The organism is Paenibacillus sp. Pae15 (genome assembly GCF_024519685.1).
Lineage (GTDB): Bacteria > Bacillota > Bacilli > Paenibacillales > NBRC-103111 > Paenibacillus_G > Paenibacillus_G naphthalenovorans.
In genome coordinates this window covers 57,672-114,146 of the sequence record NZ_JALJRM010000006.1, presented here as the reverse complement: position 1 = coordinate 114,146, position 56,475 = coordinate 57,672, and the positions used below count along the sequence as shown (strand labels likewise).

Annotated in this window: 65 protein-coding genes and 1 riboswitch (2 of these 66 running past the window's edge); of the genes, 6 read left to right on the top strand and 59 right to left on the bottom strand. The window is 52.5% G+C overall.

The annotated features are described in order from the left end of the window. The 7 genes from ribE to NR121_RS07010 all read right to left on the bottom strand — a co-directional run. Window positions 1–47, bottom strand: partial view of a riboflavin synthase gene (gene ribE, locus NR121_RS07040; protein WP_054819897.1) — the start only. 619 nt of this gene lie to the left of the window's left edge; only the first 47 of its 666 coding nucleotides appear in the window; its start codon is at window positions 45–47; its stop codon lies off the left edge, out of view. Between the two features lie 3 nt (window positions 48–50). Then, window positions 51–1,193, bottom strand: a complete 1,143-nt coding sequence (gene ribD, locus NR121_RS07035; protein ID WP_256831046.1) for a bifunctional diaminohydroxyphosphoribosylaminopyrimidine deaminase/5-amino-6-(5-phosphoribosylamino)uracil reductase RibD — start codon at window positions 1,191–1,193, stop codon at window positions 51–53. 277 nt (window positions 1,194–1,470) lie between these two features. Further along, window positions 1,471–1,650, bottom strand: a riboswitch (FMN riboswitch). A gap of 66 nt (window positions 1,651–1,716) precedes the next feature. Next, on the bottom strand, window positions 1,717–2,148 hold the full coding sequence (locus tag NR121_RS07030; RefSeq protein ID WP_074726793.1) for a peptidylprolyl isomerase: 432 nt from the start codon (window positions 2,146–2,148) through the stop codon (window positions 1,717–1,719). 177 nt (window positions 2,149–2,325) lie between these two features. Then, the gene (gene lysA / locus NR121_RS07025) at window positions 2,326–3,657 is read right to left on the bottom strand and encodes a diaminopimelate decarboxylase (RefSeq protein WP_062408907.1); all 1,332 of its coding nucleotides are present in this window, start codon (window positions 3,655–3,657) and stop codon (window positions 2,326–2,328) included. A 124-nt stretch (window positions 3,658–3,781) separates the two neighbouring features. Then, window positions 3,782–5,542 (bottom strand): spore germination protein, encoded by a 1,761-nt coding sequence (locus tag NR121_RS07020; RefSeq protein ID WP_256831006.1) that lies wholly within the window; start codon window positions 5,540–5,542, stop codon window positions 3,782–3,784. 29 nt (window positions 5,543–5,571) lie between these two features. Then, window positions 5,572–5,967 (bottom strand): stage V sporulation protein AB, encoded by a 396-nt coding sequence (locus NR121_RS07015; protein ID WP_062408908.1) that lies wholly within the window; start codon window positions 5,965–5,967, stop codon window positions 5,572–5,574. A gap of 13 nt (window positions 5,968–5,980) precedes the next feature. Continuing rightward, window positions 5,981–6,637, bottom strand: coding sequence for a stage V sporulation protein AA (locus tag NR121_RS07010; RefSeq protein ID WP_256831005.1), 657 nt, complete (start codon window positions 6,635–6,637; stop codon window positions 5,981–5,983). Window positions 6,638–6,826: 189 nt separating this feature from the next. On the opposite strand from NR121_RS07010, the gene NR121_RS07005 reads away from it, so the two are divergent. Then, complete coding sequence (locus NR121_RS07005) at window positions 6,827–7,036, top strand: DUF378 domain-containing protein (RefSeq protein ID WP_054817778.1); 210 nt, start codon at window positions 6,827–6,829, stop codon at window positions 7,034–7,036. 53 nt (window positions 7,037–7,089) lie between these two features. Here the strand turns inward: NR121_RS07005 and sigF are convergent, their stop codons facing one another. From sigF to NR121_RS06920, 17 genes are all read right to left on the bottom strand, one after another. After that, complete coding sequence (sigF, locus tag NR121_RS07000; protein WP_054817777.1) at window positions 7,090–7,845, bottom strand: RNA polymerase sporulation sigma factor SigF; 756 nt, start codon at window positions 7,843–7,845, stop codon at window positions 7,090–7,092. Window positions 7,846–7,857: 12 nt separating this feature from the next. Continuing rightward, window positions 7,858–8,304, bottom strand: coding sequence for an anti-sigma F factor (gene spoIIAB / locus NR121_RS06995; protein ID WP_054817776.1), 447 nt, complete (start codon window positions 8,302–8,304; stop codon window positions 7,858–7,860). Next, window positions 8,301–8,654: an anti-sigma F factor antagonist gene (gene spoIIAA, locus NR121_RS06990; protein WP_054817775.1), complete on the bottom strand. Its 354-nt coding sequence runs from the start codon at window positions 8,652–8,654 to the stop codon at window positions 8,301–8,303. Before spoIIAA ends, spoIIAB begins: the two co-directional genes overlap by 4 nt. A 207-nt stretch (window positions 8,655–8,861) precedes the next feature. Then, window positions 8,862–10,040, bottom strand: a complete 1,179-nt coding sequence (locus tag NR121_RS06985; RefSeq protein ID WP_062408910.1) for a D-alanyl-D-alanine carboxypeptidase family protein — start codon at window positions 10,038–10,040, stop codon at window positions 8,862–8,864. A 223-nt stretch (window positions 10,041–10,263) separates the two neighbouring features. Then, the gene (locus NR121_RS06980; protein WP_054817774.1) at window positions 10,264–10,764 is read right to left on the bottom strand and encodes a YhcN/YlaJ family sporulation lipoprotein; all 501 of its coding nucleotides are present in this window, start codon (window positions 10,762–10,764) and stop codon (window positions 10,264–10,266) included. A gap of 140 nt (window positions 10,765–10,904) precedes the next feature. Beyond that, a complete protein-coding gene (locus tag NR121_RS06975; protein ID WP_054817773.1) occupies window positions 10,905–12,236 on the bottom strand; it encodes a pyrimidine-nucleoside phosphorylase in 1,332 nt (443 codons plus the stop codon). A gap of 112 nt (window positions 12,237–12,348) precedes the next feature. Further along, on the bottom strand, window positions 12,349–12,726 hold the full coding sequence (locus NR121_RS06970) for a cupredoxin domain-containing protein (RefSeq protein ID WP_054817772.1): 378 nt from the start codon (window positions 12,724–12,726) through the stop codon (window positions 12,349–12,351). 608 nt (window positions 12,727–13,334) lie between these two features. Continuing rightward, complete coding sequence (locus NR121_RS06965) at window positions 13,335–14,186, bottom strand: purine-nucleoside phosphorylase (RefSeq protein WP_054817771.1); 852 nt, start codon at window positions 14,184–14,186, stop codon at window positions 13,335–13,337. A 42-nt stretch (window positions 14,187–14,228) separates the two neighbouring features. Beyond that, window positions 14,229–15,056, bottom strand: a complete 828-nt coding sequence (locus NR121_RS06960; protein ID WP_054817789.1) for a purine-nucleoside phosphorylase — start codon at window positions 15,054–15,056, stop codon at window positions 14,229–14,231. A gap of 30 nt (window positions 15,057–15,086) precedes the next feature. Continuing rightward, window positions 15,087–16,247 (bottom strand): phosphopentomutase, encoded by a 1,161-nt coding sequence (gene deoB / locus NR121_RS06955; RefSeq protein ID WP_054817788.1) that lies wholly within the window; start codon window positions 16,245–16,247, stop codon window positions 15,087–15,089. 145 nt (window positions 16,248–16,392) lie between these two features. After that, a complete protein-coding gene (xerD, locus tag NR121_RS06950) occupies window positions 16,393–17,289 on the bottom strand; it encodes a site-specific tyrosine recombinase XerD (RefSeq protein ID WP_062410960.1) in 897 nt (298 codons plus the stop codon). A gap of 90 nt (window positions 17,290–17,379) precedes the next feature. Beyond that, a complete protein-coding gene (locus NR121_RS06945; RefSeq protein ID WP_174350345.1) occupies window positions 17,380–17,622 on the bottom strand; it encodes a DUF4227 family protein in 243 nt (80 codons plus the stop codon). A gap of 73 nt (window positions 17,623–17,695) precedes the next feature. Beyond that, window positions 17,696–18,820, bottom strand: a complete 1,125-nt coding sequence (gene ald / locus NR121_RS06940) for an alanine dehydrogenase (RefSeq protein WP_256831003.1) — start codon at window positions 18,818–18,820, stop codon at window positions 17,696–17,698. Between the two features lie 121 nt (window positions 18,821–18,941). Continuing rightward, window positions 18,942–19,391 (bottom strand): ferric iron uptake transcriptional regulator, encoded by a 450-nt coding sequence (gene fur, locus NR121_RS06935; protein ID WP_054817769.1) that lies wholly within the window; start codon window positions 19,389–19,391, stop codon window positions 18,942–18,944. 243 nt (window positions 19,392–19,634) lie between these two features. Continuing rightward, on the bottom strand, window positions 19,635–20,282 hold the full coding sequence (spoIIM, locus tag NR121_RS06930; protein WP_174350343.1) for a stage II sporulation protein M: 648 nt from the start codon (window positions 20,280–20,282) through the stop codon (window positions 19,635–19,637). A 61-nt stretch (window positions 20,283–20,343) separates the two neighbouring features. After that, window positions 20,344–21,525, bottom strand: coding sequence for an endonuclease Q family protein (locus NR121_RS06925; RefSeq protein ID WP_062408917.1), 1,182 nt, complete (start codon window positions 21,523–21,525; stop codon window positions 20,344–20,346). Between the two features lies 1 nt (window position 21,526). Further along, complete coding sequence (locus NR121_RS06920; RefSeq protein ID WP_256831002.1) at window positions 21,527–22,090, bottom strand: NUDIX hydrolase; 564 nt, start codon at window positions 22,088–22,090, stop codon at window positions 21,527–21,529. 138 nt (window positions 22,091–22,228) lie between these two features. On the opposite strand from NR121_RS06920, the gene mciZ reads away from it, so the two are divergent. Next, complete coding sequence (mciZ, locus tag NR121_RS25295; protein WP_174350341.1) at window positions 22,229–22,498, top strand: Z-ring formation inhibitor MciZ; 270 nt, start codon at window positions 22,229–22,231, stop codon at window positions 22,496–22,498. Here the strand turns inward: mciZ and NR121_RS06915 are convergent. Next, a complete protein-coding gene (locus tag NR121_RS06915; protein WP_256831001.1) occupies window positions 22,383–23,534 on the bottom strand; it encodes a DUF3866 family protein in 1,152 nt (383 codons plus the stop codon). The two genes, mciZ and NR121_RS06915, sit on opposite strands and share 116 nt — an antisense overlap. 95 nt (window positions 23,535–23,629) lie before the next feature. Beyond that, the gene (locus NR121_RS06910; protein ID WP_054817766.1) at window positions 23,630–24,769 is read right to left on the bottom strand and encodes a M20/M25/M40 family metallo-hydrolase; all 1,140 of its coding nucleotides are present in this window, start codon (window positions 24,767–24,769) and stop codon (window positions 23,630–23,632) included. Window positions 24,770–24,839: 70 nt separating this feature from the next. Between NR121_RS06910 and prli42 the strand changes: the two genes are divergently transcribed. Then, window positions 24,840–24,935 (top strand): stressosome-associated protein Prli42, encoded by a 96-nt coding sequence (prli42, locus tag NR121_RS06905; protein WP_149917076.1) that lies wholly within the window; start codon window positions 24,840–24,842, stop codon window positions 24,933–24,935. A gap of 21 nt (window positions 24,936–24,956) precedes the next feature. Here prli42 and NR121_RS06900 read toward each other — a convergent pair whose 3' ends face one another. The 4 genes from NR121_RS06900 to lpdA all read right to left on the bottom strand — a co-directional run bounded on the left by NR121_RS06900 (window position 24,957) and on the right by lpdA (window position 29,936). Further along, window positions 24,957–26,321 carry a dihydrolipoamide acetyltransferase family protein gene (locus NR121_RS06900; RefSeq protein ID WP_306274371.1) on the bottom strand — a complete coding sequence of 455 codons (1,365 nt, stop codon included), beginning with the start codon at window positions 26,319–26,321 and terminating at the stop codon, window positions 24,957–24,959. Between the two features lie 76 nt (window positions 26,322–26,397). Continuing rightward, complete coding sequence (locus tag NR121_RS06895) at window positions 26,398–27,378, bottom strand: alpha-ketoacid dehydrogenase subunit beta (protein WP_174350339.1); 981 nt, start codon at window positions 27,376–27,378, stop codon at window positions 26,398–26,400. 5 nt (window positions 27,379–27,383) lie between these two features. Then, a complete protein-coding gene (locus NR121_RS06890) occupies window positions 27,384–28,394 on the bottom strand; it encodes a thiamine pyrophosphate-dependent dehydrogenase E1 component subunit alpha (RefSeq protein WP_054817765.1) in 1,011 nt (336 codons plus the stop codon). Between the two features lie 117 nt (window positions 28,395–28,511). Then, complete coding sequence (lpdA, locus tag NR121_RS06885; RefSeq protein ID WP_062408923.1) at window positions 28,512–29,936, bottom strand: dihydrolipoyl dehydrogenase; 1,425 nt, start codon at window positions 29,934–29,936, stop codon at window positions 28,512–28,514. A 149-nt stretch (window positions 29,937–30,085) separates the two neighbouring features. Here lpdA and NR121_RS06880 point away from each other — a divergent pair, with 149 nt between their 5' ends. Further along, complete coding sequence (locus tag NR121_RS06880; RefSeq protein ID WP_062408924.1) at window positions 30,086–30,355, top strand: DUF2627 domain-containing protein; 270 nt, start codon at window positions 30,086–30,088, stop codon at window positions 30,353–30,355. A 25-nt stretch (window positions 30,356–30,380) separates the two neighbouring features. Here NR121_RS06880 and NR121_RS06875 read toward each other — a convergent pair whose 3' ends face one another. The 29 genes from NR121_RS06875 to NR121_RS06735 all read right to left on the bottom strand — a co-directional run bounded on the left by NR121_RS06875 (window position 30,381) and on the right by NR121_RS06735 (window position 55,175). Continuing rightward, on the bottom strand, window positions 30,381–31,241 hold the full coding sequence (locus tag NR121_RS06875; RefSeq protein WP_256830998.1) for a hypothetical protein: 861 nt from the start codon (window positions 31,239–31,241) through the stop codon (window positions 30,381–30,383). Further along, the gene (locus NR121_RS06870; RefSeq protein WP_054817762.1) at window positions 31,235–31,945 is read right to left on the bottom strand and encodes a glycosyltransferase family 2 protein; all 711 of its coding nucleotides are present in this window, start codon (window positions 31,943–31,945) and stop codon (window positions 31,235–31,237) included. Before NR121_RS06870 ends, NR121_RS06875 begins: the two co-directional genes overlap by 7 nt. A 19-nt stretch (window positions 31,946–31,964) precedes the next feature. Beyond that, on the bottom strand, window positions 31,965–33,131 hold the full coding sequence (gene steA / locus NR121_RS06865) for a putative cytokinetic ring protein SteA (RefSeq protein WP_256830997.1): 1,167 nt from the start codon (window positions 33,129–33,131) through the stop codon (window positions 31,965–31,967). 243 nt (window positions 33,132–33,374) lie between these two features. Continuing rightward, complete coding sequence (gene spo0A / locus NR121_RS06860) at window positions 33,375–34,178, bottom strand: sporulation transcription factor Spo0A (RefSeq protein ID WP_054817761.1); 804 nt, start codon at window positions 34,176–34,178, stop codon at window positions 33,375–33,377. Window positions 34,179–34,418: 240 nt separating this feature from the next. Continuing rightward, window positions 34,419–35,762 carry a SpoIVB peptidase gene (gene spoIVB, locus NR121_RS06855; protein ID WP_171005830.1) on the bottom strand — a complete coding sequence of 448 codons (1,344 nt, stop codon included), beginning with the start codon at window positions 35,760–35,762 and terminating at the stop codon, window positions 34,419–34,421. A gap of 137 nt (window positions 35,763–35,899) precedes the next feature. Further along, window positions 35,900–37,600: a DNA repair protein RecN gene (recN, locus tag NR121_RS06850; RefSeq protein WP_256830996.1), complete on the bottom strand. Its 1,701-nt coding sequence runs from the start codon at window positions 37,598–37,600 to the stop codon at window positions 35,900–35,902. 20 nt (window positions 37,601–37,620) lie between these two features. Continuing rightward, on the bottom strand, window positions 37,621–38,070 hold the full coding sequence (gene ahrC / locus NR121_RS06845; RefSeq protein WP_054817786.1) for a transcriptional regulator AhrC/ArgR: 450 nt from the start codon (window positions 38,068–38,070) through the stop codon (window positions 37,621–37,623). 22 nt (window positions 38,071–38,092) lie between these two features. Further along, window positions 38,093–38,560 carry a hypothetical protein gene (locus tag NR121_RS06840; protein WP_054817760.1) on the bottom strand — a complete coding sequence of 156 codons (468 nt, stop codon included), beginning with the start codon at window positions 38,558–38,560 and terminating at the stop codon, window positions 38,093–38,095. A gap of 70 nt (window positions 38,561–38,630) precedes the next feature. Beyond that, the gene (locus NR121_RS06835) at window positions 38,631–39,473 is read right to left on the bottom strand and encodes a TlyA family RNA methyltransferase (protein ID WP_062408930.1); all 843 of its coding nucleotides are present in this window, start codon (window positions 39,471–39,473) and stop codon (window positions 38,631–38,633) included. Window positions 39,474–39,490: 17 nt separating this feature from the next. Next, window positions 39,491–41,377 (bottom strand): 1-deoxy-D-xylulose-5-phosphate synthase, encoded by a 1,887-nt coding sequence (dxs, locus tag NR121_RS06830; RefSeq protein WP_256830994.1) that lies wholly within the window; start codon window positions 41,375–41,377, stop codon window positions 39,491–39,493. Between the two features lie 111 nt (window positions 41,378–41,488). Further along, window positions 41,489–42,394 (bottom strand): polyprenyl synthetase family protein, encoded by a 906-nt coding sequence (locus NR121_RS06825; protein WP_375162514.1) that lies wholly within the window; start codon window positions 42,392–42,394, stop codon window positions 41,489–41,491. Continuing rightward, window positions 42,394–42,651, bottom strand: a complete 258-nt coding sequence (gene xseB, locus NR121_RS06820) for an exodeoxyribonuclease VII small subunit (protein ID WP_054817759.1) — start codon at window positions 42,649–42,651, stop codon at window positions 42,394–42,396. The genes NR121_RS06825 and xseB overlap by 1 nt, the downstream gene beginning before the upstream one ends. Next, a complete protein-coding gene (gene xseA, locus NR121_RS06815; RefSeq protein WP_256830991.1) occupies window positions 42,626–44,002 on the bottom strand; it encodes an exodeoxyribonuclease VII large subunit in 1,377 nt (458 codons plus the stop codon). The genes xseB and xseA overlap by 26 nt, the downstream gene beginning before the upstream one ends. Window positions 44,003–44,008: 6 nt before the next feature. Beyond that, entirely contained in the window at window positions 44,009–44,875 is an 867-nt protein-coding gene (gene folD / locus NR121_RS06810; protein WP_174350334.1) for a bifunctional methylenetetrahydrofolate dehydrogenase/methenyltetrahydrofolate cyclohydrolase FolD, read from the bottom strand. A gap of 24 nt (window positions 44,876–44,899) precedes the next feature. After that, window positions 44,900–45,358, bottom strand: coding sequence for a transcription antitermination factor NusB (nusB, locus tag NR121_RS06805; protein ID WP_054817758.1), 459 nt, complete (start codon window positions 45,356–45,358; stop codon window positions 44,900–44,902). 69 nt (window positions 45,359–45,427) lie between these two features. After that, window positions 45,428–45,667, bottom strand: a complete 240-nt coding sequence (locus NR121_RS06800; protein WP_054817757.1) for a DUF2273 domain-containing protein — start codon at window positions 45,665–45,667, stop codon at window positions 45,428–45,430. A 15-nt stretch (window positions 45,668–45,682) separates the two neighbouring features. Further along, complete coding sequence (gene amaP, locus NR121_RS06795; RefSeq protein WP_054817756.1) at window positions 45,683–46,243, bottom strand: alkaline shock response membrane anchor protein AmaP; 561 nt, start codon at window positions 46,241–46,243, stop codon at window positions 45,683–45,685. Between the two features lie 74 nt (window positions 46,244–46,317). Next, window positions 46,318–46,728: an Asp23/Gls24 family envelope stress response protein gene (locus NR121_RS06790; RefSeq protein WP_054817755.1), complete on the bottom strand. Its 411-nt coding sequence runs from the start codon at window positions 46,726–46,728 to the stop codon at window positions 46,318–46,320. A 160-nt stretch (window positions 46,729–46,888) separates the two neighbouring features. Continuing rightward, window positions 46,889–48,247 carry an acetyl-CoA carboxylase biotin carboxylase subunit gene (accC, locus tag NR121_RS06785; RefSeq protein ID WP_062408935.1) on the bottom strand — a complete coding sequence of 453 codons (1,359 nt, stop codon included), beginning with the start codon at window positions 48,245–48,247 and terminating at the stop codon, window positions 46,889–46,891. 17 nt (window positions 48,248–48,264) lie between these two features. Then, window positions 48,265–48,741 carry an acetyl-CoA carboxylase biotin carboxyl carrier protein gene (gene accB, locus NR121_RS06780; RefSeq protein WP_054817754.1) on the bottom strand — a complete coding sequence of 159 codons (477 nt, stop codon included), beginning with the start codon at window positions 48,739–48,741 and terminating at the stop codon, window positions 48,265–48,267. 279 nt (window positions 48,742–49,020) lie between these two features. After that, window positions 49,021–49,779, bottom strand: coding sequence for a SpoIIIAH-like family protein (locus NR121_RS06775; protein WP_054817753.1), 759 nt, complete (start codon window positions 49,777–49,779; stop codon window positions 49,021–49,023). Between the two features lie 56 nt (window positions 49,780–49,835). Beyond that, window positions 49,836–50,477: a stage III sporulation protein AG gene (gene spoIIIAG / locus NR121_RS06770; protein ID WP_062408937.1), complete on the bottom strand. Its 642-nt coding sequence runs from the start codon at window positions 50,475–50,477 to the stop codon at window positions 49,836–49,838. Window positions 50,478–50,481: 4 nt separating this feature from the next. Then, complete coding sequence (gene spoIIIAF, locus NR121_RS06765) at window positions 50,482–51,231, bottom strand: stage III sporulation protein AF (RefSeq protein WP_054817752.1); 750 nt, start codon at window positions 51,229–51,231, stop codon at window positions 50,482–50,484. Between the two features lie 28 nt (window positions 51,232–51,259). Beyond that, a complete protein-coding gene (gene spoIIIAE / locus NR121_RS06760) occupies window positions 51,260–52,540 on the bottom strand; it encodes a stage III sporulation protein AE (protein WP_062408939.1) in 1,281 nt (426 codons plus the stop codon). A gap of 47 nt (window positions 52,541–52,587) precedes the next feature. After that, complete coding sequence (spoIIIAD, locus tag NR121_RS06755) at window positions 52,588–52,977, bottom strand: stage III sporulation protein AD (protein WP_062410962.1); 390 nt, start codon at window positions 52,975–52,977, stop codon at window positions 52,588–52,590. A 15-nt stretch (window positions 52,978–52,992) separates the two neighbouring features. Continuing rightward, window positions 52,993–53,196, bottom strand: coding sequence for a stage III sporulation protein AC (gene spoIIIAC / locus NR121_RS06750; protein WP_054817751.1), 204 nt, complete (start codon window positions 53,194–53,196; stop codon window positions 52,993–52,995). A gap of 14 nt (window positions 53,197–53,210) precedes the next feature. Further along, complete coding sequence (gene spoIIIAB, locus NR121_RS06745) at window positions 53,211–53,729, bottom strand: stage III sporulation protein SpoIIIAB (protein ID WP_062408940.1); 519 nt, start codon at window positions 53,727–53,729, stop codon at window positions 53,211–53,213. Between the two features lie 25 nt (window positions 53,730–53,754). Beyond that, window positions 53,755–54,765 carry a stage III sporulation protein AA gene (gene spoIIIAA, locus NR121_RS06740; protein ID WP_074726776.1) on the bottom strand — a complete coding sequence of 337 codons (1,011 nt, stop codon included), beginning with the start codon at window positions 54,763–54,765 and terminating at the stop codon, window positions 53,755–53,757. A gap of 143 nt (window positions 54,766–54,908) precedes the next feature. Beyond that, entirely contained in the window at window positions 54,909–55,175 is a 267-nt protein-coding gene (locus NR121_RS06735; protein WP_062408942.1) for a YqhV family protein, read from the bottom strand. Window positions 55,176–55,317: 142 nt separating this feature from the next. Here NR121_RS06735 and comA point away from each other — a divergent pair, with 142 nt between their 5' ends. Both comA and NR121_RS06725 read left to right on the top strand, forming a co-directional pair. Next, a complete protein-coding gene (gene comA, locus NR121_RS06730; protein WP_074726775.1) occupies window positions 55,318–56,157 on the top strand; it encodes a phosphosulfolactate synthase in 840 nt (279 codons plus the stop codon). A 20-nt stretch (window positions 56,158–56,177) separates the two neighbouring features. Beyond that, window positions 56,178–56,475, top strand: partial view of a 2-phosphosulfolactate phosphatase gene (locus tag NR121_RS06725; RefSeq protein WP_054817749.1) — the 5' end (the start) only. The gene runs 410 nt beyond the window's last position; only the first 298 of its 708 coding nucleotides appear in the window; its start codon is at window positions 56,178–56,180; its stop codon lies off the right edge, out of view.

Below are 56,475 nucleotides of genomic sequence, written 5' to 3'. Positions count from 1 at the left end.
GCCATGTGACGCAGCGTACCGATTTCTTCTATGATGCCTGTAAACATCCGTTACCCCCCGCTTTCATTTTCGGTATCACTCTCTGCTTCATACCGGGGATACCCGGAGATGCAGATGTCGTTATCGAAGCGTTCAACCTCCAGACGCTCCAATGCTATAGCTTCCCGCATCCTCCCGAATCCGGGAAAATCGAAATTGCCCGGGGCTGCCGCTCCCCCGCCGATGATCTTTGGTGCGTAGAAGAGCACCAATTTGTCCACAAGGCGTGCTTCCAGCAGCGCGCCGCTCAGCTTGCCGCCGCCTTCGACAAGCAGCGAGCCGATCTCGCGCTCGCCCAGCCGCTCCATGGCGGCGCGTAGATCGACTGCCGGCCCCGGGCCGCAGTCGATGACCTCGACGCCGAGCGTTTCGAGCTCGCGGCGGCGCGCTTGGGGCGCCCGTTCGGTCGTCAGCACGACCGTGGGCGCCTCGCCGTCCCGCACGAGCCGTGCGTCGCGCGGGATGCGCAGCGTCGAGTCGACGACGACGCGGATGGGATTCAGACCCGGCACCGGGAGCCGGGTCGTCAAGGCCGGATCATCGGCCAGTACCGTGCCGATGCCGACCATAATCGCCTGATGACGATGGCGCAGCGTGTGAACGTATGAGCGGGAACCGTCGCCCGTAATCCACTTGCTGTCGCCTGTTCTGGCGGCGATTTTGCCGTCCAGCGTGCTGGCGCTCTTGACGGTGACGAACGGCCGGCGGGTGACGATGAACTTGTTGAACGCTTCATTCAGCTTCACAGCCTCCCGCTCCAGCACGCCCGTCGTCACCTCAATGCCGCTCGCGCGAAGCTTCGCGATGCCGCTCCCCGCCACCAGCGGGTTCGGGTCCGTCGCCGCGATCACGACCCGTTTTACGCCTTCACGGATGAGCCGGTCACTGCACGGCGGCGTCTTGCCGTGATGACTGCAGGGCTCGAGCGTGACATAAACCGTGCTGCCCTGCGCTTGCCTTCCGGCCATCTGCAGCGCATGAATTTCGGCATGCGCCTCACCGCGTTTCAAATGCGCGCCCATACCGACCACTCGGCCTTCCTTGACAAGCACGCAGCCGACGACGGGATTAATGCCCGTTTGTCCCGAGGCGGAAGCGGCCAGCTGCAGGGCAAGCCGCATATAAAATTCATCGTTAATACCGCCCGTAGGCATCGTCATGATCCGCCCCCCATTCTCTTGATGATGCAGCTGGCCGAAACTTTGCGGCCAACGCAAAAAAGCCGCCTTTCGCAATACAAAAGGGGCATGGGATTGTTAACGTATGGGAATGCCGTGGAATTGCACAGGAACAGGACGCCGATACCGCCGATACCGCCGTTACCTCCGGTAAACCATTTCGGCTTGTCAGACATCGACAAGCCGGCGGACGCGGCAGCTTCCTTGTGAAATTACGCACATATGCAAATGACAAGATTTGCTCTTGCTTGGCCTTCCCCTTCTCCCATCCAGACTATACTGTCGGTCTCGGAATTTCACCGAGTCCACCGGCAACGGATGCCTGCCTAATACAAGGCGCATGGCCGCCGCACGGGTCACGGACTGAGTCAAGCAGCTAACGCCGCTTGTCATCACCGCCGGTTGGGAATTTCACCCTGCCCCGAAGGTTCCAGCTATGTTATTTTTAAAACCCAGTATAACGCTTGGAGTAAACTTTGTCTATACCGATTCCAATAATTTATACTTCAGTGACCTGAACGGACTCCATTTTGTCGCGGCCTTTGAAGGCATCGACGTGCTCCATGCCTTTTACGACTTTGCCAAACACCGTGTGCTGGCCGTCCAGATGAGGCTGCGGCTGGTAGCAAATATAGAATTGGCTTCCGCCGGTGTTGCGGCCTGCATGCGCCATAGCCAGCGTACCGCGCTCGTGCTTGTTCGGGTTGATTTCGCAGTTGATCGTGTATCCGGGGCCGCCGGTTCCCGATCCATGAGGGCATCCTCCTTGAGCTACAAATCCAGGAATGACGCGGTGGAATACAAGGCCGTTATAGAAACCGGAGTTTGCCAGCTTTTCGAAATTAGCTACGGTATTCGGAGCATCCTTGTCGAACAGTTCCAGTACGATTTCGTTTCCGTCAGCCATTTTGATGGTTGCTTGCTTTGCCATAGGTATATACATCTCCTTATTTTCGTCATATATGTAACCGGAAATGATGCTTCAGCAAATATCCCAGGTTGTCCTCAACTATTTTACTATGAAAATCAGCTCCGCACAAATGGTAGATCCGTGTGCCGTTTCAATATGACAACAAAACGCCCAGCCGTCAGCTGAGCGTCTCTTCCATTATGTTGTTTTCGTTACCTGCTTCATCCGCTCAGGCACGACGTCATTCCCCACAAGATACTCAAACGTCTCGCGTTTAACGACCACGTCGGCTTGCCCGTCTTTCACAAAAACGACCGCCGGACGGCGAATGCGGTTATAATTGCTGGCCATCGCGTAATTGTATGCGCCGGTGCAGGCTACGGCAAGCAAATCACCTGTCCGTACCTTCGGCAGATTCACATCCCAGATCAGCATATCTCCGCTTTCGCAGCATTTGCCTGCAATGGAGACGACTTCCTCATTCGGGTCATGCGCGCGGTTGGCAAGCATGGCTTCATACTGCGCTTCGTACAAAGCAGGACGCGGATTATCCGTCATGCCGCCGTCCACCGCTACATATTTGCGGACGCCCGGGATGTCCTTATACGTGCCGACGGTATACAAAGTCGTTCCCGCATCGCCTACAATGCTGCGCCCCGGCTCGATCCAAATTTCCGGAAGCGGATATGCGTGGTTCCCGAAATTGCCGCGGACCGCATCCGTGATCGCTTTGACATATTCCGCCACAGGTAAGGGCGTATCCCCCTCGACATAGCGAATGCCAAAACCGCCGCCCAGATTGATGACGCTAAACGTCACATCAAGCTCCTGACGCACCTTCAAGGCAAAGTCCGTCACTTTGTCCACCGCCAAACGGAATCCGCCCACCTCGAAAATTTGCGAACCGATATGGGAATGCACGCCGAGCAGAATCAAATGAGACAGGTCCGATGCTTCTTTGACCGCTTGCATAGCGGAGCCGTTCTCCAAATCGAATCCGAATTTGGAATCCGTTTGACCCGTTGAGATATATTCATGCGTATGCGCATCGACTCCCGGAGTAATGCGAAGCAGGATGTTCACCTTTTGTTTCTTCTCGGCTGCAATCGCATTAAGCATATGCAGCTCCACGAAGTTGTCGACGACAAAGCAGCCGATCTTCGCATCGACGGCCATCTCCAATTCGTATGGCGTCTTATTGTTGCCGTGGAAATGAATCCGCTCCGCCGGAAATCCTGCCTGCAGCGCAGTGTACAGCTCGCCGTCGGACACGACGTCCAGCGACATGCCTTCTTCCTCCACGATGCGGCACATCGCCATGACGCTGAACGCTTTGCTGGCGTAAGCTACCTGGAAGCGGAGGCCCGAATGGCGAAAAGCCTCTACAAATTCGCGGCACCGCCGGCGAATCAGCGCTTCATCCATGACATAAAGCGGGGTGCCGAATTTCTTTGCCAATTCTACTGTATCGCAGCCACCGATTTCAAGGTGCCCATTGTCATTGATTTTACTTGTGCCGTGTAAATACATCGTGTGTTATTCCCTCTTCCCTAACTAGACATTTCTTCTAAAGTAACACAGATGGACTCGGACTGACAATAAGCAAAACCTTTCCTTAAGCGCAAAGCCGTAAGGTTTGTTAAAGGCAGGTCTGTCAGCGCTGCGGCTGCCTCGTCCTGTCGGTCGGCTTGGTGATGCTTAACCGGGTTTTCATCGACATAAACGGGCGTCTGATGATAATGTCGGCCATCGCTTTGGCGTTAAACGGTATAAACGGCCATAAGTACGGCGTGTTATAAGATCTTTGGAGCGCCAGCATAAGGACAAGCAAGGTAGAGCCAATCACAAGACCGGGCACCTTGAAGACGGCTGTCGCCAACAGCAGACCCAACCGGGCCAACCGGTTCGCGAGGCTGAGCTCATAGCTCGGTGTGGCAAAGGTACCGACAGCCGCCACGGCAAGATACAAAATCACCTCATTGACGAATAATCCGCTTTTCACCGCCACGTCTCCGATCAAAATCGCCGCGACCAAGCCCATCGCCGTCGCCAGCGGAGTAGGCGTATGAATCGCTGCCATCCGCATTAAATCCAGTCCGAACTCGGCAATCAGGAACTGGCCGAGCAGCGGAATTTTCCCCGCCTTCTGCGGTCCGATGAAATCCAGTCCCGCTGGCTTGAGTTCCGGCGCGATCACCATCAGCATCCAGAGCGGCAGCAGGAAAAGTGAAGCGGCAATGCCGAAAAAACGGACCCAGCGCAGGTAGGTTCCGGTCAGCGGGGTTTGCCGGTACTCTTCCGCATGCTGGACATGATGAAAAAATGTCGTCGGCAGGATCATGACGGAAGGCGATGTATCAACGAACACAATCAAATGTCCCTCCAGCAAATGCGCCGAGACGACATCCGGACGCTCGGAGAACCGTACCATAGGATAAGGATTCCACCCTTTGCCAATGATGGCCTCTTCCAGCTGCTTCTCTGCCAACGGCATCCCGTCCACATCGACCTGTTGAATTTTGTCGCGAACCGCTTCCACCAAATTTTTATCGCAAATATCCTGAATATACCCAATGCAGATATCGGTCTGCGTCCGTTTACCGGCTTGGGTGATCTCCAGCTTCAAACGGGGGTCGCGAATTCTGCGGCGCACCAGGGTTACGTTCGTCAGCAGCGTTTCCACAAAACCGTCCCGCGACCCGCGCACTACCCGCTCCAGATCCGGTTCCTCCGTGGAGCGGACAGGGAAGCTTTTGGCATCCACCAGCACCGCTTCCTCGTAGCCTTCGAAGAAAAAAGCCGTTCCGCCTATCGCCGCATGATCAATGGCTTCTTTCAGCTTCTTTGTCTTCGTCACTTGAATATGGGGAATCAGCGCTTGCTCGAAAAGCGCGATCACATCGGACTGTTCCTTGCCCTGATCGCCTTGGCCTGCTGTGTGCCCGTCGTCCTGATGCCTTTGATCCGCATAGGATAGACGCACCAGAATATCGGTCAGCACCGTATCCTTGGCAAATCCGTTGTAATAAAATATGCCGGTATTTTGACCTCCAAACACCATTTCCCGGAACACCACATCGAAGCTTTTATTCAACCCCACCTGCTCTTCCAGCTGCCTTTTTAAACGCCCGAAATCCTTTGAAATGGATGTATCCTTCATCAGCTCGCGTTCTTCTTCAGTCAATGTCCATTCTTGATGAAAAGAGCCGGATTCTCCCTTAGGACTGCCGCCGGATGAAGCTTCTGATTCGATGTGAGGCTGCGGCATCTCCGATTCGGTTTCGGAGTTGTCAATAATGTTTCCCTCGCTGTCTATAGCCAGCTTCTCCTCCGATTTTCCGTTTTGCCTATCTTCCTTCTCAAGGTCCGAACCCGTTCGGACCCTCAAAAGCTTCGCTCTTTTATACGGCTTCATCCCTTTATCCTCCTTGATACGAATAAGGATCACTTCAGCACACCCAGCCAATCGATTAGCGACCCGATGACTTTACCGAAAATCATCGCCATCAGCAGCCAAATCATAAATGGCTCCATACGGATCCGCTTGGCCAAAATCGGCAGCACATTAATCACTTCTGTCAGCGCGGCCGCGAGCATTCCGACAAAGATACCGGCAAACAGACCGAACCCTGCCGCAGCCATCGGAAAAAGAAAATACGTCCATTCAAAAAAATCGGTCAGCGTAAAAAACAGCGAACCAAAAATAACGGCTATTTCATAAGACCGGATGTTTTTATACGATCTGGTAATTTGAGCCAATCGGGGGATGACATCCAGCACGACCAGAAACGCTACCATACCGCTGCCAACCACCAGTCCGCCGCCGATCCCGATAAACATCTGAAGCAGGATATCAAGAATCCCGATGAGAAGTCGCCTCCTCCCGAGGATGCTTTGCTTGCATTTTTCCATATTCATCTGTAATGATGTAATGATTCAGGTTTTCCTGATACATGAACATTTCCACTTCAAGCGGGCTCGGTTCTTCATTGAATTTTTTCTTGAACAAATGGTTGAAGAACGTCATCATCCCGATGCCGATCCCGATCGAATAAGGAATTTGCAGCAACAGCGGATGCTCTGTCTCCTTGCCGGTGAGAAGTTTATAAATATGCCGGTGCACTTCGGCCATGCTGACATCCGCGTGAAAGTTCATGATGGCTAACCCCGATCCTACAAACAGCAGCAGCCAGACGAGCACGATCAACACCAGGCTGGGGGGCTTCGAGCGCCCTTGGATTTCAATCAGCGCATGAGGTTCCCCAAAAAGCTCGATTTGCATGGAAGGATACAGCTCCTTCACCTTGCGGACAATCAGCATCATATCGATCAGCACCAGGCTTCCGTCCTGTTCGTCGGGACGGTACAGCTCCAGCATCTGCAGCTTTTGCTCATACTCCGGCTCCGCCAGCAATTGTGCAATTTGTCCCAGATATACCGGTTCACCGCGGCGCACTTGCATTTTTTTGCGCAAACGTATATACAGGGATGGAACAGAAGCAGACGGCATGTTGCAGTTCCTCCCTTTTGACGCAGTTTGTCTTGTTTGCCTTAGTATGAATAAAAACCCACTGTCATAAACACGCCTTTTTTTGGCATAATTTAACTTGCCGCAGGCAGCATAATGAGAGATTTTTTAACAAAAATTAAGCTTATTAACAATGAACTCACTCTCAACACAAGGAAGGTGTCATAGGACATGACAAAAACAGCTTTAACGCTCGTGGTTATCGGGGCACTGAACTGGCTGCTTGTGGGATTATTTGAATGGGATTTGGTTACAGCGCTGCTGGGAGGAGATGTTCACCGCGAATCTTCCGGCTTAAGCCGTATTGTCTATACCCTGGTCGGACTTGCCGGCCTTTACTGCATCGGGCTGTTGTTTCGCGACGACGTAAAAGCCGGATAACTTTTCCCGGATAAACAAAAAGAGGATGAGCTCCGGCTCGTCCTCTTTAAACCTCACTGTGCAATTTGGTTTTTTATGGATTGCAGTATTTTTTTCTCCAGCCGGGATACCTGCACTTGAGAAATCCCAAGACGGGTTGCGACCTCCGACTGCGTCTGATCCCGAAAATACCGCAGATACACGATCAAACGCTCCCGCTCGCTTAATGATCCGATCGCCTCGTTCAACGCAAGCTTATCAAACCACTTGTCCTGCGCTTCGTCGGCAATCTGATCCATCAGCGTAATCGGGTCGCCATCGTTCTCAAAGACGGTTTCGTGAATGGAGGAAAGCGGCTTGTTCGCCTCCTGGGCAAAGACCACGTCTTCGGGAGAAATCTGGAGTTCTTCGGCTACTTCCTTCACCGTGGGAAGGCGGCCGTTTCGTTTGGAAAGCTCATCCTTGGTTTTGCGGATTTTGTTGGCCAGCTCCTTAAGTGAACGGCTGACTTTAAGTGTTCCGTCATCCCTGAGGAAACGCTGAATCTCCCCAATAATCATCGGTACGGCGTAAGTTGAAAACTTTACATCATACGACAGGTCAAACTTGTCAACCGACTTCAACAGGCCGATGCAGCCGATCTGAAACAAATCCTCGGCTTCATAACCGCGGTTTAAAAACCGCTGTACCACCGACCAAACGAGACGGATATTGCAGTTCACCAGCGTCTCCCTGGCAAGCGCATCCCCTGATTGGCTTAACGCGATCAAGCGCTTGACTTCGGCATCGTCCAAATAACTGTGAGAGGCGTTCTTCAAATCCACATCCATAAGATCAGACCCCTAATTGAATAAAGCTTTTTTCGATTCGATTCGCTTCTTCATCCTGACTGTGGTGCCTGTGCCAAGTGCGGTAGTGACTTCGATTTCATCCATGAAATTTTCCATGATCGTAAAGCCCATGCCCGAACGCTCTAATTCCGGTTTGGAAGTATACAGAGGCTGCTTAGCCAGATCCAGATCCTCGATCCCCGCTCCCTGATCTTCCACTGTGATAAAAACGGTATCCCCTTCGATTTGTGCGGTAATCGTCACTACGCCATCCGGACGATTATCGTAACCGTGGATAATGGAGTTGGTCACAGCCTCTGAAACCACGGTTTTGATATCCGTCAATTCATTCAAGGTCGGGTCGAGTTGAGATACAAAAGCGGCAACGGCCACACGTGCAAATGATTCGTTCTCAGAGCGGCTTGCAAACTGAAGCGTCATAAAGTTGCGTTCACTCATGATACGACCTCCAAACTTTGGATCGCTTTTCTTTCGTTATCCTGGATCGATAAAATTTTGAACAGGCCCGACATTTCAAGAAGACGGTACACGGACGGATTCACGTCGCAAACGACCATTTTCCCGCCTCTGGCCGTAATCAGTTTATAGCGTCCAAGTATGACTCCCAGGCCGGAGCTATCCATGAAGGTCAGATCCTTTAAGCTCAAAATGATATGGCTGCTGTTGCCCCTCAGAATCGCTTCTTCCATCTTCGTCTTTACGGTATCCGCCGTATGATGGTCAAGCTCGCCTTTAAGCCTTACAATCAGCATTTTACGATAATGTTCAAGTTCAATTTGCAAACTCAAACTGCTCACTCCTTCCCGTCTATGCCCACTCTTTTCTACACATAGGAAACCATCTCCTGCACCTCCGACAAAACTAGAAGAAAAGCGCCAGAACTAGAAAAATTGCGACACCTTGCGCAAAGCGGATAAAACCAAATCCCCGCTAGCGGCGTTCATCTGCTGCGGGGACTCATGATGTCGATTCGTGTGAGCAGCGTATCTCTAACTTCAATCCAGGAAAAGCAGGCGTTTAGCCGTCCGTTTCGTCAGCGTCCACCAACCGGCTTTTTTTACATCTACCGGCGATTCCAGCGCAAACTCGGTGAGTACCTGATCATCTTTGTATACGACAAGCTTGCCAATCGGCTGTCCCGCAGCGATCGGCGCCTTCAAATTAGGCAGCAACTGCAGTTCATGGCGAATGCCGTTTACGCCATCGCCCTTCTTGAGCAGGACGCTGTAGGGATGCTTGGCCGTCAAAGGAACGATAGGGGTTTCACCCTTGCCTACCCTCATTTCACCCATTGTATCTCCGGTTTTGTAAATCGGAAGGCTCGTAAACTGGGAGAAGGCGTAATCAAACAGCTTCGTTACCTCCGCATTGCGGGTCTTGGTGTCGGGTTCACCCATGACGACGGAAATCACACGGAGATTGTCCCTTTTGGCCGTGGCCGACAGACAAAATTTCGCTTCACTGGTATAACCGGTTTTTAGTCCGTCCGCACCGGTATAGAAACGAACCAATTTGTTCGTATTCACCAGCCAGAAAGGTCTGGGCGATTCTTTTCTCAAGTAGTCCTGATACAGGCCTGTGTATTTAGTAATTTCTTCGTGCTTCAGCAGTTCTTTGGACATCAGCGCAATATCGTAAGCCGAAGAATAGTGATTCTCCGCAGGAAGCCCGTTCGGGTTAACGAAACGGGTATTTTTCATGCCAAGCTGCTCGGCCCGCTCATTCATCATACGCACGAACGCTTCCTCCGAGCCTGCTATTTTCTCAGCTACCGCCACAGAAGCATCATTACCCGAAGCCAATGCTATGCCCTTGAGCATGTCTTCAACGGTCATTTCCTCTCCTGGCTCCAGGAAAATTTGCGATCCGCCCATCGAGGCTGCGTATTCACTGGTACGCACCTTTTCGTCCATCTTGATTTTCCCTTGATCCAGTGCTTCCATAACCAGCAGCATCGTCATGATCTTCGTGATACTGGCCGGAGGCAGCTTGGCATCTTTATTTTTTTCAAAAATAATGGTTCCTGTATCTGCATCCATGACAACGGCAGACGTTGAATTCGGCGCCAGGTCAATCGGCTGGGCCGCCTTGCCTTCCTCTGCCATAGCGGTTGGAAGCATAAGAAGAAGCAAAAGCTGAACGGATAACCCTAGTTTCAATACTTTGCTGATCATAGCCTGTTCTACCCCTCCTGACTGAAGCTCAAGTTTAAATTGTTGGTAATTAGTGTTGACCATTACCCGACAAAATATTCCAATGGTGAAAAGAAATGGAGCGGGCTGCAAGCGCCTCGCTTAATATCCAGGGAGGACACCCCTGCAGCCGTACAAAAGCCAGAGCGATCCGACGGGCGGATTCTCTGGCTTCACTAGAAAAGCACCCTGATGGGTTTGCTGATTACCTTGCGTTCGGGAACACTCTTTGTACGATCTCGGAAAATTCCTGCACGAACCCCGATATCGGTCTGCCTGCCTGCACATCGTCAACATAGCGGTTTACCCGGCTTACAAAATCAGGGTTGACCGAAACGTAAACGTTCCGGATATTTGCGTCGGTGGCACGAACCTTCTCCGCAATCTGAGACTCGACGTCCTGGGACACTTGAGTTTGACCGCCCTTGAGTACAGCGGCGACATAAGCGTTGCGGCGGGTCACCAGAACGTTTGCCGATTGGACGCCCGGCACCTCGGAAACGATTTTTTCAGCGGCTTTATCGGCAACCTCAACTCTTTCTTCCGTTTCACTCAAGGGACGCGTTTCCTGGCTTGGCGCAGCTTGCTGCTGAACCTGCTGCCGGTCGTTTTGCGCCTGCGGCCGGTTCGCGCAGCCGGCGGCTAACATCGCCAGGCAGCAAAGAGCGATTCCGGATGTGCTTAACAGCCTATTACGAATTTTCATTCACATAACCCCTCCTTGTATTTGATTCGCTATGTAGTATGCTTTATCCAGCACAAAGAAATGCATAAAAAAGGCGATTCCATCATGAGCAATTTTGGCATGAAAAAACTCGAGCTTCGTTTCGCTCGAGTCATTGTTTTTTATAGATGCCGCACTCCGTTTCGGGTCACAACGGCATAAATCAGCTTCGATCTTGGCGCCGGAGCCTCCGTAATCGTAAACGCGGCAGCAGTCCGCTCGCACATCCGGGCCGTATCAGCCGGTTCATTCCGGTTCATGTACAGCTCGGCCAGAGGCTCCCCTGCCTTTACGGCATCCCCGACGCGTTTGAACAGCTTGATACCGACGGCCAAATCGATAGGATCATCCTTCGTGGCGCGGCCTGCGCCGAGCAGCATGGCAGTAACTCCTAACGCCTCCGCATCGATCGCGGCAATACTGCCGTCGGCAGGGGAGGGCACAGGCACCCGGTATGCGGCCTCAGGCAGCCGATCGGGTTCATCGGCTACACGCGCATCTCCCCCCTGGGCCTTGATCAACTGCTTCAGCTTTTCCAGCGCCTCTCCGCTCTTTAGCAGCTGGTCGACCAGTTGCTTCGCTTCCGTTTCATCCTGCGCTTTGCCGCCCAGAAGGACCATATGCTTAGCAAGCTCCCGGCAAAGCTCCGTCAGCTCAGCCGGTCCTTGCCCCTTCAGCGTCTCTATGGCTTCGCGCACCTCCAGAGCGTTGCCGATGGACGGTCCGAGCGGTTCATCCATATTCGTGATCACCGCAACCGTCTCACGGCCAATCTCCGTGCCAATCTCCACCATCGCCTTCGCCAACCGGACGGAATCCTCCAGAGATTTCATGAATGCTCCCCGGCCGGTTTTAACGTCCAGCACGATGGCATCCGCGCCGGATGCAATTTTCTTGCTCATAATGGAGCTTGCAATCAGAGGTATGGATTCGACGGTTGCCGTTACATCGCGCAGCGCATACAGCTTTTTGTCCGCCGGAGTCAAATTGCCGGATTGGCCCACGACGGCCAGACCGATTTCCTTCACTTGATTCAGGAACTGCTCTTTGGTGCGTTCCACCTCAAAGCCTGGAATCGCCTCCAGCTTATCAATGGTTCCTCCTGTGTGTCCGAGCCCTCTTCCCGACATTTTGGCTACCGGGATTCCTGCAGCCGCCACCAATGGAGCCAGAATTAAGGTCGTCGTATCGCCGACGCCGCCGGTACTGTGCTTGTCGACTTTGACGCCGGGAATGGAGCTCAAATCCACTTGCTCGCCCGAACGGACCATCGCCATCGTAAGCTCAGCCGTTTCCCGTGCCGTCATTCCATTGAAAAACACCGCCATGGCCCACGCAGACAATTGGTAATCCGGAATGTCTCCGCGAGTGTAACCTTCAATCAGGAAATCCAGTTCTTCCTTTGTCAGCTCGCCGCCATCCCTTTTCTTATGTATGATATCGACCGTCCTCACGCAATCCGCACCTCGCATTTTACCATATTACAAGTATTATATGCGCCGCAGGACCAAAAGAAAAGGAAGCCGAGGTAAAACCCTCAAGCTTCCTTGTGCAGTCGTTATTGAATTATTGAACGATCAGCTTCGTTTTCATATCCGCATGGCCTGGACCGCATGGCAGCGAGCAATGCACTTCATACTCGCCCGGTTTGTCGAAAGTCACTTCCATGGACTTGGTATTGTTGTCAAGCTTTACGTTCGTGCCTACGATTTCAATCGCATGCAGACCTTCCTTGTTTTGCAAAGAAACGGTCACTTTTTCGCCGGCTTTCACGGTGTACTCCTCTTGATCGAACTTATAGTTCGTAGCAACGAACTTCAATGTCGGACCCGCAGCTTCTTCCTGCGCCATCTCCGCTTGACGCGCCGAGATATTCTGGAACAGCACTCCCGTACCGAGGAGACAAGCGATGATGAATAGTGAAAACATAGCCCATTTTTGCATAGGTAATTCCCCCCTTACTGTTAGCCGTTAAGACGTATAGTCTTATTGTACAAAATACGCATCAATTTACACATGCCCTTTGAGGTCGAACAGGTGAAAAATTTGTGACAAATTTAGCTAATCAGCATCTTCAGCTATTATGCCCCAAGCTATTTTAGCATAAAACTATTACGGCAACAAAACATCGATACTAAAACTCCGCCGCATGGACAGAGTGCTCGGTTCGAATATTAAGAAGCGTTTCCCGGATCTGGAATCCGCTGCCCCGTTCAAGACGCCTGGCCTCCTGTTCCTTTATCACTGGAGCGTACTTGCGAATCGCATAATCGTGATCAGGAAAGCCATAATATGAAAGCTGAAGAATGCTTCTTGCAGGGGAGGTGTCCCGGATGTGCGCTAAACAACAAGGACATGCCAATCAAAATACAACGACAAGAACAAGCGATAAGGGCGCAAAAAAATCGAAGTAACCTTAAAAAAGGCATCCCCATTGGCAGATCTCGGAGAGCGCCTTCACTTGATTTGAGGCAAAATAACCTGGCCGGTGGCCAGGTTATTGCTTTACAGCAGTCTTCGATGGGAATGCAGCCTCCGCAGCGGCTCCCCAATTACACACTGACCTCCCGCACAAACCGGCAGACCAGTTCGATGAATACCGGCTTCGTCCGGTTCGCTACGGCGACCACCTGCTCGTGCGTAAGCGGCTCGAGCTCCTCTCCAATCGCCATGTCGGTGATGCAGGAGATGCCGAGCACCTTCAGGCCGGCATGACTGGCCGCGATGACCTCGCCGACGGTAGACATGCCAATGGCGTCTCCTCCGAGCCGGGCCAGCATCGTCAGCTCGGCGGGAGGCAAATAATTCGGGCCGCTGATTCCGGCATAGACGCCTTCCTGCAACCGTACAGGTTCATTGCGCTCATGTCCTATTTGTTCTGAAATTTGTTTAGCCAATGCACGGTATTCCCGGTTGTAAGCTTCAGACATATCCGGAAACCGAGGCCCCAGTTCAGGATGATTGATGCCGATAAGCGGATTGTCACCGGTCATATTCAGATGATCGGTGATCAGCATTAAATCACCGGCTTGGAATGTTCGATTCATTCCCCCGGCCGCATTGGTGATAACCAAAGATCGGACCCCCAGCTGCTTCATGACATAGATCGGAAATACAACCTTTTTCATCGAATAACCTTCATAATAGTGAAAGCGCCCTTGCATGACGATGACGGATTTGCCCTCGAGCCTGCCGATGACGAACTGGCCTGCATGTCCTTCTACCGTAGAAACCGGAAAATGCGGTATGCGTTCATAAGGAATCGTGACAGCATCCTCAACCTGGGCGGCCATGTCGCCAAGACCGGAGCCGAGAACAAGACCGATATCGAGCGAACGGCGGTCAATCCGATCGCTGATCCATTGAGCAGACTCCTGGATGTGTTCTGCATAATAAGGTTCCATTGCTTTCACCTCTCCTTTCAATGTCAGACGCAGACCGGAACGCTAAATGCGCGGAATAATACCTACAATAAGCTTCAAGAACGTTTGCTTCACCCGCTCCGTCGTCTCCATCACTTCCTGGTGGGACAGCGGCTGATCCAGGATGCCTGCAGCCATATTGCTGATGCAGGAGAAACCCAGTACCTCAATGCCTGCATGGCGGGCGACCAGCACTTCAGCTACCGTCGACATGCCCACGGCGTCTGCGCCGAGCGTACGCATCATCCGGATTTCAGCCGGTGTTTCATACGATGGCCCCAACAGACCGATATAGACGCCTTCTTGAAGCTTCTGCCCTTGTTCGGAGGCTACCGTCTTGGCTATATCGCGCAACCGGCGGCTGTATGCCTCGGACATATCCGGAAAACGGACACCAAGCTCGCTGTGATTGGGGCCGATCAGCGGGTTGCGGAACGTAAAGTTGATATGGTCCTTAATCAGCATCAAATCGCCCACATTATAAGAAGTATTAATGCCCCCGGCCGCATTGGTGACAAGCAGTATTTTAACGCCTAGCGCCTTCATGACCCGGATGGGGAAGGAAACCGTCTCGACACTGTAACCTTCATACATGTGAAAGCGCCCTTTCATCAACAAGACATGGCGCCCGCTAACCGTGCCCAGCAGCAGCTCGCCTGCATGTCCTTCCACGGTAGACACCGGAAAATGGGGAATATCCTCATAAGGAATCACCACGCCATCCTGCACCATATCCGCGATCACGCCCAGTCCGGAGCCGAGCACCAGACCGATTTCAGGTTCAATCGGATATTTGCTGCGGATATATTCCGCGGCCTCTTTAATATTTTGCAGCAACGCGTTTTGTTCCATGAACAAACACGCTCCCTTCATCTTGGTCGTTTATTGTAAATCGTTTAAAAAGCTTGTTCCATTCTTCACGGCGGTCAGGTTAAAATTATCGGCAATCGTAGCTGCAATATCGGCGAACGTATGACGAACGCCCAGCGATCCCGCCGATTGAAAAGCCGGGTTGTATACCAGCAGCGGAACATATTCCCGGGTATGATCGGTTCCGTGATGAACCGGATCGTTCCCGTGGTCCGCGGTCAAAATCAGCAAATCCTCTTCGCCAATCCGCTCCATCAGCTTCGGCAGCCAATCGTCGAATTCGTTCAAGGCCTTCGCATACCCTTCGGGATCTCTCCGATGCCCGTACAAGGAATCGAAATCGACCAGGTTCGTAAACAGCAGCCCTTCGAAAGCCTGCGAAAGCTTGTCTATCGTCTTGTGTATACCGTCCAGATTGCTCTTGGTGGGATTCGATTCCGTGACCCCTTCCCCGGAAAAAATATCGTTAATTTTACCTACGGAGATCACGTCGTATCCCGCATCCTTGAGCAGATTCATAACGTTAGGCGCAGGAGGCTTAACGGCATAATCATGCCTGTTCGGCGTCCGCGTGAAAGCTCCGGGCTTTCCTATGTACGGACGAGCGATAACGCGGCCGACGGCATAGGGTTCATCCAGCGTCAAGCGCCGGGCGATTTCACAGCCGCGGTACAGTTCTTCCAGCGGTATAATTTCTTCATGGGCCGCCAGCTGCAGTACGCTATCGGCGGAAGTATAGAGGATCCATGCCCCCGTCTCCATCTGTTCCGCACCGAGTTCATCCAGAATCTCTGTGCCGGAGGCCGCTTTGTTGCCGATGACCTTGCGGCCGGTTTCTTTCTCAAAACGTTCGATCAGCTCTGCCGGAAATCCGTCAGGAAATACGTTGAAGGGGGTCTCTACCTTCAGCCCCATGATTTCCCAATGCCCGGTCATTGTATCTTTGCCGACCGATACCTCAGCCATTTTTCCGTAGTATCCCTGCGGCTTCTCTACCGGTGGAATTCCTTGCAAGGGAGCAATATTCCCCAGCCCGAGCCGCTGCATGTGGGGCAATCTCAGCGAAGACACCCGCTCCGCAATATGCCCCAGGGTATGAGCTCCGGTATCTCCAAAACGCGCTGCATCAGGAAGCTCGCCGATGCCTACGCTGTCCAATACAATCACTGCCATGCGTTTATATTTCAAACCTGCCCCACCTCTCTTTTTAGATGACTAACTCATGAGCTTATTATCGCAAACCATAGTGGCTTTTGCAAAAGCCGCCGAATGGAAACAACCCGTCTTCCGTTCACACGAAAGGCGGGCGAATCAGCCGTTATTTAATTCCGGCTCTAGGGTGGGTGCGATTGTAAACGTCTTTCATTTTGCCCCGTCCCACCTGGGTGTAAATTTGCGTGGTGGAAATATCGGCATGGCCGAGCATTTCTTGAACAGAACGCAAGTCAGCCCCGTTCTCCAGCAGATGAGCGGCGAACGAATGACGAAGGGTATGCGGCGTGATTTCCATCTGGATATCCGATTCCACAGCATATCGTTTAATGATTTTCCAAAACCCCTGTCTTGTCATGCGCGTTCCCAAATGATTGATAAACAGCGCTTCCTCGTCCTTGGATTTTTTCAGCAATTTTGGACGCATCTTTTCGATATATTCCGCTACATATTGGGAAGCGATGCTTCCCAGCGGAACGATTCTTTCCTTGGCTTTACCTACGCAGCGAATAAACCCGACCGTCAGGTCCACGCTGTCCACATCAAGCGAGACCAGTTCCGATACCCGGATCCCGGTGGCGTAAAGCACCTCCAGCATCGCTTTATCGCGCATCCCGTTGGGCGTTGACGTCGGCGGCGATTCCAGCAGCCTCTCCATCTCGGAAACGGAAAGCACTTTGGGTACCCGCTTCTCCAGCTTCGGAGTCTCCATATGCATGGAAGGATCATTTTCCAGCATCCGTTCTTTCACCATATACTGATAAAACGAACGGATGGATACCATATTACGGGAAAGCGTTGCCGTAGCCCGCCCCATCTGTTTTAACTTAAGCAGGTAAGACGAAATGCTCACCTTCCCGCTGTCCTTCAGCGAATGAACGCCTGATTGCTCCAAAAAATGGATGTATTGCTGCAAGTCGCGTTCATAAGAGTCCAGCGTATTTTGGGCTAAGCCTCGTTCTTCAGATAAAAATCGGATAAACGATTTCAAATCGTTTTTCATGAGAGCCTGATCCCCTTCTGTGTTGTCAAGCTGCAGTATTACATAAAAATTCAACAAAAAGGGGGGATTTCCTGCCTCGTCACAGCATTTTTATTCACCGATCCAATAAAAAAGTTTCAGCCGCTCTCCCATACTGACAGACGGGGATATTGCAGCATGCTCATTATGAAACACCTTCACCGCTCCGCCGGCCGGCGCTTTGTATTTAGGCATGGGCTCAATAAAACGGGTGACCATTAGCAGTATATGATACATCGCAAAGGTGAACGCCAGAAACAACAGCATGAATCGCATACGGCCCATCCACTTACGGATACGAATATGAAAGATCATAGCCTGTACTCTCCCCTTTCCTCTAAAAGACTATGATCTTTCGGACGCGATTATGTGCGGGTCGCCGCTTTCTTCAGCTAATAGGCAAAAGCGTATCAAGACCTGTGTACGGCAAGCCTACGGCCTCCGCTACGGCGCTGTGAGTCACATGACCGCGATACGTGTTCACGCCGTGCTTTAATGGCCCGTTACCGTATAACGCCCGGGTGACTCCCTTACCGGCAAGCTCCAAAGCGTAAGCGATCGTCACATTGGTTAAAGCGAGGGTAGACGTCCGCGGCACGGCCCCGGGCATATTCGCAACGGCATAATGGATCACGCCGTGCTTCACGTATGTCGGCTGGCTGTGCGTAGTCACCCGGTCCACGGTGGCAATCGAGCCTCCCTGATCGACGGCCACATCGACAATGACAGCCCCCGGCTTCATCTGTTTTACCATTTCTTCTGTAACCAGCTTCGGCGCTTTCGCACCGGGGATAAGAACGGCGCCGATCAAAAGATCCGCCTTCTGCACCGCATTGGCAATATTGTACGGATTGGACATGAGTGTTCGAATCCGTCCGTGAAACACGTCGTCCAGATAGCGAATCCGGTCGGCGTTTTTCTCAATCACAACGACATTGGCTCCAAGACCCAGCGCCATTTTGGCGGCGTTGGTGCCAACGATCCCGCCGCCCAGAATAATCACGTCCGCAGGAGGCACACCCGGTACGCCGCCAAGAAGGATGCCCCGTCCTCCGTAAAATTGCTCCAGGAATTGAGCCCCCACCTGAACCGACATCCGGCCGGCCACTTCGCTCATAGGCGTCAAAAGAGGTAGGCTGCCGTTAGGCATTTGAATCGTTTCGTAGGCGATGGCCGTCATCTTGGTGCGGACCAGGGCCTCGGTCAGCAGTTGTTCGTTCGCCAAGTGCAAATAGGCAAAGAGTGTCAAATCTTCACGAAAATAGATGAATTCCTGAGGCAGCGGCTCCTTCACCTTCATGATCATTTCCGACTTCGCCCATACCTCGGCCGCCTCCGGGATCAGCACGGCGCCTTCTTTGGCATAATCCTCGTCAGAAAAGCCGCTGCCGGCACCCGCTCCCGTTTCAATGAGAACGGTATGACCTGCCGCCTTCAGCATCGCTGCCCCTCCGGGTGTCAAGGCCACCCGATTCTCATTACTCTTGATTTCCTTCGGTATTCCTATGATCATGAGTCAATCTCCTCCCTCATCGACAAAACGTACTATATAGGATTTGTCATAATGGTGTGAATATGTAAAGTATGCAAAAAACCTTCAGCCTGAATCGATACTCAAGCCGAAGGTTTCGGGTTCATGTTTTGTTCTTATCCCGGCAGCGGTGACAAATGCCCTGGAAATCCAGCCGGTGATCGAGTACTTGAAACCGGAACTCCCGCTCCAGCCGTTCCTCGAGCATGCCAAGCCAATCTTCCATAATTTCGTCCACGGCTCCGCACTGCACACATATCAGATGGTGATGATGATGATGAGTACTGTCGTTTCGCAAATCGTACCGTGCCACGCCGTCGCCAAAATTCATCTTCTCGAGCACATGCAGCTCGCTTAGCAGTTCCAGTGTCCGGTATACGGTAGCAAGGCCAATCTCCGGCGCTTTATCCTTTACGAGCATGAAGACATCTTCCGCACTCAGATGGTCTTCCTCGTTCTCAAGCAGCACCCGGACGGTCGCTTCACGCTGCGGTGTCAGCTTATAGCCTTGAGACTGAAGCTGCTGCTTTATTTTTTCGATGCGAGATTCCATGCTTTTCCCCCTACGGGTTTTGTGAAAGCAAAACCTTACTCGTAAGCCCACGCTTCGGGTTTCGCACAGCAAAACCTTACTTGTAAGCCGTGATTTTGGGTTTTGCACAACAAAACCTTACTCGTAAGCAATGCTTTCGGTTTTGCGCAGCAAAACCTTCTTTCATAAGCATTAACTACAGGATCCTTATGCTTACATTATAGGAGGTGAAACGCAAGAAAGTCAAACCTTTTAGCCCTATCCTCAAGAGGGCGGCATTGTGATTAGCATCGGTGCAACCCATTTCATCATGACAGGTGAAACATGGGCTTCAAATACAGCGACTCCGATCAGCATGAAACCGGAAGCGAGAATGGTCCCGGAAAGCTGCATAAAAGGCTCGTAAAGAGTGCCTTTTCGGCTGATAAACCGGTTTTTCACCAGAAGAATGGAAAACGAAATCGCGGACACACTGCAAATAATCAGCAGCGGAATGACAATCAAATTTTGCGGAACGACCGAAACCAGCGCGAACAAAAGCCCTTTCCAGGAAAGCGTGCCCACCATATAACCGACCGAAAATCCAATCAGCACGCCTTTCAGAAAGTCAAGAATAAGAATAAGCGGCAGTCCGATAACGGATAGTCCGAGCAGCCAGATGATCAGGACCCATTTGATGTGCATGGTGAAAGACTCCTTGATGGAGGAAGCCGTCCCGCTTTCCAGACCGCCTTGAGTTACAATGGAAAAAAAATTGCCGAGATACCTTGTAATCTCCTGCTTTTGCTCCAGCGAGAGGGCGTTTACCATGACGGCGCCAAAGACGACTCCTGTTACGAAAATTACACCGACAAAAATATACAGCGACAAATGCTCCTTCATATACTGCTCAAGCGTTCGGTTGCGCAACATGCTGCCATGCCCCCCTTGTCCGATTACTAGAGCATATGAAAAAGCGCCTCCCATTATGACTTCAGGCTTCCACCTTCCCGTATTTGCCGCCTCCGCCCGTTGCGAGCCGCAGTTTTCCGGAGCGTGCATCCGTCAAATAGCGGGCGATGGTCTCGCCTGCGGCTTCCGCAAGCTCCTCATACGCAGCCCGGTGCAGCATATTCATTTCGGTGCCGAAACGGGCGAGCAGCCGATGAAGCGTCTTGGGACCGAGGCCGGGGATATACTCAAGCGGAACCTGGTAATGATATGGCGGACGGTCAGCGGGAATGACGGGTTCGTCCCGATCGGCGATATCCAGAATCCGGTCCATGACCCCGTTGACGAGCTTCGTACTGCCGCAGTATAGACAGCGCTCCGTCGCGATGGCATGCTGTTCGTCCAATATATGATTGCAGCTGCTGCAGTAAGTCCGATGGTATTTGCCCAGCCGCGGGTTCAAACCGTAGTTCGCCAGCACCCGACGTCCCTCTTCCCTATTCAGCGCTTTGCGCAGTTCATCGAAGGTCGGGCGCTCCAGCGCAAGCTTGTTATATTCACGCCCGATCTTGGGCAGAGAGTGCGCATCGGAGTTGGTCAGGAACGTATATCGGTCCAACTCGCTGATATACCCCGCCATCACCGAATCCGCGCTCAGGCCCAGCTCTACCGCCGCGATACCGTCCAGATCAAGCAGGTGCTCCATCCGGGTGGAGCAGCTGCCGTACACACTCTTGTGCGGTGTAAAAATGTGGGCGGGCACCATCAGCCCTCCACGATCGATGACCTCCCGCTGCAGTTCACGGGCTGTAGTATAGATGCGCTGAGAACTCAGATTCACGTTCTTCATATAGTTACCGAGCCAATCCGTAAACTGCAGCATGTCGGAAAGCTTGGGCAAATATGCGATCAGGTGAGCCGTGCCCAACCCCGGATCCCGCACCTCGATTTCACAGCCTAAGATGATGGTTGTATGGTGATACCGGATGCCTCCGCCATCGAGCTCCTCCATATCGCCCCGTTCCAAATAATGCACCATCTCCCGCTGCACTCCGGGCGAATGACAATCAATGATGCCAACGATATCGATACCTTTGCGCTCCGAGGCTTCCTGAGCAATGTTATAAAACGTCAGATTTTTCGCCGCGCTGATTTTGACCGCTTCTCCTTCTTCCGTCCGTCCGATATGGATATGAAGGTCGGCATAATAATCCTGCAGTGACATATCAGAACTTCCCTGTCAGTTTATACATTTGCCAGGCATATATCGCCATAATCGTCTTCGCGTCGCTGATCCGCCCTTCAGCCACATACTGCTGCGCTTGCTCGAGCGTAATGGCTTCGATCTCAAGGAACTCGTCCTCATCCGGTTGGGCCTCCCCTTTGGTCAGGCCCTGGGCTACATACAGATGAATGATCTCATCGGCAAAGCCGGGAGATGTATAGAATGAACTTAGAAGCTGAAGCGAAGCGCTGGTGTAGCCGGTTTCTTCCTCCAGTTCCCGACGGGCGCAGTTTTCCGGCTTCTCGCCAGGTTCTAATTTACCTGCGGGGATTTCAATCTGGCTTTTTTCGAGCGGCTTGCGGTACTGCTCTACGACAAGCATCCGATCATCGGGGGTGATGGCGAGTACGGCCACGGCTCCCGGATGCTTCACAATTTCGCGGGTCGCCTCCGACCCGTTCGGCAGCTTGACGGTATCCACCTGGAGAGAAATGATCCTTCCCTGGAATACAGATCGGGTAGAGATAGTGACCTCTTCAAATTTTTTATGGGGAATTGAAGTCATGACCGGATTCCTTTCTTACCATTTGGTTATTTTAATCATAAGACATCGATTTATTATACCATGAATTCAAGTCATACTCGCTTTTTCTCTCGCATAAGGTGAACTATATCAACCTATCAAAGCTTGGGGGAAAACACTATGAAAACCTATGTTGGCAACGGTCAGCTGCGTCTTGTAGGCAAGGCATGGGAAGTAAGACAATATTTGAAAATGATGCTGGGAACCATGTCGGCCGATCAGCCTTTAACCGCATTTTTGAACGCAAGAAGCGCCGCTGAGCTGAAGAACCGGCTTATTCGTCCTGTCTGTCCTGTCCATACAAGCATTGCCGATAGGCAACGGAAGCGGCCCCGCAAACTCCTGCAAAAAACGAAGGGTCTTCACGTAATCCCCTTCCCATCGAAGTGACCGGCCTGCCGTAAAGCTCCAGCGCAGCATCCAATTCATCCACGGAGGGAGCTTCCGTCCAGCGCACGCGGTGCAGCCGGTCGAGCTCATACTGCTGCATCTGCCGTTTCAGCAGCATGATTTTCCCGGGATCCCGGAGCAGCGGCAGCGGCAGGCTGCATGGTGCCAGGGCAGCGACGGCTAGTGCCGTCAGCGTATGCCGGCTGATCCCCCGGTGCTGCTCCCTGGGATCGGCAAAGCTGATCCGCGGAATGGCGACGGGCGTTCCTCCGAGGGCATGGACAGCGTTGATCAGCTCACCGACCTCCATCCCGCTGTACCCGTAAACGGTATCTGTCCCAACGATCCCCGGACCCATAATAACAATGGCGATATCGGCCTGCAGAACATGTCTTGCTGCAAGCAGCGCCGTATATTTATTGACGGCTTCGAGATCCCCGCCATAGGCGTGACCGTAGGTAATCGTACCGGCAAGCCAGCCCAGGCCGCATAATCTGGCGGCATGCAGACTGATAGAAAGCGGCAAAGCACCGCCGTCCGTCATGATGTACGCAATCCTGAGTTCTTTGGTCCCGGGCTGCGCTTGATTGGCCAGATGACGCAGCCAGCATACCGCCACAGGCAGCATACTGTGCAGTTCCCCGAGAAGCACCGGCATCCCCTCCAGCGTCCTGCGGCCGGCCAGCGTCTCATGATGCGGACTATCCGGCTCTTCTGCCGCAAGCACCGCGCGCTGCAGCGACGTGTAGCGCAATTTCATAATATGGCCCGGTCCCAGTTCCGCGGCGTCCATAGATGGCTCAAGTACCGCATGAATAAAATGGTAGCCGCCCGTGCCTAATTGAAGCGCTTCTGCCGTCGTATTCATCAGCACGGTATCCCCTACGGCCAGCCTGGGAAAGACGGACAAATCGTGAATAGCCCGGGCCGTCGCCCCATCGGGCTGCCTTACTTCAACGATTTGAATTTTAGCGTCCGGCAATGCCTCATGACCATCCGCATCCGTAACAACCCCCTTCTTCATCATCAAACCCATTGGAACACCTCCTACAATACAACTTACGTCGGAGAATCCATAAAAAAAACCACCCGGCACGTTTCTTCATGCGAGTGGTTCTTCCCAAGACGGCTTTATGATCCCTTAGCAACTTCCTGAATAATGTTTACTACCACTTCGGAAGTTTTAACCAGGTCTTTTATTGCGATGCGTTCTTTCGTGGTGTGAATGTCCAGATACCCGATCGCCAGATTAACGGTCGGAACTCCCATGCCGTTAAACATGTTGGCGTCGCTGCCGCCGCCGGAATGGAAGGTGCGCGGAGTGCAGCCGGAGTTGGTGAGTGCCTTCATCGCCAGCTTGACGACCGGAGCCGATTCGTCATACATGTAGGCGGGGTAAATCACCTCGCTTTGGAAGTTGAGCTTCGCCCCCATCTCCGCAGCCGCATCTTCGCACGCTTTGCGCATTCTTTCCACCTGTGCAAGCATTTTCTCCTGTGTAATGCTGCGAGCTTCGGCTTCCAGTCGAACCCGCTCGACTACGATGTTGGTTGCTCCCTCCACACCGCCTTCAAAGCGGCCGATGTTGGCCGTTGTTTCTTTATCGATTCGGCCAAGTGGCATGCGGGAGATCGCTTTGCTGGCCACCGTAATCGCACTGACCCCGTCCTCCGGATTCACCCCCGCGTGTGCGGAACGTCCCCAGAAGGTGATGTTCACCTTGGCCTGGGTCGGAGCGGCAACGGCAATGGCCCCGATCTCACCGTTGGAGTCCAGCGCATAGCCGAAGTCCGCATCCACCCATTTGGCGTCCATGGCGCGGGAGCCAAGCAAGCCTGATTCTTCTCCGGCCGTAATGATAAATTGGATTTGACCGTGTTCGATCTGGTTATCCTTCAGCACACGGATCGCTTCCAGCATTGCAGCCAATCCCGCTTTATCATCGCTTCCGAGAATGGTCGTCCCGTCGCTGCGTATGTACCCGTCCTCGCCGATCTGGGGCTTAATGCCTTTGCCCGGAGTGACCGTATCCATATGCGAGGTGAAGAAAAGCTTGGCCGCCGCGGACTTGCCCGGCGATGCTGGCAGTGTACAAATCAGGTTGCCCGATCCGTGACCCGTTTGGGCCGCCGTATCGTCCTCTTCCACCTTAAGGCCGAGCGCTGCGAACTTCTCTTTCAGCACCCGGCTGATTTCCTGTTCATGACGCGTTTCGCTATCTACCTGGACAAGCTCGATAAATTCAGCCACTAATCGCTCTTGATTAATCATTCGCTTTCCTCCAATCTACGCATGAGTTACAATATCATTATAGTATTCCCATGAACAGGAGTTGAATCTTATGCAAAACAAACTTATTTTCAAGATTATCGTATATGTGATGATCATATCCATGCTGTTGTCCACGCTGCTCTTCACCGTGGGGATGCTGCTATAGAATGTTGTTACCAAGCAAGTACTAGTATAGCTTCGTATCCTGGTTATAAGCTTCCAGATTTTCCTTGACACGCTGCAGGAATCGGCCGCAGATCACCCCATCCAGAATACGGTGGTCAAGGGACAGGCATAGATTGACCATGGAACGAACGGCGATCATGTCCTGAATAACGACCGGCTTCTTTACGATCGACTCGAAGGTTAGAATCGCAGCTTGCGGATAGTTGATAATCGGATAGGAAAGAATCGATCCGAACGAACCGGTGTTGTTGACCGTGAACGTGCCGCCTTCCAAATCGTTAAGCGTCAGTTTGCCGGTTCTTCCCTTCCGGGTCAGCTCGTCGATTTCCCGGGCAAGGCCGGCAATATTTTTTTGATCAGCCTTCTTGATGACAGGCGTAACCACGAAATCCTCAGTGCCTACGGCAAGGGAAATATTGATATCCCGTTTGACGATGATTTTATCGACGGCCCAAACCGAGTTTATGATCGGATAATCCTTAATGGCGCTCACAACCGCTTTAAGCAGGAACGCGAGATAAGTCAAGTTGATGCCTTCCTGCTTCATGAATTCATCCTTGACCTTGTTGCGCAGCAGCACCAGGTTCGTGACATCCGCTTCGATCATCGTCCATGCATGAGGAATTTCCGTCACGCTTTGACGCATTCGGCTCGCGATGGTGTTGCGGATCGGCGTCACGTCGATCAAATATTCTCCGCGGCCTTCCAGAGAATGTCCTTCCACCTCGATCTTCGGTAATGGCGGATTCTCCGACAAATGAATGCCAGTCGAGCGGACAGGCACCTTCGGAGGCTCGGGAATAAATACCCCCTCGACTACGGCTGCGGCAGCTGCGGCCTTATTCGCTTCGGCTGCCGGCATGACAGATCCCGGGACGGCTGCACGCCCGGAAGCAATGAATGCTTCAACGTCCTTGCGGGTAATACGGCCGCCCAACCCCGTTCCCTGCACATCGCCAAGAGAGATACCGTGCTCGACCGCCAGCTTCAGCACCGCCGGAGAGAAACGGCCGCCCAACCCCGGATTTTGGGCTTCCGCCGCCGGACGTGATAAAGTGCCCGGCTGTTCCGTTTGTGCCGCTCCGTTTGCTGCGGCGCCGTCAGCCGCCTGCTGTGGCTCCTCAATGATACAGATCGCTTCTCCCACCGCCGCCGTGGCCCCGTCTTCCACCAAAAGCCGAACGAGCCTGCCTTCAATGGGCGAAGGCATCTCTACCGTTACCTTGTCCGTAATCAGCTCGCAAAGCACATCATATTGCGCTATGTAATCCCCGGGCTGCCTAAGCCATTTGCCGATCGTCGCCGACACCAGACTCTCTGCCAAATGGGGAACGGTAACTTCAGTCCCCTTCATGTTCTCCTTCATGCTGCATAACCTCCTATGAAAACGCCGGCCTGGAGGACGGCTAAATACGTCAGCTTCAAAGGGCTCGCTGCCTGCCTTAGAACAATGCCAGCTTCCGCATGGCTTCCATGATTTTATCCGTATTCAAGAGGAAAAATTTCTCCATCGGAGGATTCATCCCTACAGCCGGCACATCGGGCGCGCACAGCCGCATGATCGGTGCATCGAGCTCGAACAGAAGCTCTTCCGCGATGATCGCGGATACCTCCGCGCCGACTCCGCCGGTTTTGTTGTCTTCATGAATAATTAATACCTTGCCGGTTTTGCTTGCTGCTTTCAGAATCGCTTCTTTATCAAGCGGTTGAAGGGTGCGCAAATCCAGAATATGCGCACTGATGCCTTCCTTGTCCAGCTCTTCCGCCGCTCTCATCGCATATTGCACGGTCAGTCCGTAGGAAATCACCGTAATATCGGTGCCTTCCCGTTTCACGTCGGCCTTGCCGATCGGTACGATATAATCGTCTTCCGGCACCTCGCCCGTGATTCCCAGGTAGCATTTTTTATGCTCGAAATAGAGAACCGGATCAGCATCACGAATCGCCGCTTTGAGCAATCCTTTGGCATCATAAGGGGTAGACGGGGCAACGATCTTCAATCCGGGAATGCCGAAAAATACGGACTCCGGACACTGCGAATGGTAAAGGGCCCCACCCCCTGTCGCTCCGTAAGGCGCGCGTATGACGATCGGACAGTTCCAATCGTTGTTGGAGCGGTAGCGGATCAAAGCCGCCTCGCTGATGATCTGGTTCGTAGCAGGAAAAATAAAGTCCGCATACTGCATCTCGGCTACAGGCTTCATGCCGTACATCGCCGCGCCAATCGCCACTCCTGCAATGGCCGATTCCGCCAGCGGCGTGTCCATTACGCGTTCTTCCCCGAACTGGTCGCGCAGCCCTTTGGTCGCATTCATGACGCCGCCCTTGCCGACATCCTCGCCGAGAACGAACACATCTTCATCCCGTTCCATTTCTTCTTTCATTGCCGTACGAATGGCTTCCAAATAGGTTATGACGGCCACGATGATTATACCTCCCCTGAATCGGCATACACATGCCGCAGCGTATCTTCCGGTTTCGGAAACGGCGCTTGCTCGGCGTAATTCGTCGCCTCGGTCAGCTCCGCTTTGATTTGCTCCATCAGTTCGGCATCCCGTTCTTCGCTCCATACACCGCATTCGATCATATACCGCCTGAATCCAATGAGACCGTCTTTGGCACGATTCTCCTCGACTTCTTCCTTGGTCCGGTAAAGCAGATCGTTATCAGAAGTAGAATGCGGCGGGATGCGGTACATAACCGCTTCAATCAATGTCGGCCCTTCACCGCGAATGGCCCGCTCGCGTGCTTCCCTGACCACGCGGTACACCTCCAGCGGATCCCGGCCGTCTACCTTGATACCCGGAAATCCGTAGCCGACAGCCCGTTCCGCAATGCTTCCGGCCGTCTGTTTGTGAAGCGGGGTCGAAATCGCATATTGATTGTTTTCGCACATGAAAATAACCGGCAGCTTATGTACGCCTGCAAAATTGCAGCCTTCATGAAAATCGCCCTGGTTGCTGGAACCGTCTCCGAATGTCACGAACGATACGAAGTTTTGACGCTTCATCTTTGAAGCCAGCGCAAAGCCTACGGCATGCGGCACCTGCGTCGTTACCGGACTTGACCCCGTGACGATGTTCAGCTTCTTATGGCTGAAATGCCCCGGCATTTGCCGGCCGCCGCTGTTCGGATCTTCAGCCTTGGCGAAGACCGAAAGCATAAGCTCCCTGAGCGTCATTCCGATGGTTAGAACGAATCCGTAATCGCGATAGTAAGGGAGGAAATAATCTTTTCCCTTTTGCAGCGCGAATGCGGCAGCCACCTGCGCCGTTTCCTGTCCGATGCCGGATACGTGAAACGCAATTTTCCCGGAACGCTGCAAAACAAACCCTCTCTCGTCGAACATTCGGGCCTTCAGCATATATGTGTACATCTCAATGATTTGATCGTCGCTCAAACCAAGCTGCCGATGTTTGGTTATTTGTCCGATGGACATGGGGCAGACGCCTCCTTATCATCATCACCTAATATTATTACCAGGTGCTAGTACTTGACACTATATATATTATAAACCGTTTGGTTTATGAACACAATTTCAATATTTCAAGTACGATTAAACGACAATTGCCTTCCCGTCAACGGCCAGCATGGCGTCGCCCAATATTTCGGACAAGGTCGGATGCGGATGAATCGTTTGTCCGACTTCCCAAGGCGTCGCCTCAAGCAGTTGCGCCAGCGCCGCTTCCGAAATCAGATCGGTTACATGAGGACCGATCATGTGCACACCCAGTATATCATTTGTTGCAGAGTCGGCAATCACCTTCACAAAACCGTCGCTTTCTCCGTAAACGAGCGCCTTGCCAAGGGCCTTAAAGTGCACCTTGGAGGTCTTGATTTGATGACCGCGTTCTATCGCCTGCCGCTCGGTAAGTCCGACGCTCGCCGTTTCCGGACGCGAGTACACGCAGCGTGCAATCTGGTGGGAAGCGTAATGATGGACTGTATGCCCGCATATATGCTCAGCCGCGGCGATGCCTTCGTGGCCCGCCGCATGAGCCAGCTGCAAGCCGCCGACGCAGTCCCCCACCGCATAAATGTGCAGCTCCGCCGTCTGCATCACGTCGTTGACGCGAATATAGCCGCCTTCAACTTTGACGTCGGTATTCTCCAGGCCGATCCCTTCGACGTTGGCCTGACGTCCCACGCACACGAGTGCGATCTCCGCTTCCAGCATATGCCGCGCTTCCTTATGCTCAACGGCGAGCTGTACTCCGGAATCGCTCTTCTGCAGCGTATCGGCCAGTACCTTGGCGCCGGTCCTTACGGTTACTCCCCGTTTCTTAAGCAGACGTTCAAGCTCGCGCGATACCTCCTCGTCTTCTCCCGGAAGGAGCCTCGGCGCATATTCCACAACCGTCACCTGAACGCCGAAATCGCTGAGCATGGATGCCCATTCCACTCCGATCACGCCTCCGCCGATAATTACAGCCGACGCCGGAAGCTTCTCCAGACGAAGGGCGTCGTCACTGTTCAGCACGCGAACCCCGTCCGTATCCAAACCCGGGAGACTCCGCGGGCGCGAACCTGTGGCGATAATCAGCTTCTCCGGCACCAGCGTCAGGATTTCCCCGTCCTCCTGCTCCACCGATACACTGCCGCTGCGCGGCGAGAAAATAGAAGGGCCGATGATTCTGCCTATTCCTGAATATACGGTAATTTTATTTTTTTTCATTAAATATTGAAGTCCGTTATGCAGCTGTTCAACGATCCCGTTTTTGCGGGAGATCACTTTTCCGAAATCGACCCGGACTCCGTCGGCCTCAATCCCGAATCGCTCACTTTCCTTCATCGCTGCATACACTTCCGCGCTCCTTAAAAGCGCCTTGCTCGGAATACAGCCGCGGTGAAGACAGGTTCCGCCCAGCTTGTCCCGTTCGACGATGGCCACATTCTTTCCAAGCTGAGCAGCGCGAATCGCTGCCGAATAACCACCGATGCCTCCGCCAAGGACTACGATATCAAAAGCATGCGTCGTCATTATATTCCCTCCGAAACTATGATTCTTCTATTTTAACCATATTCGTCTCAAGAAATATAGTCCAATTTGTGAAAAGGCATGAAATGTTCTTGAAGTTATGGTAACGTTAATGACATAGAACGTTTTATCGGAAAAAGAAGGAGCCGCACATGAAAGTCACCTTATACCGATTTATCGCCATGCTGCTGTTGGTCATTCCGGGCCTGATGGCGACCTACGGATTTCTGGCCATGAAGGATGCCTGGTTCGCCCAATTCGATCAAACGGCTGCCGATCCGGGAATTCTCTGGGGCAAGATGATTCTCGGGTTGATTTTATTCGGAGTGGGGGTCGCCTTTATCGGAGGATGGATTTTTTTTCGCGACCGCAAGCACAATTATGTCGCCCCCAGATTTCGGGAAAAACGTAAAAAGGGATAGCCGTACAAGGCTGTCCCTTCATTCGTTATACCCGTTCCCGTCCGGCGCCGTCCAGCCAGCGCAAAAACCGGTTTGTCTCAATCAAGCTGCTTAAAGAGCGGCGCCACGTTAACATATGCAAGGCGACGAACACAGCAAGGGCAGCCCCTTGAAAGAGCTCCGGCGTCAGTCTTACGATGCCGATGCCAAGCGCAAAGCCGAGCAGATTGGCGCCGGTATCGCCAAGCATGATCCGCCCCTTCAAGTCAAGCGGAGCAAGCAGCAGCGCGCCGACAAGGACCGGCGCCAGATCATGCCACAGCTGCGCCCCTCCCGGGGCTGCATCTGTTGCCATAAGAAAGCTGCTCCAGCCGATCATCCCCATGAAAAAGAAAAACATTTTCAACGCCCTGCCGGGACGGACATCAAACAGGTTAACGCCGTTCGTTGCGAGAAGCACGAGCAGGAGCTGGCGCGGCAGGTCCCACAAGCTGTCTTGGTCCGGCAGCAGAACAAGAAGACCGGCCAGGCCGGCCGCCGCGGCTTTCAGGATTCCGGTCGTGATGCTGCGTTCTCTCTTCCACGCCAGCCAGTGGCCGCGTATGCCTTTGGTTCGCTTATCGCCCTTCACATCGTCCAGAAAGCCCGCAAAGCAAATGATGCTCAGGGAGAGCACCCATACCGCATCCGGATTCCAAATGCCGGTGAAATTGTCTATGACAAAACTGGCCAGAAGAAGAAGCCAGATGAGCAGCCCCCCGGCTGTAGGAATGGAGTCCCCGGTATAGTTGCGTTCGGCAATCCCGTGCTCCTGCAAAAACCGCAAGCTGCCGGGCATAAGCAGGCGGCCGATAGCTAACAGCGCCGTTAGAGGCAAAATCCACTCCAGGACAAAACCAGTTAACATACCGGTTTCCTCCAGCATTCCCATAACGCGAGACCGACGGCAACGAACTGTTTGCCGCGGTGCACAAAGCCGCCCCAATCCCTTCCTGTTTCCCTATGGCCAAAAGGCACAGCGAGCTCCATCACACGATAACCGAGCTTGACGGTATCGATCAGCATGCCTACTTCTACCCCAAATCCGGTGTAAACACGTCCACAGCGCTTCCATACTTCCGCCCTTACCGCGCGCTGACCCGATAACGGGGCTAACGATGAATAACCGCTTAAAGCTTTCACTCCGCGCGATGCGAGACCTTTTACCAGTCCGAAGCCTGCGGGCTTGTTGACCTGCGGAAGACGTGCAACCGTCAAGTCGGCCTGATTTTGGACTAACGGTTCCAACAATACGGGAAAGCAGGCTGCGGTTTCTCCCAAATCCGCATCCAGAAATACAAAAATTTCCCCCCCGGCAGCCCGGCAGCCCGCTGACATCGCAGCCGCCTTCCCTCTGTTAACCGGAAAACCGATAACCAGATCCGCCCACGGATAAGCAGCCGCTCTAGTGTCATCATCACTTCCGTCATCGACGACAATAAGCTGAAACTTAAGCGCGCGGGGCTTCGCCCCTTCTATTGTTGATATGACCCGGTCCACCGCCTTCAGCGTTGCGGGAAGACGTTCCGCTCCATTCCAAACGGGAATAATGACGGATACAAGTGTCGTCACATTCGCCCCTCCTTGTAATCTAGAACCAGGATCGAACAAAAGATTGCCAAGCCCTGCCGATTCTGAGCGGTTTCATTGTCTCGCCGTTCGGGTACAGCCGGCTGATTCCCCTGGCGTCAATCAGCTTGCTGCCTACCTTCATGCGTACAAGCCAAGTGCTTCCCATGCCTTTACGGCCTTTCTCAAGAAAATCCTGCATATGGCTGTGCAGGCCGACGGCAACGATTTGTTCGCATCCCCCATCATAAGCCAGCAACAGCGCAGCGTCCTCACTGGTCCCGCCGCTTGGCAAAAGCACTCCCGACAAATGCAGCCTGTGCAGCCGTTCCAAGCCTGGAGCTGTTCCGTCGATGTAGCTATGTACGATAAGCTCGGCACCGGAGCATAAAGCCCGATCCGTCACGCTATCCATATCCCCGATGATCAGCCGCGGAGCGTACCCGAGCTCAAGCAGCGCGTCAGCTCCGCCATCGACACCGATGAGCACCGGATCCTCTCGCTGTATGTAAGCATGTAAAGCCGCCAGGTCTTCCTTATATCCGTTTCCCCTAACGACGATAAGGGCGTGCTTCCCTTTCAGCTTCGTTCGGAGAGACAGGCAGGTGAGCGGGTCAATCAGCCAATCTTTCTCTTGATTGGCATACCGGAGCGTGTTGTCGATAAATTCCCGGAGCCGAACGGGCTCCGCTTTTCGTGCGGCACGATAAGCCTCCAGCCACATTTGTCTGGTGAATCTTTTGCAGGGAAGGAAGGCATGGCCCAGATCGATGCCGTTCTCGGTTATGACGAGTTCGGGGGTTCCGCTTAAAAGCTCGAAGAATTCCGGAGCCGTTTCCAGCAGCGGCAGCCCTGCATCAAGAAGCAATAAGCCCGCCCGGCTTGCAAAGGTGCCGGTAGTGGTTTTGCCTGTATTAATCACCGCCTTAACCTTGGCAGCGATTAATCCCCGTACCGCTAACTCGTCCAAATCGTCGTGCGCGATAACGGCTATGCTGCCTGGACGAATTCTCTGCAACAGCTGCTTCGTGCTGCGGTCCGCTTCCACTTTTCCTTTCATGGGCCAACGTTCCGGTGTGCCATTCCATTTCATGATCACAATCACCCGTTTTCCGACGAAATGAATTGACGGGTAGGCTTCCCCATAGTCGGCAGATTCGCATGTGACCAGCACCTGTCTTCTAAGCATCCGCCTTGCCGAGGATGTCTGTTTGCTGCATAAGGGTGAAGCCTCCTTCAATATTTCTTTTAACGTTCCCCATGCATCTTTCAAGTATGCAGCAAAAAAACGGCATCCTCTTTCGATACCGTTAGATTTCCATAAACCAATCACCCGACAAATCATTTCGATTTATCGGGTGATGGATTGGATGTGAAGAATATAAACTTTTTAAATGGCAGTAACTAACTGTTCCAGTTAATCCTTACCCTTTCAAGAAACCTTATGCTCGATCCGCAGCTTGTCTGCGACCATCGCTATGAATTCGCTGTTGGTCGGCTTTGCTTTGGAGATATTGATCGTGTAGCCAAACAAATGGCTAATGCTCTCGATATTGCCGCGCGTCCATGCGACCTCAATCGCGTGGCGAATCGCGCGTTCGACGCGGCTCGGCGTGGTTTTGTATTTCTCGGCAATCGCAGGATACAGCGTTTTGGTGATGGCCCCGAGAATTTCAATATTGTTGTACACCATTGTAATGGCTTCACGCAAATATTGGTATCCTTTGATGTGGGCAGGAACACCGATTTCGTGAATAATCGAGGTAATGTTGGCATCCAGATTTTTCGCTTTTGGCAAATGAACGATATTGGCTTTCGCTTGCATTGAAGATGACATCATCGACATCGTTTGGTTAGGGCCCACCAATTGACGAATGCGGTTCGTCAGAATCTCCATGTCGAAAGGCTTCAAAATGTAATAAGAGGCGCCAAGCTGAACCGCTTTCTGCGTAATATTCTCTTGGCCAAAAGCAGTGAGCATAATAATTTTAGGCTGTGGATTTAAATCCCTTTCACGGAGTTTCTCAAGCACACCCAGACCATCCAAATGTGGCATGATAATATCCAGAATCAGCACATCCGGAACTTTGGGGCTTTGCTCGATTAAACGAATAACATCGTTTCCGTTATAGGCTACACCCGTTACCCTCATATCCTCCTGATCATCGATAAATTCAGATAATAAATTGGTGAATTCACGGTTATCATCCGCTAAAAGAACTTCAATAGTTTGCAACAGAAAGCTCTCCCTTCATTTGCGACAATTACGTTAGCATTATTTACCTAATAATATGATTTCGACACACACTTTAAAATTCCTTCTGTCGAATATTATTTTTGTGGATTTTTTATCAGTTTTATTTTATAATAAATAATTTAATTCATTATTATACATTTTTCGACAAACACTTTATTTTCTATATCTGAATTCGCACCAACTATCCTTTCTTCGTTCAGGTAAAAAAAATGAAGGCGATTAGCTCGCCTTCATTGCTTTTGTTCCTTCCTGATTTCCCGTTGACCGGAGCATAATGCCTGCATCCTGCAGCATCCATTCGATAAAACAACCATAGCCGCTTGTCGGATCATTAACAAATACATGGGTGACCGCACCAATGACCTTGCCGTTTTGAACGATCGGACTGCCGCTCATGCCTTGAACAATTCCCCCCGTTTTTTCCAGAAGACGGCTGTCGGTAATTTTGATGACCATTCCTTTGGTTGCAGGGTACTCTTGTTTGGCCACATGGATGACTTCAATATCGAATTTTTCGACTTTTTGGCCTCCGATCACGGTATAAATTTGTGCAGGACCTTCTTTGACTTCCTCGGCAAAGGCTACCGGAAGCACCTTGTCGCTCAGACTGTGGGAAGGAGCTTCGTACATCTTGCCGAAAATGCCGAATTGCGTGTTTTTCTCAATATTGCCAATTGCCTTGCTTTCTCTGGAAAACTGGGCTCTTTTTTCACCGGGTTCGCCATTTTGGCTTTTGGAGATGGAGGTCACATTGGAATGAACGATCTCTCCATTACCTACCACAATCGGCGTTTGTGTATCCATGTCAGTAATGATATGTCCCAGGGCGCCATACACGCCTTGATCCGGGGCATAGAATGTCAGCGTACCAACGCCCGCTGCGGAATCACGAATGTACAGTCCCAGCCTGTAAGCATTATCCAGCAGATCGTAGGCAGGAGTAATTGGAATTTCCAACGTTTGATCACCGCGTAAAATCGTTAAAGAAATGGGTTTTTTACTTTCGCCCGCCGCCTTGACAAGCTCAGCTACCTTGCTCACATCGTTTACGGGTTTACCGTCCATTTTGACGATCAAATCTCCAAGCTGGACTTTCGCTTCTTCGCCCGGCGACGTCTTTTTATCCTCCGCAACGGCTACGAGGTGATGACCCACCACCATAATGCCCGCGGACTTCAGTTTTACGCCGATGGTTTGCCCGCCTGGTATGACTTTGAGATCGGGTACGACATTAACCTTTACCGTTTTGAGCGGGATTTTGCCAAACAATTTCAGCTTCATTTCCGCTTGTCCGGCTTTGTAGGATTGTAAAGAAATAGGATGATGAAGATCCACTTGAAATGAGTGCTCGGCGGTTCCGTTCACTTTTAATATTTCCGGATGATTAATGGTCAACTGTGCATTCACCGGCATGGATAGCTGTAAATGGGCTTGTTGTCCGGTAAAAAGTCGAAGCTCCTCGGGGAATGAGGCAAAGCTGCGGAAAGGGGTGGTTAAGCTCCCCCAACAAACGAAGAGGACGAGCAGTAATCCAATCAATCTTTTTCTCTGGTTGGAACTCAATTCGCTCACGCTCCCTTGCTTCCTCTGCATAGCGGCATCTTATCCTGTACACCAACATGGTTCAGATACCGCTGATGTGTACCTTTAAGGTAACCCCCGCCCATTTCTTTTATAACACCAAAATGGTGCCACCCCCGTTAGACCATCCTTGCCTTTTTATCATTTGCCAAGGCAAGCATTTCCTGTGCGTGCTGGAGCGTCTTCTCCGTGACCTCTACTCCGCCCAGCATCCGCGCCAGTTCATGAATCCTCTCGTCAGTACCCAGGTCGTCTACATTCGTATATGTCCGGTCGCCATCCGTTGTTTTGTGTATACGGTAATGCGCGTCCGCCATACAGGCCACCTGCGGCAAATGGGTGATCGAGAACACTTGACAGCTCTGCGACAGCTTGGACATTTTCTCAGCAATCGCCTGAGCCGCTCGTCCGCTTACCCCGGTATCCACCTCATCAAAGACGAGAACCGGTATCCGGTCCACCCGGGCAAATATCGATTTCAACGCCAGCATGACCCTCGATATTTCACCGCCGGAAGCGATTTTGCTTAAAGAGCGAAGCGGCTCTCCGGGATTCGCCGAAATCAGAAATTCGACTTGATCGGCACCGTCTCTTGTCAGCTTCCTCCCTTCCACCGGTGCGAAATGCACTTGAAACTGCGTCCTCTCCATATGAAGCTCACGCAGCTCCGCTACAATCTCCGCCGAAAGGCGATCAGCTACGCTTTTTCTTAGTCCGGTCAAATCGTCCGCCAACCGCTGAAGGGCCGCAAATGCCGCTTGTTCCTGCTTTTCCAGCTGCATTAGCTTCTCATCTTTATTCTCGATGAGATCCAGCTCATGCGCAATTTTGTCCCCATAAGCCAAAATGTCGGATACGGTATCTCCATATTTTCTCCTAAGAGACGATATTGTATCCAGTCTTTGTTCGATAAAATCAAGACGAGACGGGTTGAATTCCACCTCGTCCCGGTAATCCCTGATTTGATAGGCCGCATCCTCAAGCTGATAATAGGAACTCTGTACCTGTTCGGCAATAGACTGAAGCTTAGCCGGGTCCAGCCCGGCAATATCCTGAAGCTTCTGCATGGCGCGGCGCACCGAGTCAAGCCCTTTGCCTCCGCCATAGAGAAGATCATAAGCGTCGGCCGCGTTCGAATACAGTTTCTCCGCGTTTCCCAGCTTTTGTTTTTCCTCTGCCAATGCCTCATCCTCACCCGGTTTTAATTGGGCGGCTCGGATTTCTTCAACCTGAAAACGGTACAAATCCATCATCTGCAAATTTTGCTTGCTCGTATCCTGCAGCTCTCTCACTTGCTTGCGTATGGTTTGATAAGCATCATAAGCTTCTTGATAGGCCTGTCTGGCAGGGGCAATCTCCGCTTCTCCGAACAGATCGAGCCAGCGGAGATGCTCCTCCACCTTAAACAAGGACTGATGCTCATGCTGCCCGTGAATGTTCACGAGCCATTCGCCGACTTCCTTCAGCATGGCCAGATTGACGAGCTGTCCGTTAATGCGGCTTGTGCTTTTGCCTTGCGCCGTAATTTCTCTGCGTATGATAAGATGCTCTTCCGGGTCCGCTTCTATTCCCAACCGCTCCAGAACGGCCCACACCGGATGGCCGGGCTCTATTCCGAACATCGCCTCAATAGTAGCTTTGTCGCTCCCGTAGCGCACCAGATCGGAAGAGCTTCTGCCGCCTGCAATCAGGCTCAGCGCATCGATAATAATCGACTTCCCCGCTCCCGTCTCCCCTGTCAAAACATGAAAACCGTTTTTGCAGTGCAATTCAACATGTTCTATCACCGCCAGATGGCGGATGGACATTTCCAGCAGCATGGTTCACACCTCTTTTGGCTTCATCCGAGCATTCCAAGAATTTGATTGACCACATGCGCGCTTTGGTCTTTCGTACGGCATATAATCAGAATGGTATCGTCGCCGCAGATCGTTCCCATAATCTCGTTCCATTCCAGGCTGTCAATGAGAGCTCCAATGGCATTGGCTGTGCCCGGCAAGCTCTTTAGCACCACCAGATTTTCGGTATGATCGATATGTACAAAATGATCGTTGAGCGCCCTGCGAAGCCGCTGCATCGGATTATAACGCTGATCGGCAGGCACCGAATACTTGTATCTCCCGTCATCGAGAGGAACTTTCATTAAATGCAATTCCTTAATGTCCCGGGAAATCGTTGCTTGCGTTACGTGAAACCCGGCGGTTCGAAGCTGCTCCACCAGCTCATCCTGGGTTTCAATCTCGTTATTTGTAACGATTTCACGGATCTTGATATGTCGTTGGGCTTTCATGGTATCCTCCCTGCTGCGTATATTATTCATCGTACAGCTGCACAGCGAACACAAAGCAATGAACCTTCCGCTGTGGCAAGTCCACATATAATACACCGGCCGTGTTCGGATACACAAGCTGGTACACCAGCAGCCGTTCGCGTATCGAGCTTCCCGTCCACTCCACCGGCTTCCGGTCCTTAGCCAGCTTGACCGTATAGTACAGGCCATTCTTCGAAGCCATATAATCTATAAACAATCGGCTGTGCAGCATTTCCCCGTCGTTTACTGAGATTTCAATGGGAATGCGCTTTTTGCCGCTTATGACTTCATAACCGTTCTCTTCCAGCAAACGCGTCGCATCGTCATCAGGCAATTCCTCATCAATCAGAAAATCGAAAGGCGAAGCATTATCCACAGTCTCCCGCATTTTGCCCCGTATATAATAGAAAGCCCATATGGCGAGCACTGCTATGATCAGCACAACGACCGTTCCGTCACCCTTTTGCATGGAATCACCTCGAAATTACTATTCGAGAATCCGCCTTCATAATCCTCTAAAAAGGCAAAAAACTCATCCATTAAGATGAGCTCTGCATGCTTTGCGACTCTTCAACAACCTCGCGGATGCGCTGTTCCAATTCGGAACCGGACCATCCGGGCTCGTCCGTATGGGTTTGGGTCAAATACGCTAAAAACTCGATATTTCCTTCTCCTCCCTTAATCGGGGAGAAAGTAATACCCTTCACGGCAAATCCAATTTCCTGTGCAAACTGAAGAACCGTTTGCAGCACTTCCCGGTGTGTTTCCGGCTCCCTTACCACTCCGGATTTGCCTACCTTCTCTCTGCCTGCCTCAAACTGCGGCTTCACCAATGCAACCACTTGACCCGAAGGGGCAAGCAGTTTTTTTAGCGGTGGCAAAATAAGCTTTAGGGAAATGAACGATACATCGATGCTGGCAAAGGCGGGCACCGGTCCCTTTAAATCCTCCGGCTGTATGTAACGGAAATTCGTCCGTTCCATTACGCTGACGCGCGGGTCTTTGCGAAGCGACCAATCCAATTGATTGTAGCCCACATCGACGGCATATACGTGAGCTGCGCCATGCTGAAGCGCACAGTCCGTAAAGCCGCCGGTAGACGCGCCAATATCCAGCACAGTGATACCCTGAAGATTAATATTGAAAGTCCGAAGCGCTTTTTCCAGCTTCAATCCGCCGCGGCTTACGTAAGGATGCACCGCCCCTTTGACGACAATTCTGGATGAGCGCGGGATTTTCGTGCCGGCTTTATCCACCGGCTCATCCTCCACAAGCACCAGGCCGGCCATAATCGCCGCTTTCGCTTTTTCTCTTGTTTCAAACAAACCGCGCTCGACCAGCAGGAGGTCGAGCCGTTCTTTATCCGCTTTGTCTGCTGCCATGAATAGCTCCTTACATCTTACGCCCGCTGTTTTTTGCGCGGGACGAGCGATTGCAGCTCGGTTATCAGCCGTTCTGCCGTCAATCCCACTTCTTGACGCTGTTCCTTCACAGAGCCATGCTCCACGAAATAATCGGGAACGCCGATCAGCTTTATCCGCATGCCGTATATATTGTTCAGAGAATAATACTCAAGCACGCCGCTTCCGAAACCGCCCATTTGGGCGCCTTCCTCGAGCGTGACGACCGGGATATCTTCCTTCGCGAGCTGCATCAGCACAGCTTCGTCCATCGGCTTGATAAACCGGGCATTGACGACCCGAACCTGAATACCTTCCTTGGCAAGCTGCTCTGCCGCTTCAAGCGCAAGCGGAATCATCGGTCCGACGGCCAAAATCGCTGCATCCTTTCCCTGCCGCAAAACTTCCCACGTGCCGATCGGAATCGGACTCACAGGCTCATCCGTGGATACGCCCAAGCCGTTAACCCGCGGGTAGCGTACGGCAATCGGCCCGTCATCATAATCAATCGCCGTTTTCATCATGTGCCGCAGCTCGTTCTCGTCCTTCGGCATCATCAGGACCATATTCGGAATGCTGCGCAGGTAGGCGATATCATAAACCCCCTGATGGGTTTCTCCATCCGGCCCAACGAAACCCGCGCGGTCAATCGCAAAGACGACATTCAGGTTTGCCCGGCAAATGTCGTGCACAACCTGGTCATAGGCCCGCTGCAGGAAGGTGGAGTAAACCGCAAATACCGGCTTCAAGCCAAGGCTGGCCAAGCCTGCCGAGAAGGTGGCCGCATGCTGCTCCGCAATGCCGACATCGTACATGCGGTCCGGAAATAATTTGGCAAACTCAAGCAGACCCGAGCCTCCCGGCATGGCCGGCGTAATCGCTACGATTCGCTTGTCTTGACGCGCAAGCTCGATCAAGGTTTTGCCGAACACTTCTGTATACATAGGCGGCCCGACGGATTTGAGCACTTGACCGGATTCAATCTTGTACGGAGTAATCCCATGCCATTTGTGCGAATCCGCTTCGGCAGGAGAGTATCCCTTCCCCTTGAGCGTAATGACGTGAACGAGTACGGGGCCGTTTACTTTGTCCGCTTGCTTCAAGGCTTCCAAGAGCAGCGGCAGATTATGGCCGTCCACCGGTCCAAGGTACGTAAAGCCGAGCTCCTCAAACCATACCCCCGGAACGACTAAATATTTGAAGGAATCCTTTAAACGTTCCGCCGTTTTGGCCAGAGTCCCGCCAATCGCCGGAATTTTTTTGATCAGATGCTCGAATTCTTCCTTGGCTTTAACATAATGACGGTCTGAACGAATGCGCCCCAAATAGTTATGCAGCGCGCCGACATTCGGGGCGATGGACATTTCATTATCGTTCAGAATGACCATCAGCTTTCTTTTCTCGTGCCCGATATGGTTCAGCGCTTCTAACGCCATCCCTCCGGTAAGAGCCCCGTCGCCGATGATCGTAATGACGCGATTCGATTCTCCGTTAAGATCGCGGGCTACCGCCATCCCCATCGCAGCGGATAAGGACGTACTGCTGTGACCGGCTTCCCATACGTCATGCTCACTCTCGGAACGCTTCACAAAACCGCAAAGGCCCTTGTATTTACGCAGCGTATCGAATTTATCCTTGCGTCCAGTCAATATTTTGTGAACGTAGGATTGATGCCCCACATCGAATATGAATTTATCTTTCGGACTATCAAACAAATAGTGCAGAGCAATCGTTAACTCGACAACACCAAGGTGGGGCGCGAGGTGACCGCCGGTAGCCGAAAGCTTTTCGATCAGAAACTTTCTCGTTTCCGCTGCCACTTGCTCCAGCTGTTCTACTGTAAGACCCTTCAGGTCCTCAGGCTGATGAATTTGATTGAGCAGCACGCTTGTTCCCCGCTTTCCATGGTAAAGTAGTCAATCCAATGCCGAGACGTTGCCTTGATATCATGAAGTATAGCACAGGAGAAGTCCCGTGCTCAAATCAATCATGTTCAATTAATGATCCCGCTTCATCAAGAAATCGGCAAGCTGCAAAAGCCTCTCAGGCTTTGGAAACCCCGCTTGTACAATCGATTGCTTGGCTTTTCGGGTCAGTTCCTCCACCTTGGCTTCGGAGGCTTCGATCCCGATAAAATAAGGGTAGGTTACTTTCTGCTGTTTCACGTCGCTCTGTACCGGTTTACCCAGCTTCTGTTCGTCCCCGATCAAATCCAGAATATCGTCCTGAATTTGAAAAGCGAGGCCGATGCAGGTGCCGAAATGCTCGAGCGCAGCCAGCTGTTTATCGCTTGCGCCGGCGATTCGACCGCCTGCTTTTAAGGAAAATACGATCAAATCGCTTGTTTTATGCAGATGGATATATTCCAGCTCTTCCAGCCGGGTGACCCCCTGCTCTCCCAGCATGTCCGCAGCTTGACCGCCCACCATGCCCGGAGCGCCAGCCAGACGTGAAAGATCTTCTACGATATCCGCAATCGTTTCTCCCGAAATTCCATGCTTTCTTGCCGATTGAACAATCATGTGAAAGGCATGGGTCAGCAGGGCGTCACCGGCAAGAATGGCCATCGCTTCGCCAAACACTTTATGATTCGTCAGTTTGCCGCGGCGGTAATCGTCGTCATCCATTGCCGGCAAATCGTCGTGAATCAGAGAATACGTGTGAATCATCTCAACGGCCAAAGCCGCCGGCATGGCGGCAGTCGAATCGGCGTCAAGCGCTTCCGCTGCCGCGAGCACAAGAATCGGACGAAGCCGCTTGCCCCCGGCCATCAAGGAATACATCATCGCTTCGCGCAAAGGAGCAGGGATGCTCCACTGGGAAGGTATCGATGTCTTCAGCTCTTGCTCGATAAGCAGTACTTTTTCTTTAATATACGTGTCTATCCCGTTTAGCGGTTCAATCATCGGGTATCCCCTTTATCGCCTTCGTCCGCTTGAAACGGCTTTTTGACCATGCCGCCATCTTGCTCAAGCAGGACCTCGATTTTCCTTTCCACCTGTTCCAGCTTGCTGCTGCACAATTGCGACAGCTTCATCCCTTCCTGGAACAGCTCGATCGCTTGCTCCAGCGGAACGTCTCCGCTCTCCAGCTGTGCCACAATGCGCTCAAGCTGATCCATGGCTTGCTCAAAGCTAGGCATCGCTTCCTGATTTGTCATCGACTTTCTCCTCCATTGACCAAACATGACAATCGATACGGCCGTCCTTCAGCCTAAGCTTCAAAATATCACCGATTTGGACCTGGTCTATCGATTTAATCAAATGCTTTTCCTTCTCATCATACACTAAACTGTAGCCGCGCTGCATGATTTTCAAAGGGCTGAGCGCGTCGAGCTGACGAATGCCGGCCATCAGTTCCTGTTGCTTTCCCTTCAGCACACCCTGCATGGCCTGCCGCAGCTGCCGGGTTGAGGAATCCAGGCGCTTGCGCGTATAAACGATTTGCTCCTTCGGATTGAAAGATGCCAGCCGGCGTTCGGAACGCATCAGACGTTCCCCCGATTTCGTCACCCGGCTGCGGATCTTGTAGCCGAGCTGCTCCCGAACCCGGTCGAGCCTCTCTGCCGGCTGCTGCAGCAGCTGCCGTCTGGGGTTCGTCAAATAGGGCGAACGCTGCAGCCGCTTAAGCTTTTCTTTGCTGCGTTCGAGCTGTTTGGCCAGCCCCCCGAATAGCTGCTGCTTATAAAAGCCGATCTGCTGCATGAGTTCCAAATGGTGCGGAACGGCAAGCTCGGCAGCGGCCGTGGGTGTCGCCGCCCGCAGGTCGGCTGCAAAGTCGGCGATCGTGAAGTCGGTCTCATGCCCTACGGCAGAGATGACCGGCAGCACCGAGGCATGGATGGCCCGCGCAACGATTTCCTCATTAAATGCCCATAGCTCCTCCAGGGACCCCCCACCGCGGCCGACAATCAAAACATCCACTTCGTTCATTTCATTCATGTCCCGGATGGCTTTTACGATCGATGGGGCCGCCTGCTTTCCCTGGACCAATACAGGATATAAGAGAACAGGCACGGACGGATGGCGGCGCTGCAGCGTGGTGATAATGTCGCGAACCGCTGCTCCGGTCGGAGACGTGATGACACCGATCGCCTTCGGAAATCGGGGGATAGGCTTCTTTGCGGCCGGAGCGAACAACCCTTCGGCTTCCAGCTTTTTCTTCAGCTGCTCGAAAGCCATAAACAGGCTGCCGATCCCGTCCGGCTGCATTTGCGTAACGTAAAACTGATACTGCCCGTCCCGTTCGTAAACCGAGATGTTTCCGCAGGCAAGCACTTTGGCGCCTTCCCTCGGAATAAAAGCAAGCTTCTGATTATACGAAGCGAACATAATACATTTTAACCGGCTGTCTGCATCCTTTAGCGAAAAATACATATGCCCGCTGGTATGATGCGTAAAGTTGGAGATTTCTCCCCTGACCCATACGTTCTGCAGACGGTCATTCCCCTCAAGCAACATTTTGACAAGCCGGTTCAAATCCTTGATGGAATAAACTTGTTTATCCTTCATAACGGATCACAAAGCGGCATGCGCGCCTGCCGCCCGCTGTGCCGCTTCAAGCGTATTGCGAAGAAGAATGGTAATCGTCATCGGCCCGACGCATCCCGGAACAGGCGTCACGTAGCTTGCCGTATCCAGCACATCGTCAAAATCAACGTCTCCCGCCAGCTTTCCGTTATCGAGCCGGTTAATGCCCACGTCGATCACGACAGCGCCCGGTTTGATATGGCTGCGGTTGATCATTTTGGCTTTGCCGACCGCCGCCACAAGGATATCCGCCTGACGTGTAATCTCCTCCAAATTCTTTGTGCGCGAATGGCAAACGGTGACGGTTGCGTTCTCCCTGAGCAGAAGGGTCGCCATCGGCTTGCCGACGATATTGCTCCGGCCTACAACGACAGCATGCTTGCCGGCGATATCTACGCCGATCTTCTTCAAAATCTCGATGACGCCTGCAGGCGTACAAGGAGCCGGTCCTTCTTTACCGATCATCAGGTTGCCGACATTGACCGGATGAAAGCAGTCGACGTCCTTCTCCACTGCGATCGCTTCCACTACACGTTCTTCCGAAATGTGCTTCGGCAAAGGCGATTGTACAAGGATACCGTGAATAGCGGAATCCTCGTTCAGTCTGGCAATCAAAGCGAGCACTTCCGCCTCAGGCGTTTGTTCGGCAAGCTTGTACACCTCGGAGTGCATTCCCGCTTCTTCGCAGGCTTTCGCTTTATTGCGGACGTACACGTGCGATGCCGGATCGTCTCCAACGATGACCACGGCCAGCCCCGGGCGAACGCCCTGCTGTACAAGCCGTTCAACCTGCTCTTTGATTTGCGCGCGATAAGCGCTCACGATCTCTTTACCATTAATTACTTGTGCGGACATGTAAGCCGTTCCCCTTTCCATTTTTCAGACCTTCGGCGTCTGTTCCCGAAGCTTCTCCAAATCCTTGATCATCTTACCGAGCACGCCATTGACGAATTTCCCCGATTCCTCCGTCCCGAAATTCTTGGCCATCTCGATTGCCTCGTTCACGACTACCTTCGGCGGCACGTCTTCCTTGTAAATCATTTCGTACGCGGCGAGCCTCAATATTTCACGATCCACCCTGGACAGCCTGTCCATTTGCCAGCCTTTTAAATAATCCGACAGCAAGCTGTCGATTTGCTGCTTATGCTGTGTGGTGCCTTCCACAAGCTCCTGCACTTCCGCCGGCGATATTTGATCGCGCTCCCGTGTCAGCTGCGCTTCATCTTCTCCTCTTGCCTCTTCAACGACATGAGCGATGGCGTCACCGGATGTGACTTCGTTCATCTCGATTTGATACAGACTTTGCAGCGCAAGCTCCCTTGCCAATCTTCGTCTCATTAACCAATAAAACCTCCTGTTGGTCACTTAAAGGATCATTAAAAAAATCCTCAGGCTATCCCAAGGATTTTAGCGGAACAATCTCCATTTGTCCATTAGCCAGCGCCAAGTGTCTTCTACGGGAAATACCGGCTCGTTCCGGTCCAGCTTTTTCCCTATATAATAACCAGTATATACGATCAAGACAAAGATTAACATACGCCACAAGCCAAAGAACAAATATATCATCCCCAAGACGCCTCCGGCAAGGACGCCAAAGGTTTTGCCCCTGTGCTTTTCCCGCAGCTGTTCCCATATTTGCATCCACATCCGGGAAGCTCACCTCTATTCCACTCGACTTTTGAAGGTGGGGGACGATTGCTGGATATTCGCTACAAACACAGTCACATGTGCAACCGGAATACCCGTGATGTCTTCAATGTGATTCTTGACATTGCCCTGAATCTCTTCCGTCAGCGCCGGAATGGAGCTTTCGCCGTCAACAATGACGCGGATCACAAACTCAAGCCCCGCTTGATTGACTTTGACACGCGAACGCAAATCCTTCACGCCCCGGGTGCGGCCCGCCGCTTTAAGCGCCAGATTCTCCACCGTATCGAGCGATATGCGGATATCCCCGAAATCGGTTCTCTGATCTATCGAAGGCACATCCGACTTCCCCCGCCGAACCGCCAGATAAAGAAAACGGATACTGATCAGAAAAACCGCTATGGTAACCGGGATGAATATGACCGCCGTGTCCATATCATAATATATGTCATGGACAAAATTTTCCGCAGCGGTTAAAGGAATGAGTCCGAAGGCTAAGAACAATAGGACGACGGAGGCAATAAATATAATGCCGCTGAAAAGCAGCAGCAGCAGTCTGTCGAGCACTTTTACCACGTATTCCGACTCCTTCCGAAAATATGGCGGAAACCCCCAGACGATAGGTTTGGGGGTTCAACCGGGCTTCATGTTTATTTCACGCGTTGCGGAGATGTTTCGACCTCTTCGGCTTTGTCTGCGCCCTTGAAGATAACGTCATGAATATGAACGTTGACCTGCACTACGCTAAGTCCTGTCATCGACTCGATCGCCTGCTTCACATTCGCCTGCACGCCGCTTGCCACCTCGGGAATTTTCGATCCGAATTCGATGACAATGGACACGTCAATGGCCGCTTCACGCTGTCCCACTTCGACCTTTACGCCTTTGGATACGTTCTTCCGTCCGAGAAGCTCGGCGATCCCGCCGGCGAATCCCCCGCTCATTCCCGCAACACCGGGAACTTCTACAGCAGCCATACCGGCAATGATTTCAATCACCTCGGGAGCGATTTGAATCGTGCCCATCTCGGTCTTCTCATAATCCGCAGCCAGTGTACTCATTGGATAGGTCCTCCTCCAAGTTTTTGCTAAAGCAAAAACGGCTTCAAAAAACATTCATGTTCATTCTGTTTTCCGGTAAAGCGACTATCTTATAGCCGCTCTAACCTTGTCTTATTGTATACTATACCATCCCGGCAAAAATATGACAATGAATTGTAAATCAGGAATTCGGGTCATTTACATCATGTTCTTCCAAAAATTTAATATCGAAGTCGCCGGCCAGAAACTTCTTATGCTCCAGCAGCTTCAAATGGAAAGGTATCGTCGAGTGGATTCCTTCGATCGCAAATTCCGATAACGCCCGTTTCATTCGCTGCACAGCCTCGTTCCGATCCGCTCCCCAGACGATCAGCTTGGCGATCATGGAATCGTAATGCGGGGAGATCGTATACCCCGGATAAGCGGCGCTGTCCACCCGAACCCCAAAGCCGCCCGGAGGCAAATAAAATTGAATTTGGCCTGCCGAAGGCATGAAATTCCGCTCGGGATCCTCCGCATTAATCCGGCATTCGATGGCCCAGCCGTTGATCTTCACGTCTTCCTGGGTGAAGGACAGCGGCACCCCTTCCGCTACACGGATCATTTCTTTAATAATATCGATGCCGGTAATCAGCTCCGTGACTGGATGCTCCACCTGAATGCGCGTATTCATTTCCATAAAATAAAACTGTCCGTCGGCGCCCAGCAAAAATTCAAGCGTACCTGCACCGGAGTAGTTCACGGCCTTGGCCGCGCGTACGGCCGCTTCTCCCATCCGTTCGCGGATTTCCGGCGTCAGAATCGGGCATGGCGCTTCCTCGACCAGCTTCTGGCGGCGGCGCTGCACGGAGCAGTCCCGCTCGCCCAGATGCACAACATTGCCGTGCTTGTCCGCCAGTATCTGTATCTCGACATGCTTCATGCCTGTCAAGTATTTCTCCAGATAGACGCCGGCATTGCCAAAAGCATTCTGAGCTTCCTGCTGTGCGGTGGTAATCTGTTGAATCAGCATTTCCTCGTTCTCTGCCAGACGAATCCCCTTGCCTCCGCCGCCTGCCGTTGCTTTAATGATGACAGGATAGCCGATTTCCCGGCAGATCCGGATTGCCTCGTCCATATCTTCCACAAGCCCGTCGGAGCCGGGAATAACCGGAACGCCCGCGTCCTTCATCGTCTGCTTCGCCACAGACTTGTCGCCCATTCTGCTAATCGCATCGGGAGACGGTCCGATAAACGTGATGTTGCAGCTTTCGCAGATTTCCGCGAAGTCCGCATTCTCTGCCAAGAAGCCGTAGCCCGGGTGAATGGCATCCGTTTCCGTAAGCGTAGCCACGCTCATCAGATTCGTATAGTTCAGATAACTGTCTTTGGAAAGCGTCGGTCCGATGCAATAGGCTTCATCCGCCAAACGGACATGAAGCGATTCCCGGTCGGCTTCGGAATATACCGCGACCGTGGAAATGCCGAGCTCACGGCAGGCGCGAATAATCCGAACGGCGATTTCCCCACGGTTGGCAATCAAGATTTTTTGAAACTTCAATGGTGTTCTCCTCCTACTTACTCCGGTTTCACCAGGAATAAAGGCTGACCGTATTCGACCAACTGGCCGTTTTCTACCAGCACTTCGACAATTTCACCTTTAACCTCGGCTTCAATCTCGTTCATCAGCTTCATCGCTTCGAGGATGCAGACAACCGTCTTCTCCTTCACTTTGCTGCCTTTCGAAACAAACGGCGCCGCTCCCGGAGAAGGAGCTTCATAGAATGTGCCTACCATCGGGGAAACGATTGTATGTAAGCCGGCATCGGCTGCGGCAGGCTTCTCGGCTGCCGGTGCAGCGGGCGCAGGAGCGGTCTGCTGAACGGCTGCTGGCGCATAAGCTTGCACAGCAGGCGCGGCAGCAACGACGACCTGCTCGGTTTTATTCGGTTTCCGAATCAAAAGGCGGGAGCCTTCGTTTTCAATTTCCAGCTCTTGTAAAGAGGTTTGATCCACTAGCTTAATCAGTTCTTTGATTTCGCTTAACTTAAACAAATAGGTTCACTCCTTTGGCGTCTTGTTCCAACCGGCGTCAATATACTGCGGCAGCGGTCGGAACGAAAGGTGAAACAAACGACGTTGTTATTATATCACAATCTTCCGGCAAGGAAAGAGTTTCTTGGGACTTGCCCATGAAGCTGGGAACAACGCCGCCTGATTCACTTGTACCGCATGGATAACACGGTCGGGAAGAGCAGCCGGGCTTCGAAGGGTATAGATGAAACAAGAGTCCCTTCGCGGGGACTCTTGTTTCATCTGCTTGGCACATTTGGATTAAGGCTTGTATTGTATGGCGATGTGATCCGGGATGATGCCAAGCTCCTTCATTACCTGATCGGCAATACTGACGGCTTGGCTTCTTTCCAGCTTGTTCGCTTGCACCGTTACCTTCCATCTCTCGCCTTCCTGGGTAATCACCGCTTGCGGATACTCCTTCATAAGGTTCTCTTCCAAGGATGTGATCTTCGTTTCAATGTCCTGGAGCTTTTGCAGTTCCGTCTGCGCTTTTGCGGCGGCTGCCTGCGTCTGCTTGGTGTCGGCCAGAATGGTCATCAGCGACTCCACCTGTTTGGACAGCGCTTCGTCGCGCTTCATTTGCAGATTCACAAAATAATCGGAACCCGAGGTCGCTTGAGCCTGGATTTGTTCCAGCACTCTGGCGTTTTGGTCGCCGGCTGCCGCTTCATTTTTGGATACGGGCTGAGCAGTCGTCGGGTCAGCGCCGGATTCCGGCTTTTCTGTGGATGGCGTTTCGGTGCTCGTGCTGCTCGATTTCGGATCGGTCTCGGTCTTCGTCCCTTCTTCGGCTTCGGGCTGCTGATCGCTCTGCTTCGGCACCGTTTGTCCATTGGCTGCTCCCTGCGGCAGGCCATCCAATTGGCCCGCGTTGATAATCACTTCTTTGGATTGCGTTGAGCTGGCCGTATTCAACTCCAGTTGGCTAACGTCTTCCGTGAACAAATAGTAGGCTGACAGGACTACCATCAAGCTGAGCATGGATACGAGCCAAATCGTTTGTCTTTTAGAGTTCATCAGTATTCCTCCTTAAGTGAGTTTATCGTTTTATCACTGCTTCCTGCGAACGCGAATTATTGTTTCCGCGGAAGAATGGATATCCGGTGCGGAGGGACGCCAAGGCCGCGTTCCACAGCCTCGGATATCATCTTTTTCACTGTTAAATTTTCCGCCCCTTTGGCCACGACCAGCACGCCGCGGATTTTAGGTTTGATCGTTTTGGTTACGAGGGGCTTTTTGCCGCCCGACACCTCGTAAAGAACGACTTCCCCTTTGCGTGAAATATCGGTAATATGCCTTTTGGCTCCCTGTTGATCCTGTTCATTGGTGATCTGCTGCGTTTCCTGGGTATTGCGTTCAACCGTGACCTCCTCGGTCGATTCAATCGTGACAAGAACCTCCACCTCGCCTACCCCGACGATTTTGGTTAAAATCTCCCTGAGCTGGGACTGATAGGCTTCCTCAAATTCGCGGAAGGGACTGGACTCCTTGCCGCTTGATCCGAAGACAGGCTGCGTTTGATCCGCTGGAGAAGCGCGACCCTCACCGATGGGATCCACCTCTTTTACCGTAATGAATGAGTTCAGTATCATGAAGGCGGCTCCGACCAGCCCCATCAGCAGCAGCCAGCGGAGGGTCTGGATTCGTTTGGGTCCGCCCGGTCCGCCGCTAAAAAGGCTGAACGGCCATCTGGGTTTCCCGTCGTTGTCTCCCATCGATTCACCTCCTTGAGGATAGTCCCATCCGGATCTGGATTTGCTCTCCGGACAGCTGCCAGTCCTGCTCCAGCATCAGCAAAATTTGCGTTTGTTTCTGCAGCGCCTCCGGCGGGAGACGATCCTCTTGCACTTCATCCGAGGCCCACGCCGGATTTGAATCCTTCCTGTCTTCCCCGATTTCAATCGGGGCGATGTCAACCGGTTCCACCGGCCTGACAGGCCCGCTGCTGCCGACCGCCTGGTATCGGCCTTGCTGTGATGTGTTCTCGGTTGAAGGTACAAAGTCCAGGGACAACGCCACGCTCCGAATGACCGCTTGACCATTCTCATCCTGCCTGGTATCGACCTGCACGTTTTGTACCTGTACTCCCGCCGTTTGTTCAATTTTGCGCTTGATCAAATCGGCAACCTGGTTTTGCACAATCCGTTGGGATTGCTCCTCCCGCCTTAACCGCAGCGTCTCCGCTCTCTGCTGTATGGCGGGGAGCGACTCCATACGGTCCGTACCGTTACCGCTCTGCCACTTCCAGGCGGCATCCTGTTTGAACAGGGCCGATCCAAGCTTTTGATCTATCTGGCTGCTGTTATCTATTAAGGATAAAATGGGATGAAGCAGCGTCATCAGAAGAAACAGGGAAATCACCGTTTTGACATACCTCTGCATCGATTGATTCGGCAGCAGCAAGTCGACGAAAGTCGCGAGCAGAATCACGAGTATGACCGATTTAAGCCAATCGCTCAGGAAGTCCATAGCGGGATCCCCCTTCCCGTTCGGAGGATTATCGCATCATCACGGATACGTTCCCCGCCGCAATCAGGATTGTAATCGCCAAGAAAAACATGAGCCCTACCGCTGCCAGAGCAGCAAATACGTAAATCAAACTTTTCCCGATGGTTGCCAGACATGCGGTCATCGGATGATCGCCTAACGGCTGCATGACCGCCGCGGAAAGATTATATATGAAGGCAAGCGCAATAATTTTCAGTGCAGGAAACGCACAAAGTACCAGAATAATCACGACCCCCGACAAGCCTACCGCATTTTTGACCAGGAGCGACGCGCCGATAACCGTTTCCGAAGCATCGGAGAACAGCCTGCCTACTACCGGCACAAAATTGCCCGCAATATATTTGGCCGTACGGATCGTCACTCCATCCACAATCGCTCCCGCGCCCCCTTGAACCGATACCACCCCGAGAAAAACGGTTACGAATATCCCCAAACAGCCCAAACTGATATTTCGTAATAAATTCGCAAGCTGCGTTACTTTATATTTGTCCGACAGCGCGCTTACGATATGAAGCACTGCCGAAAAAAACAACAGGGGAAAAACGAAAAAATAAATCACCGTCCCTATGGCATAAACCATGAATACAATCAGCGGATGCAGCACGGATACTGATACGACATTCCCCATGGAGGCCAGCAGCGTCAGAAGCAGCGGAACTACGGCAATCATAAAATGGGTCATTTCCGAAATGGCGGATTTGGCGTAACCAATCGCCAGGTTAAAGCTGTTCACCGCCATAATCATCAAAACCAGAAATGATATGGCGTACGCGATTTTGCTTACGTTGTTTTTCTCAAAGGAGCTCTGGAGCGTTTCCAACAGCATGCTGAAAACCGATAGGATCACGATGGATGCAAGCAGTTTGCCGCCATAAATCAGCTCGTGAAAAAAGTACCGCAAAAGCCCGGAGAAAATCGAACCGGGGCTGATCTCTTTGGCCCCGAGCAGCAAATCCATAAACGAAGGCGCTGCGGCATCGGGAAAATACCCGCCGTACTGCCGCATCAAGCGGCCCCAGAACTGCTCCACCTGATCGAGCGGCAGCCGCTCCGCTTGCTCGCGAATCAACTCCTCTACCGGCGTCGCTGCGTATGCGGTCATTCCGCAGCCCCCCGGCTTCCAGCAGCTTAAAGCATTCCCTCCGTCAAGCAGCAGCGCCGTGATCACAGCGATCCAGAGGAGCAGGAGCTCCGGGCGCCGATCCCTGCTTTTTCCACCGCCGGGATAGCGGCCTGTCTCAAGCGACATACGTTTTTTTAGATGCAGCATAGCTTCATCTCCTGGTTCGCTTCGCCTCTCCAGTGTGCCGCAATGGTTTAAGCGGGAAGCAGCTTGACCACGGTTTCGATGATGACCGACACGATCGGGATGGCCATCACCATAATGAGGATTTTGCCGGAGAGTTCAATCTTGGAGGCAATCGCCTCCTGCCCCGCGTCTCTGACGACCTGCGCCCCGAACTCCGCGATATAGGCGATGCCGATGATTTTCAGAATGGTCTTGAGGAATATCAGGTTGATTTCGGCTTTGTTCGCCAGTTCCTCCAGCACCCCGATGACTGTCGATATTTTACCGATTAAAAATAAGAAGATCGTAATCCCCGTGAAGGCGGTGAGCAAAAAGGCAAACATTGGCTTCTGCTCTTTGATGACCAGCACAAGAACCGTCGTGATCAACCCGAGTCCCACCACTTGTATGATCTCCACAGGCATCCCCCCCTCTTATTGAAAGAGGAAAATTGTCTTGATTTCATTAAACAGGCTGTCTAACAACCGGACGACCATAAACAGCACCACGACAAAGCCGATGACGGTTACCCAATGGGCCATATCTTCTTTGCCCATTTGCTTGAGCACGGTATGAATCATGGCGATAATGATGCCGATGCCGGCAATCTGGAATATCGCGTTTACATCTACGTTCATTGGCGGCACCTCACCTAATACATCAAGATGACGACGAGCAGCCCCATCAGCAGTCCCAGGCTTTTCCACATCCGTTCATACCGCTGCTGTTCCTCGCGGGCGCAGTCCGCTTCACCTTGAAGTTGATTGACGGCCAATTTGAGATGCTTAACCTGGTCTTCTCTGTCGGTCAGCCCCAGGGTAGAGCCGAGCTGCAGCAGCACTTCCTTCTCATTTGGCTTCATGGAGGTATTTCTCCAGCCGGCAGTCAACGTCTGTTCCCAAATGGTTTGGACGGAACGCCCGTCCGGTTTCACCAGCTCAGCCGCCGTGTCCAGAAACAAGGATCCCACCGGATGGGTCCCCGCTCGCCCGGTTTGTCTGAGCGCTTCCGGCAGCGGAGTGAAGCCGTACACGATTTCCGTCTCCAGCCGCTGCAAAAGCCGAATCAGCTCGGAGATTTGCTTAGGCCTGCGCGATAATTGGGATGCCTGATAAAAACCCAGGAGAGTGCCTGCCAGCAGAATCAACATGGCGCCCAAGAGCTTCAGCATCCTGGACTCCTTCTTTCGCTCGCGCTCATAAGGTCATCCCCCCTCTCAAGGCAAGCCTGTCATCCATCCGTTTACCAATTTGATCAAACACCGCCGTATTCGGTCCCGGAGGAGCGGCAGCCCCCGTCCTGCGGTGCAAAACGACGAACCGGTCAAAGACTTCGGCTTCAAGCAGCTCCCGCAGGATCGGACGTCGCTTCGCATCTTCGATATCCCGTCCATGCGCAGTCGCTACAATGCTGATTCCCGCATGAAGCGCTTCATGAATGGCGGCTGCATCTTCAGCCCGTCCGATTTCATCGGCGATCAGCACTTCCGGAGACATGGAACGGATCATCATCATCATGCCCTCGGCCTTCGGACAGCCGTCGAGTACATCGGTTCGGGGACCGACGTCGAAGGTCGGCACGCCTTTCACGCAGGCTGCGATCTCGGAGCGTTCGTCCACGATGCCGACCTTGAAGCTCCTGTAAGACCTTCCCGATTCGTTGACCTTGCCGCCTGAGCTGAGAAGCCGGGCCAAATCGCGGATGAATGTGGTCTTTCCTTGCTGCGGCGGAGAAATGACCAGTGTTCGATAAACACTCCCGTCTCTTGGCTCCAGCAGGAACGGCAACGCCCCTGCCGCCGCCTTTTTCCATTCCCGGGCAAGCCGAATGTTAAACCCGCTGATGTCCTTTATATATTTCACTTTGCCCTGCTCGACCACCGTCCGGCCGGAGAGACCTATCCGATGCCCGCCGGCTACGGTAATGAATCCCCGCTTCAGCTCTTCCTCAAACGTATACATAGAATGCTGGGTCAAGAGCTCCAGCAGCGTTGCACAATCTTTGTGGGTCGCCCGGTATGCTTGCTCGGGATTCGGGCTCAAGCCGCCTTTTTCGGCAACAAAACCATGTCCCGTGCTCCATATGACTTCAAGCGGACGCGACTCGCGAATGCGGATTTCTTGCAATTCGGCTTGAATTCGCGTTGGTAGAGTTAATAGAATCTGCCGCACAGGGGCAGAAAAAAACGGTAGAACCGATCCGATCAAAGTACATTCCTCCCACATTCGACGGTTACGGCGGCGCTCTATTGCCCGTCATCAGCATTGCGACGGTTACCGCGCTTCTACCGGCGTCAGTCTGTCCAACTTCTACAATCATGTGTATGCCTTACCTAGTGAAATATGACAGATTACTTTTTTAAGATTCCGATAAAAATGCAGCTGACCCCCGCCATCACCCATAACATTTTGCCTGCCGAAAGCTTATCCGCCAGCCCGACCAGCCCAATCGTCGTTGTTGTCAGAAGTACGAATGGCCCTACGAGCGCCAGCCCCGAGTTCACGAGCAGCGCTTTCTCAATCTGGTTAAATCGAAGCATGAGCAGGGCCGCAGCAATTTCGATACCTCCTGAAACGATTCGGATCATGGCCATACTGAACACAATCTTGTTCAACATCGACGTTTCACCTCATCCCTTGGTCTCTATACCCATCCTATGCAGGCTCGTCTTATTTTAGGAATACTGGGCACACCCCCAACTGAAAATGCATATGATGACACAGTAATCCAAGACTAACCTACAGCGAGGCGATAACTAGATGGAGGTATCAATACCGCTGCAGTGGAATGCACTGCTCAGTGATCCGACCGGACGCCGGACGCCTAAACCGCGGCAATCGGGAAAAACCATGGTGATCGACAAAGGACTGGGGCTTTATGCCTTAGAAGATCTGTTGCAAACGGCAGGCGACTATATCGACATGCTGAAAATCGGCTTCGGCACCTCGCCGCTTTATATGGCGGATTTTCTCAAGAAAAAAATAGAGATGGCCAAAGCATATGACATTACCGTATATCCAGGCGGTACGTTCCTGGAAGTTGCGATACGACAGGACGAGACAGACCATTTTTTTCAGATGGCAAAATATTTGGGGTTTAACGGGTTGGAAATATCGGACGGAACGATCGAAATGTCACGCAGCCTGCGCAGCGAACTGATTTGCCGCGGCCTGAACGAGGGCTTTATGGTCATTACCGAATACGGCAAAAAAGGCTGGGGTTCATCTATTGAGATCGAAGAGCTGATCCAAACGGTAACGATCGATTCGCAGCTGGGCGCCAGTCTGATTACGATTGAAGGAAGAGAATCGGGCAAAGGCGTAGGCATTTATGACGCAAACGGAGCATGTATAGATGAAGAAATAGAGCGGGTGTTAAACCGGGTTCCCAGCACCGACCTGCTGCTATGGGAAGCACCGCAAAAGGAGCAGCAGGTACATCTGCTGCAAATGCTGGGCACGGATATCCACCTCGGCAACATTGTTCCCGGAGATATCATTTCGTTAGAGGCTCTGCGGCGGGGGCTTAGGTCGGATACGCTGCTTTTGGCTGATGTTTCCAGACAGGAGTCCTATCAAAGCTTCAATTGGCAAATCTAGAGGGGAGGCTGGGCAAAGGAATGAATGTGCAGGTCATCGCCAGCGTGGGCGAAGCGCGAACGGATGAGCTTCAGAACAAGACAGTGATCGTCATCGATGTACTGCGGGCCACGTCCACGATGCTGACGGCGCTCACGAACGGCAGCAGGTCCGTCGTACCCACCGAAACGGTAGCGCAGGCCAAAAGCCTGCAGCGTCCGGGGGACTTGCTGGGAGGCGAACGCAGCTGCAAGAAAATACCCGGCTTTGACTTCGGCAATTCTCCGTTCGAATATGCTCCCGAAGCCGTCAAAGGGAAGAACATCATCATGACGACGA

Bases quoted from the DNA above. Each gene is read 5' to 3' on its own strand.
- steA (WP_256830997.1), bottom strand. From the start codon at position 33,131: ATGCTTAGAAGACAGGTGCTGGTCACATGCGAATCTGCCGACTATGGG.
- NR121_RS07010 (WP_256831005.1), bottom strand. From the start codon at position 6,637: ATGCCGTCTGCTTCTGTTCCATCCCTGTATATACGTTTGCGCAAAAAA.
- spoIIIAG (WP_062408937.1), bottom strand. From the start codon at position 50,477: ATGGGAGACAACGACGGGAAACCCAGATGGCCGTTCAGCCTTTTTAGC.
- sigF (WP_054817777.1), bottom strand. From the start codon at position 7,845: ATGGATGTGGATTTGAAGAACGCCTCTCACAGTTATTTGGACGATGCC.
- NR121_RS06775 (WP_054817753.1), bottom strand. From the start codon at position 49,779: ATGAACTCTAAAAGACAAACGATTTGGCTCGTATCCATGCTCAGCTTG.
- NR121_RS06800 (WP_054817757.1), bottom strand. From the start codon at position 45,667: ATGTGGATGCAAATATGGGAACAGCTGCGGGAAAAGCACAGGGGCAAA.
- fur (WP_054817769.1), bottom strand. From the start codon at position 19,391: ATGGAATCTCGCATCGAAAAAATAAAGCAGCAGCTTCAGTCTCAAGGC.
- NR121_RS06925 (WP_062408917.1), bottom strand. From the start codon at position 21,525: ATGTCACTGCAGGATTATTATGCCGACCTTCATATCCATATCGGACGG.
- folD (WP_174350334.1), bottom strand. From the start codon at position 44,875: ATGTCCGCACAAGTAATTAATGGTAAAGAGATCGTGAGCGCTTATCGC.
- NR121_RS06890 (WP_054817765.1), bottom strand. From the start codon at position 28,394: ATGTCCATCGGACAAATAACCAAACATCGGCAGCTTGGTTTGAGCGAC.
- NR121_RS06960 (WP_054817789.1), bottom strand. From the start codon at position 15,056: ATGGAACAAAACGCGTTGCTGCAAAATATTAAAGAGGCCGCGGAATAT.
- recN (WP_256830996.1), bottom strand. From the start codon at position 37,600: ATGCTGCTGGAAATGTCCATCCGCCATCTGGCGGTGATAGAACATGTT.
- NR121_RS06910 (WP_054817766.1), bottom strand. From the start codon at position 24,769: ATGATTAATCAAGAGCGATTAGTGGCTGAATTTATCGAGCTTGTCCAG.
- xerD (WP_062410960.1), bottom strand. From the start codon at position 17,289: ATGAAAAACGATTTGAAATCGTTTATCCGATTTTTATCTGAAGAACGA.
- NR121_RS07005 (WP_054817778.1), top strand. From the start codon at position 6,827: ATGACAAAAACAGCTTTAACGCTCGTGGTTATCGGGGCACTGAACTGG.
- ribD (WP_256831046.1), bottom strand. From the start codon at position 1,193: ATGCCTACGGGCGGTATTAACGATGAATTTTATATGCGGCTTGCCCTG.
- comA (WP_074726775.1), top strand. From the start codon at position 55,318: ATGGAGGTATCAATACCGCTGCAGTGGAATGCACTGCTCAGTGATCCG.
- NR121_RS06735 (WP_062408942.1), bottom strand. From the start codon at position 55,175: ATGTTGAACAAGATTGTGTTCAGTATGGCCATGATCCGAATCGTTTCA.
- NR121_RS06965 (WP_054817771.1), bottom strand. From the start codon at position 14,186: ATGGAACCTTATTATGCAGAACACATCCAGGAGTCTGCTCAATGGATC.
- spoIIAB (WP_054817776.1), bottom strand. From the start codon at position 8,304: ATGAGTGAACGCAACTTTATGACGCTTCAGTTTGCAAGCCGCTCTGAG.
- lpdA (WP_062408923.1), bottom strand. From the start codon at position 29,936: ATGACGACGCATGCTTTTGATATCGTAGTCCTTGGCGGAGGCATCGGT.
- NR121_RS06835 (WP_062408930.1), bottom strand. From the start codon at position 39,473: ATGGCAGCAGACAAAGCGGATAAAGAACGGCTCGACCTCCTGCTGGTC.
- NR121_RS07015 (WP_062408908.1), bottom strand. From the start codon at position 5,967: ATGTTTATCGGGATCGGCGGCGGACTGGTGGTTGGCAGCGGTATGGTA.
- xseA (WP_256830991.1), bottom strand. From the start codon at position 44,002: ATGAAGGATAAACAAGTTTATTCCATCAAGGATTTGAACCGGCTTGTC.
- spoIIIAE (WP_062408939.1), bottom strand. From the start codon at position 52,540: ATGCTGCATCTAAAAAAACGTATGTCGCTTGAGACAGGCCGCTATCCC.
- lysA (WP_062408907.1), bottom strand. From the start codon at position 3,657: ATGTATTTACACGGCACAAGTAAAATCAATGACAATGGGCACCTTGAA.
- NR121_RS06970 (WP_054817772.1), bottom strand. From the start codon at position 12,726: ATGCAAAAATGGGCTATGTTTTCACTATTCATCATCGCTTGTCTCCTC.
- deoB (WP_054817788.1), bottom strand. From the start codon at position 16,247: ATGGCAGTGATTGTATTGGACAGCGTAGGCATCGGCGAGCTTCCTGAT.
- NR121_RS06945 (WP_174350345.1), bottom strand. From the start codon at position 17,622: ATGATCTTTCATATTCGTATCCGTAAGTGGATGGGCCGTATGCGATTC.
- NR121_RS06920 (WP_256831002.1), bottom strand. From the start codon at position 22,090: ATGACTTCAATTCCCCATAAAAAATTTGAAGAGGTCACTATCTCTACC.
- NR121_RS06915 (WP_256831001.1), bottom strand. From the start codon at position 23,534: ATGGGTTTGATGATGAAGAAGGGGGTTGTTACGGATGCGGATGGTCAT.
- NR121_RS06790 (WP_054817755.1), bottom strand. From the start codon at position 46,728: ATGAGTACACTGGCTGCGGATTATGAGAAGACCGAGATGGGCACGATT.
- NR121_RS07030 (WP_074726793.1), bottom strand. From the start codon at position 2,148: ATGGCAAAGCAAGCAACCATCAAAATGGCTGACGGAAACGAAATCGTA.
- mciZ (WP_174350341.1), top strand. From the start codon at position 22,229: ATGAAAACCTATGTTGGCAACGGTCAGCTGCGTCTTGTAGGCAAGGCA.
- NR121_RS06900 (WP_306274371.1), bottom strand. From the start codon at position 26,321: ATGAAGGAGAACATGAAGGGGACTGAAGTTACCGTTCCCCATTTGGCA.
- NR121_RS07020 (WP_256831006.1), bottom strand. From the start codon at position 5,542: ATGAAGCCGTATAAAAGAGCGAAGCTTTTGAGGGTCCGAACGGGTTCG.
- prli42 (WP_149917076.1), top strand. From the start codon at position 24,840: ATGCAAAACAAACTTATTTTCAAGATTATCGTATATGTGATGATCATA.
- nusB (WP_054817758.1), bottom strand. From the start codon at position 45,358: ATGAGACGAAGATTGGCAAGGGAGCTTGCGCTGCAAAGTCTGTATCAA.
- ald (WP_256831003.1), bottom strand. From the start codon at position 18,820: ATGATCATAGGAATACCGAAGGAAATCAAGAGTAATGAGAATCGGGTG.
- spoIIIAB (WP_062408940.1), bottom strand. From the start codon at position 53,729: ATGCTGAAGCTCTTGGGCGCCATGTTGATTCTGCTGGCAGGCACTCTC.
- xseB (WP_054817759.1), bottom strand. From the start codon at position 42,651: ATGACAAATCAGGAAGCGATGCCTAGCTTTGAGCAAGCCATGGATCAG.
- NR121_RS06985 (WP_062408910.1), bottom strand. From the start codon at position 10,040: ATGATCAGCAAAGTATTGAAACTAGGGTTATCCGTTCAGCTTTTGCTT.
- NR121_RS06840 (WP_054817760.1), bottom strand. From the start codon at position 38,560: ATGCAAAAGGGTGACGGAACGGTCGTTGTGCTGATCATAGCAGTGCTC.
- NR121_RS06880 (WP_062408924.1), top strand. From the start codon at position 30,086: ATGAAAGTCACCTTATACCGATTTATCGCCATGCTGCTGTTGGTCATT.
- spoIIM (WP_174350343.1), bottom strand. From the start codon at position 20,282: ATGTTGCGCAACCGAACGCTTGAGCAGTATATGAAGGAGCATTTGTCG.
- NR121_RS06875 (WP_256830998.1), bottom strand. From the start codon at position 31,241: ATGTTAACTGGTTTTGTCCTGGAGTGGATTTTGCCTCTAACGGCGCTG.
- spoIIIAC (WP_054817751.1), bottom strand. From the start codon at position 53,196: ATGAACGTAGATGTAAACGCGATATTCCAGATTGCCGGCATCGGCATC.
- spoIIIAF (WP_054817752.1), bottom strand. From the start codon at position 51,231: ATGGACTTCCTGAGCGATTGGCTTAAATCGGTCATACTCGTGATTCTG.
- NR121_RS06980 (WP_054817774.1), bottom strand. From the start codon at position 10,764: ATGAAAATTCGTAATAGGCTGTTAAGCACATCCGGAATCGCTCTTTGC.
- ahrC (WP_054817786.1), bottom strand. From the start codon at position 38,070: ATGAAAGCCCAACGACATATCAAGATCCGTGAAATCGTTACAAATAAC.